This window comes from Syntrophomonas palmitatica JCM 14374 (assembly GCF_001311885.1).
Taxonomy (GTDB): domain Bacteria; phylum Bacillota; class Syntrophomonadia; order Syntrophomonadales; family Syntrophomonadaceae; genus Syntrophomonas_A; species Syntrophomonas_A palmitatica.
This window is the reverse complement of record NZ_BBCE01000003.1, coordinates 1-57,671: the sequence shown is the minus strand read 5'-3', so window position 1 is coordinate 57,671 and position 57,671 is coordinate 1. Positions and strand designations below refer to the sequence as shown.

Here is a 57,671-nt window from a genome sequence, read left to right as displayed (position 1 = left end):
CATTAATGATTTCCGCCACTTTTTCAAGCCTGACAATCCGCGGGATACTGTATTAATCAGCAAAGTTATTGAAAGTACCCTTGGTATAATCGGCAAATCTTTAGAATATAAAAATGTAACCCTGGTAAAGGATTATGCTTTCGATAATCCCATCCTGACTTATCCCAATGAATTGATGCAGGTATTTCTTAATATTATGAAGAATGCCTCAGATGCTTTCGTCGAAAATGAAACTACCGAACCATTAATTATAATCAGGGGATTTGAATACGATGATTTTCAACTGGTAGAAATTGAGGACAATGCGGGCGGGATACCTGATGATATTATGGATAAAATTTTCGATCCTTATTTTTCCACTAAAGGGCCCGGGATCGGTACGGGCCTGGGATTATATATGTCAAAGATGATAGTTGAACAGCATTGTCTGGGTCAACTCCTGGTTAAGAATACAGAAAAGGGAGCGTGTTTTTCCATCAAGCTTCCCGTTTAGCAGCAGAGAGGAGTACTTGGTTTTGGTCAACCCCCGGGAAATTAAAGAGGCCGCTAAAGATTTAAAGGTATTATACGTTGAAGATGATAACGAATTGCGGCATAATACCTGCAGGCTTTTATCCAGTTTTTTCACCAGCATAGAAACCGCTGAAAACGGTGTGCATGGTCTGGAAAAATATTACCATGGCCAATATGACCTGGTAATCACTGATATCAATATGCCCACCATGAACGGTGTTAAAATGGCTGAAAGAATTAAGACGGAAAATCCCAAGCAGGTTATTATTGTTATTTCCGCTCATGACGAAGCTCGCTACCTGCTGGAGTTAATCAACCTGGGAGTGGATTATTTCGTACTCAAGCCTCTGGATCTAAATCAATTCATGACCGCCCTCGACAAAGCGATAAGCCTGGTGCGTTTCTATAAAATGGAGGAAAAATATAAGCTTGAATTGGAAAAGGCCGTTAGTCAGCGCACACAAGAACTTTCCGAAGCCCTTGAAGTCGTTAATGATTTGAGCAGTGAAATATTATTCCGTTTAACTGCCGCCACTGAATTGAGAGACATAGACACAGGTATGCATAACAAACGATTAGGTATTTACGCTCCCCGTCTTGCGCAGGAACTGGGTATGGCGCCTGATTTTGTTGATTGCATAGCTTTTGCTTCACCTTTGCATGACATTGGCAAGATAGGTATTTGGGACAAGATTCTTCTGAAGCCCGGACCTCTGACGGAAGAGGAATTTGAAATCATGAAAACCCACACTATCACCGGCGCAGCATTCTGGCCAATTCCAAGTATGATAAAATCCGCATGATAGAAACCATATCTTTGACTCACCATGAGCGCTGGGACGGTTCCGGATATCCGCGCGGATTGAAAGGCGAAGAAATACCTATTGAAGGCCGTATCGTAGCGATATGTGATCAGTATGACGCCCTAAGAAGCAATCGTCCCTATAAACCAGCTTTCTCCCATTACAGAAGCATGGAGATCATAACCAGAGGCGATGAACGCACCAAACCGGAATACTTTGATCCTAACGTCTTGGCAGCGTTTACTCGTATTGCTCACGACTTTGATGAAATTTTTAGAAACAACCAGGGATAACCGCGACGGGCATAACAATGCGTAACAGCAAAACCGTTCCGTGATTACACCCATTATTTTGTTTCGGAATATGTTCTCCCGGACAAACTATGCTTGATGAAGCATATCGCGAAGGGAGAACATTTATTATGTTATTTCGCCGTCAGGCTGAACAGGTATTACATCGCCGCGAACAGGCAAAAAGCGTTAAAGGGAAAATAATGCGCTGGTGGGATCTGGCCTTAATCGGAACCGGCGCTGTAATCGGAGCCGGGTTCTTTTTAGGCACAGTCCTGTCCATTCAGAGAGCCGGTCCTTCCATTGTCCTGTTATATTTACTGGGGGGCGTATGCGCTTATTTTGTTTTTGCGGCCCTGGCCGCCATGTCTATCAATGATCCTCAGGAGGGTTCATTTCGGGTATACGCGCGGAAGGCTTTCGGTTCGTCCATGGGTTTCGTCAGCGGCTGGAACTACTGGTTAGCCGGTGTTCTGATTATGTCCAGCGAAGTCGCCGCCCTGGCTATCTTTACGCGCTATTGGTTCCCGGGGATTGGACTCTGGGTTTTTGCCGCCTTCTATGCTGTGATTGGCTTTACCATTAACCTGCTCGGGGTAAAAGATTTCGGCAAGGTAGAATCCCTCTTTGGCATATTAAAAACCTCCTCACTGGTTATCTTTATTATTTTCGGGGTTCTATTGGTTTTCGGCCTCATAATACCTGACAAAACCACGGCTGCCGGTCCGTTGGTTTTGTTTCCCGGCGGTTTGACCGGCAGTTGGTCAGCTATGATATTTGTCTTGTTTTCCTATGGCGGGATAGAAGTAATGGGTTTATTATGCGGCGAGTTAAAAAGACGCCGGGAAGTCGGCCGGGCCGGCCGGGTTATGGTGATAAGTCTTACGGTAATTTACAGTCTGGCCCTGCTTTTTGCCCTCTTGATCGTGCCGTGGCAGTCAATTAATATCTCCAGCAGTCCCTTTGTTACTGCCCTGTCGTCTTTGGGGCTGCCTTATGCGGATTCTCTCTTGAATCTGCTGGTAATCAGCGCGGCTTTTTCCACCATGGTAGGGGCTTTATTCGCTGTTACTAATGTTTTAGTTTCTCTGGCTGAAGACGGAGACGCTCCGCATGCACTCATCGAACGTAATCATAAAGGAGTGCCATTACTGGCTTTGAGTATTACCGGTCTGGGCCTGGCTGTGACAGTTCTGGTTTCTTTTCTGCTTCCGGCAGGGGTGTATGAGTACTTTACCACTGCTGCCGGGGTAATGCTTATTTTAAACTGGCTGTTAATCCTGGCTTCCCATATGAAAAACCAGCCTGTTTATCACAAAGCCTGTGAAAAAGAAGAATATAGACTGCCGGGCTTTCCCTATTCAACTTACCTGGCCATGGCTATAATTGTGCTTACTATAATCGGCGCTTTATTGTTTGCCGCAGAACGCATCGGGGTATTAATAAGCCTCAGCGCAGCCATCGTAATATTTCTAATCAGCAGATTGCGAAGATCTTTAGGCCAGCCTGAAATCAACCCCGCCCCTGCCCATAAAAAGCTGCCCAAATAGAATACCCAGCCCGAATCCAGATAATTACTGTACAAAGATGATAAAACTAGAACCTAACTGCAAATGTACTGGGCATTTATAATACAATATTTTTTAGCCATTTTCCGAAAAAAAATATTATAATTAAAAAAATGTGTAACATGAAGTAAAGGGTAGTATGGGAGGAAGGTAGTAAAGGCTGGTCACAATTCAACTTTTCCCTGTGAGAGGTTGAATTTTTTTGTCAAAATTCCTTCAAACCCACCGCCTAGTTCATCGTTGTTTATATTCTCATGGTCAGGAGGGTTTATTGACAATGCCTATCACCGAAATGCTTTCGCGTAATGCCGCCGCGTATCCTGATGAATGCAGCCTGATTGAACGTGAACCCGCTGCAGGCAAACGCAGGGAAATAAGCTGGCGGCAGTTTGAACAATTAGCCAACCAGTTCGCTAATGCTTTGCTGGCCCGGAGGGTAAAAAGGGGAGACAAAGTATCCATACTTATGATGAACTGCCTGGAATGGCTGCCGATATACTTCGGTGTTTTAAAAACCGGAGCCATGGCGGTGCCTTTAAATTTCCGTTTTACTGCTGAGGAAATAGCCACCTGCCTGGACACGTCCGAAGCCAAGATCCTGATTTACGGTCCTGAATTTATTGACCGCGTTGCTTCTATAAGAGACAGACTTCCTTTGCTGGAGGACCTTATTTTTGTTGGAGACAACTGTCCCGCGAAAGCGGAGAGTTTCTGGGATATAGTTGCAGGACAGCCCGGTACCGATCCGGGAATAATATTAGCGGACGAGGAAGAAGCCGCCTTATATTTCACCTCCGGGACTACCGGTCAGCCTAAAGCTATTATTCTGACTCATGCCAACCTGGTATCTTCCTGCATTACTGAAAACAATCATCACCTGCAGAGCCATGATGACAATTTCCTCTGCATTCCTCCTCTGTATCACTGCGGAGCCAAAATGCACTGGTTCGGCAACCTGCTGGTTGGAGCCAAAGCCGTTCTTTTAAGGGGTGTGGAACCGCGCTGGATATTGGAAGCAATATCAGAAGAGAAGGTTAGTATTGTCTGGCTCCTGGTTCCCTGGCTCAAGATATACTGGACGCCATCGACAGCGGTGAAATAAAACTGTCTGACTACCAGCTGGAGCAGTGGCGTTTAATGCATATCGGCGCTCAGCCTGTGCCCGCAAGCCTGATTTTGAGATGGAAACAGCATTTCCCGCACCATATGTACGACACCAATTATGGTCTTAGCGAAGCCACCGGCCCTGGTTGTGTTCACCTGGGCATTGAAAATATTAATAAAGTCGGCGCCATTGGTGTACCTGGTTTTAACTGGGAAATACGCATCGTGGATGAAGAAGCAGATGGTTCCCAAGGGTAAAGTCGGGGAATTAATCGTTAAAGGACCCGGAGTTATGAAGGGTTACTATAAAAACGAGGAAGCCACTAAATCCTCGCTCCGGAATGGCTGGCTGCATACCGGAGACATGGCCCGTCAGGACAAGGACGGCTTCATCTATCTGGTAGACCGCAAAAAAGACCTCATTATTTCCGGGGGCGAAAATATATATCCGGTCGAAATTGAAGATTTCCTGCGTTCCCATGAAGACATAAAAGATGCGGCGGTAATCGGTCTTCCTGACCGTCGTTTAGGCGAAATCGCTGTGGCCATTGTCGAGCCCAAACCCGGCCGACTGATAAATGAAGATATGTTGATAGAATTTTGCGGCATCCTGCCCAGATATAAGCGGCCCCGCCAGGTTATATTTGATCAGGTTCCGCGCAACCCCACCGGCAAAATAGAAAAACCCAAGTTAAGGGAAAAATATCACGGTATGAATATTGCCCAGGTTATATAAAAGCTTAAAAAAACTCCCCGGGATAACCCGGGGAGTTTTGTTTTGCAAGTTTACCAGCTGCGCCGACGCTGTGAAGAATAACAGTCCCGGCAATACACGGGTCTGTCACCACTGGGCTGAAACGGGACCGTAGTCTCCTTTCCGCATGAAGCACATACTGCGGAAAACATTTGGCGATCGGAACGACCGTATCCACCATCGCGGCCGCCTCTGGACTGTGCCTTACGAGCTGCGCGGCACTCCGGGCAGCGTCCGGGCTCATTGGTAAAGCCCTTCTCCGCGTAGAATTCCTGCTCGGAAGCAGAGAATACGAACTCGCGGCCACATTCTTTGCAGGTGAGAGTCTTGTCTGAGTACATAGAAAACCTCCTCGAATTATTACCCATGCAAGTTAAGGACCTGTTATCAACGTTCTTCCCCTGCCTGAGGCAATCGAGAAGGGTCTAACTATATCCACGAGCATTATTGGGCTATGACTTATTGTAATCTCCCCTGGCAGAAAAAGCAAGCATATGTGAATATGGTTGAAAAACAACCCCTCAGTTCATATTCATCTTGCGCATGCGAATTGATAGCGGGGTAACTTCAACCAGTTCGTCATCCGCTATAAACTCCAAACATTGCTCCAAACTCATGGGGCGAGCGGGGGTAAGTTTGGTGGCTATATCCGCATTGGAACTGCGAATATTGGTCAGGTGTTTCTTTTTGCAGACGTTAACCACCAGGTCATTAGGCCGTGAATTTTCACCCACAATCATGCCGCGGTATACAGGCAAACCGGGCATTACAAATAATTCGCCGCGCTCCTGGGCGTTTTCTAAACCATAAGCCGTAGTATCCCCCGGCTCATGGGCTATCATTGAACCTCTCTGTCTGGTGATGATATCTCCCCGGTAAGGCGCATAAGCATGAAACATATGATGCATGATGCCCATGCCCCGGGTATCGGTTAAAAATTCCGATCTAAAACCAAATAATCCGCGGGTAGGTACCAAAAACTCCAGGTACATCGTGCCATCGCTTTTTTGATTCATATTCACCATTTCGCTGCGCCTGGGACCCAGGCGTTCCATTACAATACCCACATATTCTTCCGGGACCTCAATAACCAGCAATTCAAGCGGTTCGCAGCGTTCTCCATCGATTATGCGTTCGATAACCCGGGGACGTGATACTTCAAACTCGTAACCTTCGCGGCGCATTGTCTCGATCAGGATTGAGAGATGCAGTTCACCGCGGCCTGAGACCATAAAGGTATCTGGCGAATCAGTAAGATCGACTCTCAGACTTACATCAGACTCCAATTCCCGCAGCAGCCGTTCGCCCAGTTTGCGGGAAGTGACAAATGTGCCTTCGCGGCCCGCAAAGGGACTTTTATTGACCTGAATAGCCACCGCTACGGTAGGTTCATCAATAGGCACAAAATCCAAACCTATCGCATTTTCGGGTTCACAAACCGTATCCCCCACATTGAAACCCTCCAGGCCTGTGATCACTACGATTTCCCCCACACTGGCCTCTTCCACGGAGGTCTTTTTCAAACCGTCAAAAATATAAAGCCCGGCTACACGCTGGCGGGGTCCAGTTCCGCTGCTGTTTGTCAGGACTACTTCCTGGCGCACCCGCAGGCTGCCGTTGCGGATACGGCCTACAGCCTGGCGGCCCACATAGTTATCGTAATCAATCATACTGACCCCCACTTGTAAAGGCAAATCCTTATCACCTGCCGGTGCGGGTATTTTATCGATAATCATATCAAAAAGAGGCTGCAAATTTTGTCCGGGAACAGCCGAATCAAGTGAAGCCGTACCGGCCCGGGCATTGGTGTAAACCACCGGAAAATCTAATTGTTCATCATTGGCTCCCAATTCTATAAAAAGCTCCAATACTTCATCCAGAACCTCAACCGGCCGGGCCTGTGGGCGGTCAATCTTGTTAATGACAACTATAGGAAACAGTCCCGCAGCCAGGGCTTTTTTTTAAAACGAAACGGGTTTGCGGCATGGGCCCTTCAAAAGCGTCAACCAGCAGCAATACGCCGTCAACCATTTGCACAATACGTTCCACTTCTCCCCCAAAATCCGAGTGTCCGGGCGTATCTACAATATTCAGCCGGTAATCTTTATATATGATGGCAGTGTTTTTAGCCATGATGGTAATGCCGCGTTCACGTTCCAGGTCGCCGCGGTCCATAACCCGGTCTTCTACCACCTGCCGTTCATGAAAAACCCCGCTCTGTCTGAGCATCCCATCCACCAGGGTAGTTTTGCCGTGGTCAACATGAGCGATAATGGCTAGATTCCTAATTTGGTCTTGTTTCATGACTCTTCCTTTCACTGACGGGTAAAAATATCCTTACATTAAAAATGTGCACAACTTCTTTATTATACTCATCGATATCCCGTTATGCCAGTAAAAAGAAAAATACTTCCCCAAAACAACCCGTTTGATACACCATCAGGCTAGAATTGCAATTTTTCAGGCAACATTGTAGTAGGGGCAATTCATGAATTGCCCCTACCGCATCAAAAATGTATGCATAAAGTTCGTTTTTATCGATACTACAAAATGTTTTCTATATTCAAAGCCTCTTTTTCGGGAATATGTTTAACCATCAATTTCAGTTCTGAAAGCTGCCCCAAAGATAGTGATTTATTATTACTGGCCACATATTCCTGTACCCTGGCTAAAGAGAATTCAATGTTGTCCATTTCCTGATGATCCAGGAATACCGGCCACCATTTCGCTTTTTTGTCCCAGGTTCGCTGCAGTTCCTCATTATGATTTTTAGCCGCCTGCCATTTTCCGTTCTTAATATCAGTGCTAATTATGTTAATTTGTTTCGTCAATTCATCGGAAGAAGCCTGCAGAGAATAATTGCTCCAAAAACCCAGGCCCAGTATTATAACTGATAAGGTAATTATAGTAACCATTAAACGCATAAAATGCATTACTCCTCTTGCTTATTAATGCGTTGCAGATTTAAGCTGATAATACATATTCCCTAAGGCATCAACCGTAGCCAAAAGTACATCGTTAATTTCTTCTACCCCTAACTTGCCTAATTCATGCTTCAGCCATTCTGAATTATAGTTAAGTATTTTCAGGTTTTCGTGAATAACCTGGCCGTCAATAACCAGGGTAATGGGAAGCCCCTCATAGGGAGGAGCGATATTGAGATCCTTGGGCTTTACCGGGCGTTTATCTGATTTTAGGATTACACTTAGCTGTCCATTAGTTTCCAAAATAGCATAATCGACATCACTTATATTGGACACATCCTTCAGGCGCAGTTCTTCCAGCAGATCGTTAATATTAAACCGCAGGCGCTTTAGTTCTTGTTCTTTAATCTGTGAGTTTTCGATAAGAATACTGGGCTTGCCGCAGATCACTCCCCGTGCTTTCTCGCTTTTCAGTGAAATAAACGACAGGGCAACCTCCAAGGCAAATAGTATAAAGATGGGAATGATGCCGTTAATCAGAGGAATACGCGTATCTTCCATAGGAATCACCGCCAGCTCTGATATCATAATGATAACCACCAGTTCGTAAGGCTGCAGCTGGCCGATTTGCCTTTTGCCCATGATGCGCAGGAATAGCACCGTAAACGCAAACAGAATGAAGGTGCGCAATATTATTATCAGCATAATATCGTCCTTTAGAAAAAATCATTTTGGTTATTATTTGCGTTACGTTTGGGTTGTATGTAAGAGGAACTAAATCAGCGTGGATTGGATTAGAAAAACGTCCAGAAAGCTGCCCGGAGGCTTTTCCATATCAGCACCAAAATAAAATATATGCGAGGAATGAAGATAGCGAGGCAGCACATTACCTCCTTTTGGCCCATTTTTATGGTGATTTGTGTATAATCTCTACCGCTACTATCCTGGCGTCAGAAGGAAAAATTATATAATGTGAATTAATAAAATGCGGGAAATGCTGCATATTACACAAGGCCGAATTACGGATTTCCATCGCCTGATGGTTTTCTATCCTGCAGAATCCGTCTGCAACGGTTGCAAAAAAGCATTTATCATAAACAAACAAGTTCTGCGCTGGTGACGAAAGAATATAATCATTATATTGCAGCGTACCGTTCAAATTAAGGCTATATATACGCAATAAGGCTGATTTATCAGGGTTATCTTTTTGATAGGCAAAGAAAACCTGGTTGTCCCATTCCATGTAGGAGTGCTGCAGAGGTTTAAAGCCATTGGTCAGGGCATCAAATTCAGTAGTGACAGTAGTCGCCTGGTATGGCAGGCGCAGGATCTGCTCACCGAACATCCATAATTGGCCATTAGCATCTACAATTAAGTGCTGCTTATCAATCTTTCTGACAACAGCAGGCAGATTGGGAGTTATGTAGCGGGCGGTTTTATCTCCTGGTTCATAACAGGCAATACCGGCTGCGGAAATAAACCATTTCCGGCCCGATGTTTCCACAAATATATTTCTCAGGCAGTTTAACAATAATTCCGGACCAGCGCTGAATATCTTTTTCCGACCGTTTACTATGTGAACGATACGTTCCTGCTGGTTGATGTACCAGGTGCTGCCGTCGGGATCGTTCCGGTGAGGTACGCTTTTCTGATTGCCATCATTACTTGAGTCATCGCAGAGCTTCGCCAATTTTTCATACTCAACCCCTGACTCCTGAGTGTAATCGCGTTTTAAGCTAAGATTGACAATCCTTTTGCGGTCCACACTGATTCCATACAATTGATCTTCGGCAGTGCGGTAGAAATTGGTATATCCCGTTATTTTCTCGGGCCGGGCCTGGATTTTGCCGCCGGCGTCCAGCCATAATACCCTGTCATTCTTCTTATCATATTTTTTCTTATCAATTTCAAAGTACAGTTTGTGAGTACCCGCCCAGATTAAAACCCGTTTGCCTTGACATGCCAGTAATTTTACATCGTTATTCCTCAGTATCTGATTAATTGATTTATAACCGCCGGTGGTATCAACCAGCATGAGGCTGTTTTCACTTAGAAACCTCCCATTGTACTGTGGTCCGCTCAACCACAGGCTTCCATCATCACTTTCGTTTATAGATTGGGGTCTGAATTTATTAAATGCAGCCAGGTGAATTGCCCGGTTGTCGCGCCAGTATACCAGGTCGCAATAGTAATCACTATAGGGTGCAGGGATGGCCTGGGCCAAATGCGTAATTATAATGAATAACTGATTTCCCAGTTTGTTAACCTGGGTATAAACCTGGAATTCCATCGCCTCTCTGCTCATCTGCGGGTTCTTTTTGTAAAAATCGGCATCCTTTTGCTGGTAGACGGCGATGTCCAGAATTTGTTTATCGCCGTAACACAGAAAATGATCTTTTATCTTTATGAGCGGTGAAGACAGCTCCTGCATAATATTAGCCGGCTGGTTCTTCTCCCGTATCACCCGTTGTTGTTCATCAGTTAGAGACTGCAATCCGCCGGTGAAGTCCTTGGCCAATTTGTAAACTGACGAATCAATATCAAGATAAAGATACGATTGATCTTCCCCCAATATTTCTTGGACCTCATTTTTATTAGCGATGGTCCAACGGATATGGTTATCATCCGTAAAGGTCCGGGCTGAAGCTGAAACAGGACATAGCAACACAAGAAGCATGATTATTATTAATAATCTACGGCAGCTGCGCACTAATATCCCCCCAAAAAATTTTTATAACAAGAAACCACCATTAGTCACATAATACCATAATACGGTGTAAATTCAGGCATATTTCTCTTATTGCTTATTGGGGTTAATAATTCTTGGATTCATCCCGATGTTTCACATAGAACCAGCATTGTTATCATGACTGCTTGCGGTAATTGCGCCTGTCTAATAGAATGGGAAGAAGAAAGCATTTATGGTATCGGGAACCAAAGATGCATGACTGAGGAGCAGGATCGTTTGCGGTAACAAAAAGGCGGTAAATAAACATGAGCGAAAAGATGGCAAAGATTATCGGTGTTATCACTATACCACCCTTGTTTGTACTCCTGGTATTAAGCTGGATGTGGTATAACGGGAATATTGAGGGATTTAACCGCAGCTGGTATCTAATTTCCTTATCCCTGCTGGGCATAGTCCCTGTCCTGGCCTACCCGCTAAGTTACCTTCTGCCCAGGATCAGGACACAGGGCCGGGAAGGGCAGCGGTACCTGGCTTTTATACTTTCGTTAACCGGATACATAATTGGTGTGATAGTGGGTGAAACCGGTCAGGCTCCCTGGTTGGTCAGATGTCTTTTCTGGGGCTACTTGTTCTCAGGTTCAACCCTGGCCCTAATAAACCAGTTGCTTCATTATAAAGCCAGCGGTCATGCCTGCGGGATAGCGGGACCGATTACTTTTATGGTGGTTATTACCGGCGGCGAGCTCTGGTACCTGGTTTTACTGCTGCCCCTGGTTTTTTGGGCACGCATAAAACAAGACCGTCATACCCTGGGCAATATGCTGGCCGGGACAATGGCGGGATTTTTGCCTACCATATTAGTCCTGTATTACTTTATAACTAATTATCATTAGCTTCCTGCACCATCTGAACCCGGCCTTACCTATTTCCGTGTTTATTTTCCCAGCTTTAATTGTATAAACCGGCATATCTCTTTCATAGCCCTGGTAGCTTCAGGGAAAAGGGGCGCCATGGCCGGATAACAATGAAACATTCCCGGTTCTATTCTCAGTGTGACATCAACCCCGCAAGCTTTAGCTTTAGCAGCGAATCGCGTGGCGTCATCCAGCAGGGTTTCATCTGAGCCAACCAAAATTAGCAAAGGCGGCAAACCGTGAAGATCGCCAAATAACGGCGATATATAAGGCAAACCCGGGTCAAGATCACCCGCATAATGTCTGGCAAAAGCGGGGGCTATCCCTTTTGGCGACAAACACACCTTGGCATTAGTCCGGTATGATTCCCCCGAGCATGTATAATCAGTAACCGGGGAATAGACCGCCGCCGCCGCTGGCAATGAAATACCCTTATCACGCAGGGCCAGCAAAGTGGCCAGAACCAATCCTCCTCCGGCTGAATCCCCCAGTAACGCAATGTTGGAAGACGATATACCCTGATCCAGCAGCCAGCTGTAAGCGATCACAGCATCATCCAGTGCTGCAGGGAAGGGATGCTCCGGAGCCAGGCGGTACTCGAACAGCAAAGCCGGAAGGCCGCTGCGCCGCACAAACTTCGCCACAATAGCCCGGTGTGACTGGCAGGTGCCGGACACATACCCGCCGCCGTGAAAGTACAACATGACTTGATCTTTTAAAACCTGGGACGGTGTAATCCATTCCGCCGCCATATCGCCAATGCTTACTGGTTCTACTTCTATCCCGTCAGGAAGCTTGCCGAACCTCGAAGCCCCTGCTTCCACCTGCTGTCGGAAACGCAGCACCGCTTCATACTGGTACCAATCAATCTCCTGTTTATTTTTGCGTCTCTGCATTATTGACTTGATAATTCGGGCGCGCAGACTAAGCATTTTCATCACCTCTCATGTTTTCTCGTTTAATTCCTCTTAAACACAGGTCCACATATCTTTCTATAACTTCATAACGATTAAAGCGCTCCGGGGCAAAATACAACTCCTTTACGATTTCTATAAATGCAAACTCAAATAATTCCCTTAGAACATAGGTTGGCAAATCATCACGGAGTTCCCCGTTTTTTTGTCCCACAGCAATAATCTCATTTCCCAGCAAGTAAAATCCGCTTTGGTCGCTGGTATCCTCATGGAAAGAAATCATGCTTTGCATACGATAGACCATATATTTTTCAAATATCTCCTGATTTTCATATATACCCATTGTCAGGAGGTCCAGAATATAAATCATTCGTGAACGGGTATCCGGCAAACTGCGAATCTGTTGAATCCGTTCCTGGTGATTGGTCTGAAATGAACGTTTTATTATTTCATCAATGATAGCTTCCTTAACCGGGAAGTAATTATAAAGCGTACCTCTGGCTATATCCGCCTCGCGCGCTATCTGTTCCATACTGGTCGCATCCACACCTTGATCTTTGAACAGGCCAAGGGCTGTATTTATTATCTTCTGTTTAGTTTCTTCTTTTTTTCTTTCTGTACGGCTTCCGCTGCAGACCTTATAGGAATTAGTTCTTAACACCTTTTGATCATCGCCTCCTTTTAAACACTGTTTATTTATGTACAATGTCTAATTTATAATATATTAAAATAGATTGCAATAGAAATCTTAAGATGCTGGCAGGTTTAACATCAACGGATAGTCTGCGGTTTAAAGCAAGTATCATAATGCGGGCGAAATTATAACCAAATACTTGATGCAGGCACTTGTCCCCTTGAAATTATGCGTTATATTAATAACAGCAAATATATCAATTAAATAAGGAACTGCATGTGATGAAAAATAAACAGTTCAACCTGGTTATCCGGGTATTATTTCTGGTATTGTTTTTAACACTGGCAGGCGTTCTTACCTGCAGCTATATGCCGCAGCTATCAGCCCTGGCCAAGGAACCTGCACGTTTTAGAGATTTATTGCTGGCCTACGGATCGTGGAGCCAGGCGGCTTTTATCATCCTGCAAATCCTGCAGGTAGTTGCAGCTCCTCTGCCGGGTGAAATAATCCAGGTAGCAGGCGGTTATGTTTACGGGGTGCTGGGAGGCACTATGCTTTCCTTGACAGGCATCCTTTTGGGGAGTTTAGCAGCTTTTTTCTTATGTCGCTGGCTGGGCTATCCGTTATTATTGACCTTCATTAAGCCCGAAAAGGCCGAGCGTTGGCGGTTGATTATAAATACCAACCGGGCAGAAATGGTAATATTTCTTGTTTTTCTGATACCCGGTGCTCCTAAAGATATCCTGACCTTTATTGCCGGTATCACTCCTATTAAACCGGGAAACTTTTTCCTGGCGGCAATGCTGGGACGTTTTCCCGGGATACTGGTTTCCGCAGTGATTGGCGCCCAACTCGAACATCACCAATATTTTCTGGCAGCTATTTTATCACTGGCTGCGGCTCTGCTCTGCCTTTTAGGCTTTTTGTACCGGGATCGCTTTATGACATTTTTACGTCACAAACAATCTAAGGTTTAAGGCGAAAATAACCACAGATTAACACAGATTATTATGAAATTCCCCTGCCGAATAGGCTGCACAAACCTTTATAAACTAAATTACTATTTTCATGTATGGCTGCGGCCTAATGCCACAGGGGGGTTACATAAAATAAACCATTATATATTTAAGAGCAACATAAAAGAAATAAAGCCCAAAGATCAGCTTAAGAACCCAGGCCTCAAAATACCTGATTAAAGCAGCCCCTATCTGGCGCCGATAACCGTGCCAATGGCCAGGCAAAAGGCTGCCGGCAACACCACAAAACCCTGCAGCAGTTTTACCAGGCTTCCGGCCATGGTTATAGGAACTGCCGCCAGCATGGTTGACCCTACCGCGAGGTGGACCGACAGACCGATTCCGTATGTAATGCCGGGAACCAGCAGGAATCCTCCCCCTAAACCCAGGGTTCCGGTAATTAATCCCACCATAAAACCCAGCCCCAGCAGCCACACTTTTTCCGGAATTCCCCACCTGGCCGCCAGCGAATCGTATTGTCCGCTGATGTGATTGTCATTTTCTCTTCTTACACCATCTCTGGTCATTAAATAAGCAGGCAGCAAAAAGAAAATGCCCATACAAAGATTCAGCATCTGAACTTTATCCACCAGCAGGGTGAAAATGCAAGAACCTGCCAGAATGCCAAAAATACCGCCAAGGGATATATCCAGGCTGACCTTATTATGTGCATTCTTGCGGATATAGTGCCCGTGGGCACCGGACAAAACTGTGAAGATAACCGCAAAGAGGGTGGTTCCAATTGCGTTGGGCGAGCTGTACCCCAGCCAGAAATCGAGCACCGGCAGCATGATGGCGCCTCCCCCCAGACCGAGAAGACCGCCGAACAGCCCGGCCAGCACACCGACCAACATCAGGATAATGAGTTCATGATTTGATTTAATGCCATAGAAAACGAGCGGGTGATAATACAAACTGCTTATTAATCCCAGGATTAGGCAGATAATAAGAATTAGAATGAATATATAGTTTTTCAGGAAGGTTTTAATCTTCATAATATATCCTTCTGTTCAAACAACCTTGATATAATGATATTTTACCTGGCCGGCTTAAACAAGAATCCTGTCCGCAATCACAGCCTATTTGCCTGATTACCTTCAGTTCCAGTTCGAACCTAAAATCACTCTAAATGGCTTACTGAGTAAAATAAATTGCACCTATCCAATGCCTGTTCTCATTCCATTTTTTTCTATCTTTTTTTCTTTACACCGCAATATAAATGATATACATTAAATATATGGTAATGTTTTCCATTTATAATTAACGGAATGGGGGGACATATATGGCAGTGCAGAACCCTTTAGTAATTGGTACGATACCGCCTATTGAAGTCGATATTTTCCAAAATCCTTCCGCTTTTTTCCCCACCCGCGCCGCGAGGGAATCCCTGCAAAAAAACTTATTAGTGGAGGCCTTCTATCTGCACTATAACCAGAACGATATCTATAAGCGGTATTGCCGTAGTCTGGGATATGGCTTACAGGCGGCGGAGACTGATCCATATACGATTCCGCTTTTACCCAGCACAATTTTTAAAAAATTAAAGATAAGAACCTTAAGCGGAGAGGCTACGGTAAAAAAATGTATCAGCAGCGGTACTCAAGGATCCATCAGCGTAATAGAACGGGACAACACCACCCTGGAAAGATTCCTGGGTTCGGTGCAAAATACCTCTGACAACGTATATGGGACTGAGGATGCTGTGGCACTTAATCTGGGACCAGGTATCGAAGAAGCAAAAGATATCTGGTTTTCCTTTGTAATGAGCGTAACTGATGTTTTATACCCAACCATAGATTATGTGAAAAACGGGGTCTTTAATATGGCTCAGCTTGTAAATGACATTAATACATTTAAGTCCTGTTATCAAGATGTATTTTTAATTGGAGCGCCGCCGATGTTTATGGAGTTTTACCGTTATTTAAACGCTAATCATATAAAATTTGACTGCGGAAAGCAGTTATTTATAGTCACAGGTGGAGGTTGGAAAAAGCAAGAGGCAGAGTCAATAAACAATAACGATTTTAAGGACTTGACTGAACGCATATTCCCAGGCATTGAACGCTCCCGTATCAGAGACAATTTTAATGCGGTTGAACTTAATACGATAATTCCTGAATGTGAATGCGGATCAAAGCATCTCCCAGTATGGGCGGATGCTTTTGTGTATGACCTGGACACTTTCACCAGATCAAATGAGGCTAACCAAACTGGTTTGCTGTGCTTTTTAGACGCCAGCCCCACCAGTTATCCCGGCTTTATTATGACCGAGGATTTGGGACAAATAATCTATATTGACGACTGTCCCTGCGGCAGACCGGGAAAATGCATCGATGTAATCAGAAGGGTTAATACGATCGAGTCCCGTGGCTGTGCTCTGAAAATTGAACGGGACTATTTAAAACAATAAAGGAGACGAGATTATGAGGACTTCATATTTTAACATCCCCAGCCCGCAAGGATATATCTGGTGCGCCTATGATCAGGCCGAAGACAGAAGTCAGGAAGCGCCGTTGGTAATAATTGCGCCAGGTTATGAGAAAACCTCCCGCAATAATATTGCTTTGGCTTTATACCTGGTTTTAAACGGCTTTAATGTGCTGCGTTTTGACGCCAGCAACTGCACCGGTCTTAGCAGCGGTGACATTGAAAATTTTACTTTATCAAGTTTTACCCAAGACATAGAAACCGTAATTGATTACGCCTCGGACTACCTGGCTGGTTCCCATTTGATCTCCGTTATATCACTGAGTCTTTCTTCACGCTGCCTGGTTAAATACCTGGCCGGAAATCCCGGCGCCCATAATAAAATATTGGCGTTTTTATCTATAGTAGGTGTTTGTGACGTGGAATATACCGCCAGCCAAATTCTGGGGGCAAATCATTATCCCGAAACTTTTGCGGGGAGACGGTTCGGGGTGCGAAAATTCATGACTTACGATGTAAACTGGGATAATTTCTTCTTAGATGCAAAAGACTTCGGGTATTTGAGTTTTGATACCGCCATTGCCGATGCTCAGAAGGTGAATATACCTTACTTTATAAGTATAATGACCGATCATGATGAATGGAATTTAGCCTGGCAGCAAAAGGTGTTTTTTATACATCTGCAATGCGCTCATAAAGAACAAACCGTGATAGAAGGCGCTTCGCACCAGATCTGGAAAAACCCGCGCAGCGCAGAAATCGCACTGCAATATTGTGTGAAGTACCTTAAAAACCTATATCCTCATCCTTCGTTGGAAATTATCCGGCCTGATATGACGGATATAATCGAGATCAATAGACGCGAACGCAGGGTTATCATGGAATCAACCTTAACTAAAAGCCATAAATCATTGGAGGTGACGGCATGATTATAGATCTGCCCATTATTGTCTGCGGTAAGGTTATTAAGCCTGATGAACGAGAAACTGTCTTCATTAAAAATGAAAATGGCGTAAATATCAGGATTCCTATGTTAAATGAAGATGATGTGGATGAAATCCTAAACAGCCGCTTAAAAACCGGGCTGGCGGAAATGCCATTTGACGATATTACCGTCTTTTTTGAAAAGCTGGCGGCCTTTTGGTTAAGGGAAGAGAACCCTTTTAGAGATGAGGCAGTCAGATTATGTTCGCTGGTGACGGGTTTTCCGGCAGCGGTAGTAGAAAGAGATTATAAACTTATTGTTCATTTATTCCGTAACCGAGGAGATGTCTATGACCAGCTGGAAACGGAAATAGGCAACCGCTGGTATATAGACGAATGGGTACCCTCCCAGTCCTGCCTGATCCGCGCCTTTCCTCGTGGATTGGTAACCAATATTTTAGTTGGCAATATACCGATGGTATCATCCTTTGGGTTGTACAGAAACCTGGTGGTAAAAAACAACTCACTCTCCAAAGTCCCTAAAAAAGACCCTGTCAGCGCAATTTATTTTGCTCTGTCATTGCTGGAAATCAATCCAGATCACCCAATTACTAAAAGCGTCTCGGTCGCCTACTGGGAAAAGGATTCCTGGCAGGAGGAAAAATTTTTACACAATTCTGATGCGGTTTGCCTGTGGGGCGGAGAAAATGCCATTAATGAGTTGAAAAGCAAAATAAAAATGGGGACTAAAGTATTGGAATATGGACCTAAAAAAAGCCTTACTTTAGCTGATCTATCGGCTATGGAACCGGATGACAATATGCGAGACATCGCTTTGCGCATTGCCCACGATTTTAGTGTATATAACCAGGAAGCATGTTTTACCCCCCAGGAATTATATCTGGTGGCTGATGATAATCTGTTCGTAGACTTTATCGATCATCTGCAGTCAGCCTTAAATCGCTACCTGCATATATATGAAAAGGGTGAACTGAGCAGTGACAGCAAGGCCCACGTGCTCATAACCCGAACGGAAGCCCAACTATTGGGAAACACCGTTATCTCGACCCCGGATCATGGCTGGACCATTATCGTAGCCCAGGATAATAAGCGCATCGACTCACATCCCTTAAACCGCACCGTAATCATTCATCGTGTATCAGCATTAGAAGAAGCTGCCCCGCATATTAACAAGTATACGCAAACAGTCACCTTGTATCCTTGGAGGGCTTCAGAACGACTGCGCGACCTCATTTGCGGCCAGGGAGCGGACAGGATCTGCGCCCTGGGCATGGCCAATATACCCAGAACCGGTTTCCCTCACGATGGCATCTGGACATTCAATGAACTGCTAAGGTGGGTAAACGTAGAACGTGATCTCGATTTTAAAGGCAAATACGTAAATGTTAACAAGGATGCCTGGGTGGAAAGGCTATTCCGCACAGAAGCCGTAAGCCTATTCTGATTATATTTGCTGCATTTTGTGGTTTATATCTTCAGTCAAACCCAGCTGTAAAAGCCGGGTTTGACGCTATATGCTTCGCTTAAACAGGCTTTCCAGCTTCTTGTTGGTCCTCGCTGTGAAATAGTGGTGTAACAACAGGTGTTGCATAATCAGTTCAGAACCGCACAGCATTAGTTTAAAACGTCTGATAATCCGTGACTGTTTAGTCCTAGTACCCTTTGAGCTGCGGCTTGGAACAGGTTTGCCATTTAACATTACCAGGGGATTTTTCCAGAGGATACACCAACAATACAGCTTTCCCGTACAGCAGCACGGGCTTTACGGTGTCTCCCAACAGAACATGTTCCTCGTCATCCAGTATTTTACCGTCATCAATACTTCTCACTATATCAATGAAGGTTTGTGCTTTTATCTCCTTGGCCGTAACAATATCATTTTCCGCCTTGATATTAAACTTGCCCCGAAAGCGGCCGTCATTGCCACCCAGCCTGAGCCCCGCGCCTGCCAGGGCTCCTATTACCCCATCCCCGGTGCCTCCGTGCTCGGACAGGTATATTCCTAATTCAGCCGCTAAGCCATAAGCGTCATCCTTGGTTAAAACCTCGTTTTTTGCCGAATAACCGAAGGAAATCAGCCAACCCGGCTTGGTTAATCGATCTATGACTGCCACACATAAGCCAGGGTCAGCTCCCGGCGCCTGTTCTTTTTTGAGAAATTCGCCTCCGTAGTTTATGATATCATCCAGATTGTCAGGATTTATATCAGCGGCAAAACACATGGAACTGTTATGGGAAGTATAAGGTACATCCGGATGCACCAGCAATTGATGTCTGGTTACCGGTTCACATTTTCCCCATCCCTTTTCCTCCAGAGCAGCAGCCAGCTTGCCGGCGAGCTTACCGGTGCTGATTACTTCCACAAGATCTTCGGTTTTAATCTGATCTGTATCATCTATAGAAACCAGGATACGCATTATTACACCTCATCAACATTTATTTACAACAGACAAAGGAAGCTTCCGTCCAACGCCTATAAAGGCAGTTATAACAGGAAATTGGTTCATCCGCCACCATTTCATCTTCATCATCAGGTTTAAAAAGAGGGCATTGCCTGGCAAGCTCAGAAGCTTGAGACCAGTCTTCCTTAGAAAACTCACGCTGACCCTTATTGTTAATATTCCACAATCGTTTTCATCTCCCTTTATATAAAAAGCAATATAGAATCACCTGGCGATGCGCATACCGCCTCCATAAAGGATCCGTTTTACCACTTCATCACTAAGCTCCAGGTCATAAAACTCCTTATAGAACGACTTCGTTTCCGTAGTCATATCCAGGTCTTTAAACCTGTCCGGATATATGGTTTTGGCCGTCCACAGGATAGCCAGCGGTGTCTCCGGTGACGAAGGATGCCCCCAGCGGGATATGCCATTGGGCAGCTGATAAACCCTGTGATCTTTTACCGCCTTAAGGGGCGACCATTGTTTATTGCTTAAAATATAATCCACGACTCCCATTTCATTAACCAGAATGAAATCAGGGTTCCATAACAATATCTGCTCCAGGGAGGCAAAGTATTTGCCCTCCATGATTTTTAGTCTGCCGGTGGTGGAAACATTAACAGCTCCGGTAGCCGCCATCCAATCACCGGAAAGACTCCCTCTTATGTCCGTACGAGTGGCCTCATTGATGGAATGGTAAACCTTAACCCTTTTATTCTGGGGAATATCTTTTACGCGCTGCTGAACCCGCTTAATACAATCTTGATAATATTGATTATATTTTTCCGCTTCTTCAGCAGTACCAACCGTTTCAGCAATCATTCTCACCGCATACTGCTGTTCTTTCATGCTGTTAAAATCAACTACCAGAAAGGGAATTTTGCTCTTATTCATTTTTTCTACTTCAGCTTCGCTGCTGGAAGTGTCTCTCTTAACAAAAACCACATCCGGGTCAGTTCTGACTAATTCCTCAATGTTTATGGCCCCGCCGGCTTTGGGGACCGGCAGGTCTTTTATTTTAGGATACATATCAGTGATAATCAGATCCCTTTTCAATCCGCCCACAACCGCAACTATTTTATCCCCTTGCCCGAACATAACCAGGGCGTAGCCGGATTCGGGGCAAAGACAGGCGATGCGGTTAATCTGTGCGGGTATTCGTACTTTGCGTCCTATACAATCTATAATAGTCTTGGTTTTAACATGATTCTGTATTACCCGGGTTTCAGGCCGACCGCAGCCGCTGCTTAATAATATGAAATATACGAGAAATAAGGCCAGTAAGCTCCGTATTGCACTATTCGGTCTAGATTCCATCTTTCTTTCCCCCATTGTCAAATATCCGCTGCAGTACTCACGGGAATAACCTGCCGGAATTCCTGGTTTGCAACCATACATGACACTACCTGGGCATTGACCCTATAGATTTTCTTTAAATTTTCCTCTGATAAAATCTCGGTCGGGCATCCGGTTCCCAAAAACTTGCTGTTATTCATCAACGCTACTCTGGTGGTAATATTGCTGTTTTCATAATAAAAGCAATGGTTGGGAAAATGAGAAGCCATTATAACCGACAATCCTGTTTTCCGCACCAGATCTACGATAGTCTCCATGATCACCAGCTCATGCCTGAAGTCTAAATGGGCAGTGGGTTCATCCATTACCATCAGTGGCGTCTTTTGCGCCAGGGCCCTGGCTATCATAACCAGCTGCCCTTCCCCACCGCTTAATTGGGTATAACGCCGGTCGCGCAGATGAAGAATCCCCACCCTGTCCAGAGCCTCGTCCACAATATCCCGATCCTTCCGGGAGGGAGACGCAAACATCCCGATATAGGCAGCACGCCCCATCAAGACAATATCTCTAACCGTATAGGGAAAAGTCTTTTCATGACTCTGGGGCACATATGCTATCTGCCTGGCAATTATCTCCGGCCCCATGCCTTTAATATCAATGTTATTCAGTTGGATGCTTCCCGAGCGCGGCTTTAAAATACCCAGGATGCAGTCGAGCAGGGTGGTTTTCCCGCAGCCGTTGGGGCCTAACAGGAAAAATATCTCACCTTCACGTATTTGTAAGGATATATCAGACAAAACCTCCCTGTCCTGATAAGCAAAGCTTAAATTTTTAACTTCAAGCAAAGGCACCGCTTACCACCCGCCTCCCCTGGTCGTTTTCAGCAGATAAACAAAGAACGGGCCTCCCACCAGAGCGGTTAAAATCCCCAGCGGTATTTCGGAACCGGTAATCATGCGGCCCAGATTATCTATCAGGATTAAGAAGCAAGCCCCAAGGGAGAGGCTGGCAGGAATCAATATGCGATTATCATTCCCGACCAACATACGACCGATATGAGGGACTACCAAACCAATCCAGCCAACAATGCCGCTGACACATACCGCTCCGGCTGTAGCCAGAGTAGCGCATATAATCACAATTCCCTTATTAAGTCCGGTATTAATTCCAAGTGTCTGGGCTTCCTTATCCCCCATGGAAAGAACGTTTATCCTCCATCTGACAGCCATTAAGCCGGCTATCCCAATTAGCATGGGAATGCCGGCGATAAATATATCCTGGTAGCGTGCTGACGCCAGGCTTCCCATCAGCCAGAAAACAATGCTGGGCAATTCGTTTGCCGGGTCGGCAACATATTTAATAAAGGATATTAAGGCCGCAAACACTGAAGAAACAATGGTTCCGCCCAATACCAACATAATTGTGGGCGTGGTATTATAAACCCGCCCGATTAAAAAACTGAGCAGGACTGCCAGTCCCCCGAACAGAAAGGCAAAAATGTAGATCGGGGCAGTGGCTTTAAAAAGTAAGATAGCCAGGGCCGCGCCAAATCCGGCCCCGGAGGTGACGCCCAGGATTCCCGAACTTACCAGGGGATTACGAAACAGCCCCTGAAAAGATGCTCCGCTGACTGCCAGACATCCTCCCACCAAAGCCCCCAGGATAGCCCGGGGCAAACGGATATCCCATATCAAAACCTGAGACATTTCAGGAATGTTGCAGATGCTTGAGGTGATTTTACACCACAAAATCTGAGCTACTGCTGGTATGGGCACCGGATACCTGCCAATGAATAAGCTGATGAATATAAATGCCAGCGGTCCGATAATCAACAAGGCATATATAAATTTCTTCTTAATCCTATTCACTCCCAATAAACCGGAATCTGCATTCTAGTTCTGGTTTTTCTTTCTGAAATAAATGTATCCGGCCATGGCTGCTATGATTATTCCGGCAATAAGGGCATAGGTTCCATTAGGCCGTGTCTGACCCTGATCAGGTTCTTTAGGTGCAGGTTTTCCAGTGGTTTTGGCTGGTTCAGCCGGGACCTGTTTCTTAGCCTCCGGGGCTGTTGTCTGGTTATCTGTCTCTGCTGTTTTTTCCCGGGTCACATTATTTTTTTTAGCGATTAGTGATGGAAATTCAGTATTTGCTGAAGTTTCTTTAGCTGCATCAGGGGTTGTTCTGGTATCCTCGTCTACTGTTTTTGGTTCAGCCATAACAGGTTCGACAGCTTTCGTAGCCGTACCGGCGGTAACGAAATTTACCTCGGCCTCACTCCCCAAGCTCATACCGTTTTTGGCCTGTAAATCGGGAGATACTTTCAGTACATAAGCAGTTCCCGGCTCCAGCTTCTCTAAAGGCCGTACGGAAATATCCCTTCTTTTTTCAAACCCCTCGGGAGTTTGGTCATCAGCCATAATAACTTCAATGGGCACCTTGGTACCATCTTTAGCAGAGAGGGAAAAACACTTTTTGTTGCTTTCTCTAATCAATAAATAAATTACGTTTTTATTAAAATGAAGCTGAATATCCCCGGTAAGATACATCTTTTTGCCCGTCAGCCGGTTCGGATGAAACCAGGCCCAGGGGAATATTCTTGCCCCCGCCGCTGCCATCACCAGTACCTTCTGCTAATACCGGAGCGGCTATTAACAAACAAGCCAATAAAGCCAGCATAATAACTGAGATTAGCTTTAACTTTTGATAAATTTTTGCCATTCGCTACCTCCCTCCCTTAGAAAACAGAGAGCGGCAGGAGAGACAGTTCTCCTGCCGTTTTGTTGGTTCACAGGTTATTGGTAACTGTCTGGGCTGTAAAAGTCTCCAGTGCCACCCCTCCATCGGATTTCACTTGTTTGCTGGCATCATTAGGTTTATTGTATGACACTGTAACTACCTGTCCGGTGGTTACTTTTGTAGTCAGCAGCAGTTTTATCTTGGTTGGATTACTTGTCAATTGCAAACCGGTTACGATGTCCTGCACCCCATCCACCATTACGGTAAACTGTCCGCTTTTCCCATCCAGAGTGCTCTCCATGTTGCTGCTGAAAGTAACACTAATATCTCCGGCAGTTTTTCCCGTCAGGACCTCTGCACTTACAAAGGTGGGAGCGACAACGGACGGAGCAGGATTAACAAATGCCCGCTGGGTAATGGCTCCGGTTACAGTCACTGCCTGCTGGCTAGTAACCCCGATAGCGGTTATATTGATACTGTTCGCCGCGAAAGTGAACGTATCTCCATCACCCCAGTTGGCGCTGGTATCCAACTGCACGATGTAGTTCATATAAACACTGGCAGCCACTGTTTGCTGGCTGTATACAGTAAAGCTGACTACGGAAGTGCCTCCTGTTATATCCCCCATGGTACCGGCAGCAATTGACGCACCGTCATTAGTACTGCCGTCTCCATTAGGATCAGTAAACAACTCGATGTTGCTGAGATCATTTTTAGTAAGTCCTGAAATATTGCTCATAGTTATGTTAATACTGTTGCCTGTAGGTATCAGGATGTCCTCAACCGTATCAGCGGTAAGCTTAAAGGACATCACATTTCTGTTCGTCTGTGCGCCATCAGCAGGTCCGTTAGTAGCTTTGGCATTCAAGGCTGAACGGCCATCGCCATCGCTGATAGTCAAGGTGCCTTTAGCTGGGGCAGCCGGTCCGCCGCCGCTATTCCCACCAGCTACGGTAAAAGTTATGGTTTTAGCCGTTCCAAGGGTTTTGCCGTTGTTGGCCCTAAGAGCAGCGGATATAGTTATGGTGTAATTTTTTCCAGCTGTCAGGGATGAATTTGGAGTAATGTAAATATTCTCTTTCTCGCTGTCTTCAAGATAATTAGAAGCCCTAAAAACCGTAATAGCTACCGGTTGACCGGTGCTGTCAGCCATCGTAAAACAGTTCTGGTTATTGGTCCAGTATTCTCTTACCACTCCCCGGTCAAATTTAAGCTTAATCGTAGGAGTAGCTGAGACCCCAGTGCTACCGTTCACAGGATCGGAGCTTACAAGGTTTAATGGAGCAACTCCGCCTCCGCCGCCGGTGCCGTTGCCGCTGCCCGCGCCGCCAGTACATGTGTTCGCTCCTGTAGTAACAGTAACATTATTGGGGTTTTGTAAACTCGTGGGAGTTTGTTCAAAACTTGATCCGGGAACACTTACTTTAGCTGTGTTGATAGTTCCCTTTCCTGTAACCGATACCGCGGCATCGAGTGTGAGAGTAGTAACCTTGGCGCTGCTGTCAACATTGATGCTTGCCCCGGCCGCCCTGGCTGAAACCTCCATTACGGCTACCGTACCGCCATTAACTGATACATTGACTTTGGCGGCATCTACATTTACGTTAGCGAAGCTGCCGTTTAAAGTTATTTTCGCACCAGCGGGAATCGTCTCCGAAACAGTTACCTTTTCAAAACCGGCCGCATTTGAATTCAATTCTACCAGGGTTGCTCCGCTGGACAATTGCACCAGACTAACCGAAGTGCTCCCCGAAGCTACTACCCTGACCCCTTCCTTGCTAACCGTAATACTGGGCAAAATACAGTCTTCTAAGACAACGCTGTGGTCCCCGCCGCCTTTAACAGTGCTGGTGCCCTGTACGGTTACTTTCTTCAGGGTAACATCGCCATTGCCGATGCCTTCAGCTAAGAGCAAGTTACCGGTTATTTTCATGTTCTGCAGGGTAACTCCGGAAACACTGATGGTTACGTCTCCTTCAATGGTTTCTACAGTACCGGCTGAACCGTAGACTCCGGCTTTATCATATACCTTACCGGATTTAACCCGGGTATTGGCTGAGGCCGGAACATCTAAACTGTTGAGGATAACTACGGCTTCAGCCCGGGTCAGACTCTTTGTAGCTTGGAAAGTCTGATCCGGGTAACCATGCATGAGGTTTTTATTTACAACAGCGCTTATGGCTCCCTTGCTCCAGGCAGCAATATTCCCAGCATCTTTAAATTTATTTATGGCAGAATAATCTGCTGTTGTCTGCAATTTAGCAATTTTACTTAGAATACAAGCTGCTTCCTGCCGGCTGATCAGTGCGTTGGGTCGAATAGTACCATCCGGGTATCCCGATATATAACCTGCAGCACAGGCTTTAGAAATCTCTGCCGCAAACCAATCATTTGCGGAAACATCAGAATACTTAACCTGTACGGCGGCGTTGAACCCGCAGGCGCCATTCGCCATAGTAATAAATTCAGCTCGGGTGACATTTTTGTCAGGCTTAAAAGTATTATCCGGATATCCTTGGGATAATCCTTTATTAAGCCAATCACTGATCTGGGCTGCAGCCCAATTTCCCTGAATATCAGATACTGCAACCGAATCCTTGGCAGTTGCCCGGGGGGCAGACAAGACGCCTTGCGCCAATATTGATGTCTGATTTCCACAAGCCATCCAAAAAACCAAGGCTAAGAAAATAGATACATTTACTATTTTCTTTATCTTTGAATTATGCAAACGCATTTTCAATAACCGTCCCTTCTTTATCTCATATACAATACAAAAAACCAAACGTGTTGCCATAGCTGACTTTTATGAACCTTTGAAACAATCTTTCCGTAAAAAACCGCCCTCCTTTCATTTTCTCAGACGAATCAATAGATCTCCAAAATATTTAAATACCCGGCACGAAGAAGCACCGGGTATCTAATACTCATTTAAAGTCAAACTGCGAAAAGCAATACGCAAGTCAACAGTCGTTCAGCTTCTCCTTTCCAAAACGGGAGGCATGCCAGTTTCCCAACATACCCTTCGGCCTGGGAACCATAGTTTACACTTTAGGTTTTCCGGCTCGGAGATTATTAAGTTTTCGACACTAAATCACATGTTATTGAATAGTTCTAATAGTTCTGTGTTTTTATTATAATTCCTTCATAGTCTTTCAGGAAAATTTTATTCTATTTTAACAATTACCTTTCTACATAATTAACAGGGGCCATTCCGTCTAAACGGGAATGGCCCCTGTCTTGGTTATATGTTAGGGAGGGAGGTAAAAACCTTTAGTATTCAAAAGCCCCCAGAGGGATTTCCAAGGCTGAATTATCGCCTTCTTTTACTATTTCAGCGATAGCCCAAACCTGGGGAACAATATTATTGAGGTAGAATTTAGCCGTACAAACCTTGCCCGCATAGAAATCATAATCGTAATGATCCGGACCTAATTCTGCCGCCCGTTTTTGCGCAATCAAAGCCTGGTCCAATATACACCAGGCACCGTAAACAATGGAACTAGCCGTCAGAATCCGGCGGGAAAACAACGGCATCAGAGAAATCTTGCCTGATCCAAAGTAACCGCCAATGGCCATTTGTATTTCCGTCAGGGATTGGATGGCTTTGCCCAGTTTGGCAAACTCTTTCTCCAGCCCGGCGGCATCCTTGTTTGTTTCATAGAATTCTTGGAGCTGTTTGGCCCATTTGGCATAAACCGTACCTTTCTTCATAGTCCACTTGCGGCCAATCAGGTCAAGCGACTGGATATAGTTGGTGCCTTCCCAGATGGAATAGATTTTAGAATCACGAGCCAATTGCGCTACGGGATACTCCTCACAGAAGCCGTAGCCGCCGTAGGACTGAATGCACTCACCGATTATCGGCCAGGATTCGTCACTGGGATAAGCCTTGCACATGGGGGTAATGACTTCAATGAAATCATTGGCGTCCTGTCTCTTTTCGGGATCGGGATCGCGCAAGCGGATATCCATCATAAAGTAGGCCTTCATAATCATAGCTCTGCATACTTCGACATGGGATTTGCCCAAAAGCAAGGCCCGGCGGATATCTTCATGATTTATAATAGTCTGGCGCTCTCCCTTGGGGTTGGTCAGGGGGCGGCCTTGTACCCTTTCCTTGGTGTATTCACGGGCATTATAAACGGCATTGGCCATACAGGCCAGGGCCATCAAGCCTGTACCCATGCGGGCGCCGTTCATCATCTGGAACATCTGCGCCATACCCTCGCCTTTGCCCTCGTTATTGCGAGGGTCAATCCCCAGCAGCCAACCGCGGCAGTTATTTTCTTCGCCCATACTTAAAGCGGCGGTAACGGAACCGAACTGTCCCAGTTTATGTTCAATGCCCGCGGTCTGGACATCGTTATCACTCAGGCTGCCATCTTCATTGACCCAGTACTTGGGTACAATAAATAAAGAAATACCGGCGGTTCCAGGTTTGGCTCCTTCAACCCGTGCCAGGTAAAGGTGAATAACGTTTTCAGTGAAGTCATTGTCGCCGCCGGTTATAAATATCTTATTCCCCTTAATCTTAAAGATGCGCGGATCATCGGTGGGATAAGCCTTGGACAAGATATCTCCTACATCAGAACCGGCTGTAGGCTCAGTTAAACACATGGTTCCTGACCAGGTGCCATCCATCATCTTGGGCAGGAACATCTCTTTAAGTTCCTCGGTGCCAAAACTCTGGATCAGTTCGGCGGCACCGGTGGTTAAACCAACATAGGGCATAAAAGCCGGATTGGCCGCGGTAAGCATTTCCTGAGTCATAGCCCAGAGAAGCTGGGGCAGAACCGTTGCGCCTTCGCTTTCATCAAGATTGGCGGTCCCCCAGCCGTCTTCCTGCAGCTTGTGGAAAAGCGGACCAAATGAAGGCGGGGTAGTGACCTTACCGTTGGAAAAAGTACATCCGATACTGTTGCTTTCTTCGTTAGTGGGCTCTATCATTTCTTTGCACATCTTGCGGAAGGGTTCCAGAACCGATCTGACTTCTTCCTTGGAATAATAATCACAAAACTCCTTATAAGCAAAAATCTGCTCGGTAGGAAGCCATTCCTGGGCAATGAATTCAAAATCACGAGTGTTCGCGTATGCAAAATTAGCCGACATTAAATTATCCCCCCAAATTAAGAACCAGTCTTTTTTATATACCCGGTTCCCATATTTTTGCCTTTTTCCTATGAGGCCGGCTCACTCACCCCCTTTAATGCCTCTAATCCGAAAATGCTTATTATGTGTGCGTATTATTTATTTGCATAAATTATATCATATGGATTACTTGTCTGGGCAATAAATGAGCATCAAATAAAAAAGCCACCTTGAATTATGACCAAAGTGGCCTATTAACCCTGGGGCGGCAGCCTGATAACGATAATTTACATATTCCAGCGGAATTTCTCCTGCAGGTATTCTTGGATCGCAGTTCCGATTTAAATTTCCCGTTGAAAATAATTTCTGTGTTTTAACCCTCGATCTCCATGAAGAACCCGGGGCAGAGACAATTTTATGGTAGCATTTCGTGAAGAGATCTCTTGTGGGAATACATATTCTTGTCCGCCAATCGGAAAACGTCCTCCATACTTTGAGTATTGTCAGCGCGAATAGCGTAACCCAAACATATGCTTAAAACTGTATTCTCTATCATTTTCTGATGACAATTCTCTTTAATAGTCTCAATAACCCGCTCAACATCATTTTGTGTGATGTTTTCCAAAAAGATGATGAATTCATCGCCGCCGATTCGCGCTACTACATCATCACTCCTGACGGCATTTTTCATGGCCCTGGCGGCCTGGCGAATCATTTCATCACCTGCTGCATGGCCAAATGTATCGTTAATCTTTTTCAGCCCATCCACATCACCGAGAATAAGGGCAACCGGAGCAGTTCCTTGCTGGTCCAGACAATGCATAGTATGCTCGAAAAAATTCCGGTTGTACAATCCGGTCAGGTTATCCACATTGGCTATTTTCTCAATTTTACGTTTGGCTTTTTCCATGGGAGTAATATCGGTAAATATATCTATGTAAGCAATCGCTTTGCCATTAGTTTCGCTGACAATCTGCGATTCTAACGACATAACCTGTTCCTTTCGCGCCGGAAAATCAGTAAACCAGTAGGTATAATCATCGGTTTGAATAGGATGGATGGGGAGAAGCTGCATAAGGTTTTCTCTTTTTCGCCCCAATATTTCTTTAATACCAGTGCCCATCAGCTCTATCGCGGCATGGTTCGCATCAGTCAACCGGTATTCATTGTCATATATAAAAATTAGGTTGGGAAGGCTGTCAACCAGCTTGATTCTCGCCAGGGGGACTAGATCATAAGCCGAATAAAAGAAAACGCCATACAGAAAAAACGCTAATGATACGGTCAAGGCACATATAGTGAGATCATAAGCCTGTATCCATCCGCGAAGATCAATAATATTTGTAATAAAAGGAAAAGCAATAGCAATTAAAAAAATAGTGGTCTGTAATCTATTCTGAGAAGATTTGAAGTAATTACGAACGAGTAAAACCATACTGGCTGTCAACACTGAATAGTTGAATATGGCAAAGACATAAAACCAATAGTTATTGTAAGCATGAATATAAAATGCTCCATCGGGCTGGTATATTATTTGGAAGCTTTTACGAAATAAGTGATGCCAAGGATTAGTCTGGGAAAAGAATATGGTGAGAATAGGTATTACGCTTAACAAGGCTATTTGCTTGGTCTGTATCAAACGTCCTAAACCTGTGTAATTCATGACAATCCACAGAATTACTACAGGCAGCAAAGCACTGCCGACAAATTTTAATTCGTGGAATATAACGGCTATATTTGGATCTGCAGCAAAACTTCTTAAAGTAACGCTTACACTCCATTCCAAAATTAAGAGGCCAACCAGCGCCAGGCCCCTGGCAAGCGGACGTTTATGGCGGTTGAAAACAATGTATAAAAACATCACTGCATTTAAACATGATAACAGCAACAGAACATAGGCAGTCGTTATCTGCGCCACAAAACCACCCCAGCTGCAAAAATATCTGGAATAACTTGATTATACACCAGCCATCCCCCCAGATATATAACCCGTTCTCTAAATCTCCCCGTCTGTTCAATACTAACTCATTTATAGAATCTCGAAATATTATCCGAATTTGAAAAACATTCAAATATCACAGTAACATTTTTTTCAGAATATTCATACAATATGATATCCTCGTGTCTTACAATTTATAAAATTTATAAAAGAAAGGAGGAAAATATTTGGAGGTTTGTTATTAGCGCTGGCTATCACGCTTTCTTTAATTTCCGGAACAATTAGTATGGTTTATGTCTTCAAAAAGTTTTACCTGGATTCATAACAGCTATTTATTGGTAATTCAGTTGCAAAAACAAGAGTTTATTTAAGAAGGGAGGCGACGAACGAGTGACTGAATTACAAAAAACTTTTCTATTTTATACCTTTCTTTATTTTATTTTAAAAGGCGCATTATACGTGATACTCTATGTAGCTTTAATAGTTGCAGAAAAATTAGCCAGGCGGCGGCATGAAGAATTTTTAGCCTATCGCCGCAAAAAAAGGGCCGATGAACAGGTACGATGGAAAGTGGCCTACAGTTTATATGATAAGAAAAGAAAAAATCAAGAAAAAATGCCCTTGTTGCTATCTCAATTAATACACAACCCCAATTCATTTTCAGCCCATTCTTATGTCAAACCGCTGGTCTAACTCAATTCTTTTAAAAACATTTTAAGATCTTCAACATATAAAAATCCAAACCGGGGGAAAGATTTATTTTGAAGTTTCAGAATATTATGAGTATTTAGGGAGGAGTGGGAAAATGGAACTAGCGATAGCAGTTGGGTTAGCTGTATCTATCGCTGGTATCGGTGGCGCAATTGGTATGGGCATACTTGGCGGCAAAGCATTCGAGTCAATAGCAAGACTGCCGGAAGCAGCTGATGAAATCAGGAAACTTCTAATAATTTCTCTGGCTTTTGTGGAAACATTAACTATTTACGGTTTAGTCATTGCACTGATGTTGTTTCAGAAAATGCCATCCTGATTTGCAACAACAACTCAGGTTTTCCAGATTTAAATAGATATCAGATAGTTTGAGCAAAAAACATTACTGCTTACTCAAACCAATTGTATATCTAGTTTTAATTCTGGGGTGTCAGATGTCCTGTGGTCTGACCCCTTCTCTTCTTGTTTTTCACTATTCCTAAATTCCTTTTACCGCTGATTTTCCCCAACTAGAAGGCTTACGAAAACCCCCAACGGATACTATCTTTGTTTACCCACCATTGGTTTCATTAGCCAGGTTTAATTAGCCTGACCTAAAATTGCGGCTTCCCTGCGCCACAGTGCCCATAGTACGGTTAAAAAAACCAGGCTCAGACATCCCAGGGCTATTATGAACGGGATAGTTAGATTAAAATATCTTGGAGCTCTGACTCAGTAATTATTTCTGACAGAATTTATAGCCCGGCTCTGTAAATACTTTGAATTCCAGAACAGTTGTTGACAAAACACGAGCAAGTGGGTATATTAATTTATAATTTAATATCACAAAAGCATTGACGGAGAGAGTACGTTTCAGCCAACGAACGTTTCAGCGAGCCGGGGAAGGTGCAAGCCCGGTGCTAGTAGTTTGAAACCGAAAATCACTCCTGAGCTGCGGACCGAACGATGAAATCCAGTAGGCTCCGACGGTTTTCCCCCGTCACAGGGAACGCATATGATGGTATGTCGTATTAATGGGTGGTATAGCGAATGTCTTTCAGGCTTTCGTCCCTTTGGGACGAAAGCTTTTTTATTTTTAACGACAGGGGGAAAAACAATGGCAACCAACGATATGGTAGAAATCCGCTGGCATGGCCGGGGCGGACAAGGAGCCAAGATGGCCTGCATGCTGCTGGCAGACGTGGCTGGTTTACAAGGCAAGTTCGTGCAGGGATTTCCTGAATATGGACCGGAACGCATGGGAGCCCCAATCACAGCATTTAATCGCATCAGTGAAAAACGCTGCACTATTCATTCCTTCATATATAACCCGGACTATGTAGTGGTGGTAGATGAAACTCTGCTGGACAGCGTCGACGTTACCGGAGGACTGAAAGAAAACGGGGCAATAATCATCAACACACCCGGTTCTCCCCAGGAGATGCGTCCCCGCCTGCGGGGTTGGACTGGAAAGGTCTGCACCATAGATGCCCGCCGGATTTCAGAAGAGATCCTGGGCAGCAACCGTCCGAACACCCCTATGCTGGCCGCAGTGGTTAAAGTAAGCGGCGTTTTAGAACCTGATCGTTTTTTAGCCGATATAGAAGAATCCTTTAAACATAAATTCGCATCCAAGCCGCAGCTTATCAAAGGAAATATGGAAACCCTCAAAAAATCCATGGAGGAGGTGCAGGCAGGATGATTCATGCAAAGGATATAAATGAACGTACCCCCTGGCAGGATTTGACCCCTGGCGGAGAAATCTACGAACCTGGAACGGCACGGCTCTTTAATACCGGTACCTGGCGGACCGACACTCCCGTTTTCCACGAGGAAGCCTGTAAACACTGCATGCTGTGCGTTCCCTTCTGCCCCGACAGCGCTATTCCGGTGAAGGACGGGAAACGGCAGGACTTTGATTACATGCACTGCAAAGGCTGCGGCATATGTAAGGAAGTATGTCCCTTCCCAGCGATTACCATGGTGACTGGAGGTGTACCCAGATGACTGCTTGTCTTTCCGGCAACGAAGCTATAGCTTATGCCATGAAACAAATAAATCCTGATGTCATGGGAGCATTCCCTATTACTCCCTCTACCGAGATCCCCGAATACTTCGCCCAATATGTAGCCGATGGCGAGGTTAATACCGAGTACGTAACCGTAGAGTCCGAACACAGTTCTATGTCGGTATGCATTGCCGCGCAGGCCGCAGGAGCCAGAGCGGTCTGCGCCACTTCTTCCTGCGGATTAGCTCTGATGTATGAGCTTTTGTACGTAGCGGCTTCATGCCGTCTGCCAATTACCCTGGCCTGCGTCAACCGGGCCCTTTCAGGCCCAATCATTATCAACCACGACTACTCCGATTCTATGGGCGCCGTGACAGCGGTTGGATCCAGATTTATGCCGAAAACAATCAGGAGGCCTACGACAATTTTATTATGGCCATGCCGATCGGAGAGACCCCAAGCGTACGCTTGCCGGTGATGGCTTGCATGGATGGCTTCATTACCAGTCACGCCGTAGAAAATATTGAGCTTTTGGAAACAGAGACGGTGCGCAAGTTTATCGGTGAATATAACCCCGAACACTATCTGCTTAAAAAAAGAAAATCCGCTGGCGGTAGGACCTTACGATTTGAGTCCCTATTACATGGAACACAAGGTCCTGCAGGCTGAAGCCATGAAGGCAGCCAAGGCCCGCATACTGGAGGTAGCCGAAGAGTTTGAGAAAATATCAGGCCGACGTTATGGCCTGTTTGAAGAATATATGATGGAGGACGCACAACTTGCTCTGGTTCTGATGGGATCCAGTGCCGGAACTGCTAAAGCGGCAGTTGATAAGCTGCGGGAGAATGGAGTAAAAGCAGGGCTGATTAAGGTCAGGGTATTTCGTCCTTTCCCGGCTGAGGAACTCGCCCGGGCTTTAGCCAATACCAAGGCTGCAGCTGTCATGGATAAGTCCGAGGGCTTTTCCGGTTGCGGCGGTCCTTTATTCGCCGAGACCCGCAGCGCTTTATATGACCTTAAAGATCGCCCCTATCTTATAAATATTGTTTTCGGTCTGGGCGGACGGGATATAAGAGTCGAGGACTTTGAAAAGGTGTTCGGGCGGCTGGCGGATATTACAGAGACCGGCGAAATTGGCCCTTTATATGTGCATATGGGACAGAGGTCAAAGGAGGGGACAGTATGAGCACAGTATATAACCTGAAACGGGAAGTGGAAAAGCCGGTACGGCTCACCGGGGGGCATCGCCTCTGCGCCGGCTGCGGCGCGGGGGTGGTCGTGGCCGGGGTGCTGCGGGCTCTCGACAAAGAGGATCGGGCAGTGGTCACTAATGCTACCAGCTGTCTGCAGGTTTCTACCTTTATGTATCCTTACACTGCTTATATGGACAGCTATATTCATTCCGCTTTTGAAAACTCCGCTGCCACCTGTGCCGGAGTGGAAGCCGCCTACAACGCTATGAAGCGCCGCGGCAAGGTAGAAGGAAACGTCAAGTTCATTACTTTCGCAGGAGACGGCGGTACCTATGATATAGGGTTCCAAGCCCTGTCAGGCGCAATGGAGCGCGGTCATGACATGGTCTATGTCTGCTACGATAATGAGGCCTATATGAATACGGGAATTCAGCGATCGTCTTCAACGCCGCGTTTTGCCCGCACCACGACCTCGCCGTTAGGTTCTGTTCAACCGGGTAAGCGGCAGGATAAAAAAGATTTGACTGAAATAATGGTCGCTCACCACATCCCTTATGTCGCTCAGACTGCCCCTTTAGGAAACTTCAGGGATCTGCATCTTAAGTCTCATCAGGCCATTTATACTGAGGGACCTTGCTTTTTAAATGTATTAGCCCCCTGCCCCCGCGGATGGGACTATCCCATGGCCAAGCTGGCGGAAATCACTCAGCTGGCGGTGGATACCTGCGTCTGGCCTCTTTTTGAAGTACAGGAGGGAGTATGGCGTTTAACCTATACGCCAAAAAAGAAGCTGCCCGTAGAAGATTTTCTGCGTCCTCAGGGCAGATTCCGCCATATGTTCCAGAAGGGCAACGAATGGATGATCGAAGAAGCTCAAAGGTTTGTTGACGATAAGTGGGAAAAGTTACTGGAACGTACTGGCGCTTAATATCTTGAATACAAAGACAAATCCTAAAAACATGGTATGATAACTTTAATAAGGAGGTTTTGCCGATGAAACAAACAATGTTCACTAATGAGGTCATCCTATCCTGGCTCCATTACTTTGCCGATAACGTTGATATAAACCTGGCAGAACTGAAAATGTTGGATATTACCGGAAAGAATAAAAACCTGATCCCAGCGGTTATGACCAACCGGGCTGTTTTAGTCTTTACTGACGCTGGACATCCGGACATCTTTTACGATATGTGGAATGCGGAACTGGGCGACTGCATTATCTGGTACAATGAGGGTTCAGAACCTTCGGGAGAAATGAAGCACGACAGGGTAGCAGACATGATCAACCGCGGCATTAACGCCTCCGCAGCAATGCTGGTCATAAATCCCAACGCAGCCACTAATGCACAGATAGGTATTGAGAACAGCCGTTTCGCCTGCGGCTCGGTTCATTATGTGTGCCGGGAAGGCCGGGCGGTTATCATGAATAAGCTCAATTTAGGAGACCGGGATAATATATGCATCATCTCCGGCGAGAGCATCGCAGTGGAGGCAGCCATAGCTGTCGCCGAGGGCAGTGTTATTGCGGTGGAATATGATCCCCGCGACCGGGACACCATGAAAGAGAATGTTGATAAATTCGGCCTGAACAACGTAACCATCGTGGAGACTCTGGAAGATGGTATCCTTGAAACCCTGCCGGTTCCCAACCTGGCTTTTATTGTGGGCTCTCCAAAGCTTGACAGTGAAATAAAGCGATTGCGGTCCATAAACCCCGCCATGGATTTTGTCTTTTATACTCTGGATTTTGATATCTTAACCTCTCTTCCGGCATTGTTAAAGGAAAACGGCCTGGTGCGCACCGAAGCCATCCATTTGGAAGTATCGCGAGTCAACAGCAAAAACATGGTGGAGCCCTTTCCAGCTCCGTGGATAATCTCTGCTAAAGTAAAAGGATAAGAGCAGGCGGATGGACGGCACTGCTCCCTGCAAGCCTATCTTTCCATTTTCTCTGCCCTCTTTTATCTATCCCCATATTCGCTGCGCTCGTAATGACACGTTCGATTGCATTTTTGACAACCCCCGAAGGTCTTATCGGCTGCCGCTTATGAGGCATACTCTCCTATGAACAAATTCGCTCTGCGGGCGATCAGCGCTATCGTTTTAGATTGCCGCTTCGCTGCGCTCCTCGCAACGACAAATACATAGTTTTTCTGCAAACGCGCCATAGTTTCTGTCATTGCGAGCGATAGCGAAGCAATCTCTCCCTGTTTTCGCAGCCATGACAGGGCGGCGGTACTGCCGTTCACAATGAACTCTACGATTCCCCTGTCCACGCCCCCGAGTACACTTATCCGCAGCCGTTTGCAAATCATGCTTCCCTATACATAAAAAACGCCTCAGCATCCTGAGACGTTTTGGCTGAATATTAATTACGGGGCAATTTTTACTTTCTGGCTGATGCTGCAGCTAAGTTTATTAGCGCTATCATAGGCATCTGCTTTGATGGTGATAGTTTTACCGCCATAGCCTGTAAAATTCAGCATAGCTTCATACGGAGATCCCACTGTTTCGGCCGCATATTTCCCGTTGATATAATAAACAACTTTGGTTGTATCCAGTCTATGATTACCCACAAAAGCACTGATTTTTGAGTCCTGGCTTCCAGCGGCGCCAGTGCTGGATTGGATAAATCCACATAAATGACTGGACTGGTTGAATTCATATCACTCAAAAAATAAGGACTGGCAGTCGCCCTCTTATAAGCACTTAAAATATTCTGGTTGCCAGACAGCAAGCATTTGCGAGCCGCTCCCCAGTTTTCTTCATTATCCCAATAAAACACGGCTTTGACTGCCGGATAGCGGCGGGCGATTTCATCGTAGAACTCTTTAAGGTCCTTTGCGCCTACCTGGGAAACATCCGTATTCGTAAATTCCACATTCTGGATCGGCGCTCCCTCAGACAAATAGATCGGTTTTCGTGCAGCATAGGCATCATAGATAGGTTTGATTCGATCTGTAAATTTAGTGTTGTGTTTACTCTTTCCATTGGCCAGATAAGGCGGATAAGAACTTACGCCAACCCAATCAACATATTCATCGCCCGGATACCATTGAGCCGCCGGTCCAAAAGGCCAATCATTCGGGGCCCAGCACATGGCGACATTCGGCGCTTCATTATGCATCACCCGGGCCACCAGTTGGAATTTTTCAATATATTTTTTGGGGTCTTTTCCCCATATACTGCCCGGGTCATTCATTTCGTTGGCAAAGCGAAGAAATATCGGAATCCCGCTATCAGCGGCCTGTTTGGCGAAATTATGGAGATAGCTGTCGTCTTGAACCTGATCGATTCCATAATAAGGCTCCAGCGCGATCTGCATCCCAACATTCAATTTTTTCGCCCGCTCATAGTGCGTTTTGTAATGGTTAAAATCCATGCTGCCGTAACGCAGATAAACCATATACATGGCATGTTTCTTACCGGTTAAACCAGGCACACCATCAAAATAAAACGGATTTCCGGTGTAAGCGTTATGTACCACACGGTCGCCTTCCGCATAAATGCCCAGATAAGACCCAATCTTAGGTTCAAATTTGGCGCCATGATAGGCCTGTTGATCCCCGGCTTGCACAGCCTTTTCCACATACAGCTTCATCTCATTGGCAGCAGTCTTGGCCGCCGCACAAGATGGAGGGACATTCATAATTACAAACAAAAAAACCAAGCATAAACACAATATTTTCTTCATCTTCGTCCTCCCTTGTCGTTTGAGATAATTTTGTGCTTTTTCTCCCTTCACAGTATATCATTGGGCAATATTACATTGCTACTGCATATAGGCATAATATTGCCTCAATGTTATCGCTTCTGGAATTTAGATTTATATCAGGTAAGCTGCTGCTTATGCAAACGCCAAAAACCTACGATGTTCGTCATCAAAATATCTGCTTTTATTAGAATACGGTATTATCAGTTAACATTATATTTTATATTGTAAAATGGTAATTTTTGTGATATGCTGTCTGCAAATACGACAAATATGATGTGGAATACAAGAATTACTATATAAAGCTCTGATTTTGGTCATGCTTGCATATCATCACCATAACTCACATGTTTAAAGCCAGATCATATTGCCTTCATTGCGGGATACAGGGTCTTACACAATGATAATGGAGGGGAGAAAGATTAATGTTAAAAAAGCGTCTGTTTATAATATTTTGCCTGGTTTTAGTCTTTATTGCAGTCGCTCCTCTGGAGAGGGCGAAGGCCGGCACAGGATGGGAAAAATGGTTCAGCAATGGCTCGGTTGAAACCAGGCCGGCCCGTTACATTTCCGTGTACAGCGCGGAGCTGGTGGGCTATGTGGATTGGAAGAACCGTCACGGAGGGCAGGATCTGGTACTTAGCGCCCATTTCAAGTACATTGACCTGACTGACTCCAGCAAGGGTTGGCAGACACTGACGGTAACCCCGGTGCCCACCCGCGGCGGTGAATACGCTGAAGAAATACACGGACTGGTCCCCGGGCATACCTACCGGTTCTATACTTATGTGAAAATGACTTCCTCGGGAAGCCATGAGGACAGCGCCCACAGCCAGACGTTTACTACCATTGGGGGCAACGGCAGCCCCTGGTCGGCCTACAGCAGCGATGGAGTGGTGGCGACTTCTCAGCCCAGCGGCATAGGCAAATTTGAAGCCGTACTGAGAGGCCACGTGGAATGGCAAAACAGGCATGCCATGATCGACCTGGTGCGGGACGCCCATTTCAAGTACATAGACCTCACCGACTCCAGCCAGGGCTGGCAGTCGGTAACGGTAACGCCTGTACCCACCAGCGGCGGCGATTATTCCGTGCGCCTGAAAGGGCTGGCCCCCGGCCATACCTACAAGTATTACACCTATTTGAATATGACCATGACCGGCGGCCATGAAGACAGCGCCCATACCCAGACCTTCACCACCGAAAAAGGAACCGGCAGCACATGGTCGGCGTACAGCAGCAGCGGCATTGTGGCAACGATGGCCGCCGAGAATGTTACCCAGTACAGCGCCGACCTTAAGGGACATGTGGAGTGGCAGAACAAAAACGCTATGATCGATCTGGTACGGGACGCCCATTTCAAGTACCAGGACCTGACGGATACCAGCAAGGGCTGGCAGTCGGTAACGGTGACCCCTGTACCCTCCGGCGGCGGTGATTTTACCGTGAACTTGAAGGGATTAACCCCCGGTCATGATTACCAGTTTTATGCTTATCTCAATATGACCGTGTCCGGCGGGCACGACGACAGCGCCCACACCATGAGCTTTTCCACCCTGCCGGGCAACGGCACCCCCTGGGAAACATACAGCAGCAACGGCGTGGTGGCAACCCTGGAAGCCGCAAATGTCACTAAATACGGAGCCGACCTGAAAGGCTATGTGAAATGGCAAAACCGGCATGGGATGATTGACCTGGTTAAAGGCGCCCATTTCTGGTACACGGACAACACTAACAAATACGCGGGCGACCGCACAGTAGAGGTAACGCCGGTACCTTCAAATGGCGGCTACTTCACCGCCCATCTGTCCGGTCTGGTTCCAGGCCATACCTATATGTTTTATGCCTGCGTCGATATGACAGTTTCCGGCAGTCACAACAATGTAAAACATATGCAGAGTTTTACTACCCAACCGGGCGAGGCCGGCTCCTGGCAGCCGCCCAATGTAAATTCCGGCGGGGACAGCGATGGTGTCCTGGCCACTTTGCCAGCTACCAATGTCGGGCAGTACTCGGCCGATCTCAACTGTCATGTGGAATGGCAGAACAAATCAAACATCATTTTTGAAAAAGATTATATAATTGAGCTGGGTTTTAACTACAGCGATGGAGTCACAACAGGAAAAACCACCTCGGCGCTGTTTTGGCCGCCGCCCAGTACGCCCCTTCATACCAAAGGCGGCGATTATACCGTACACCTTAAAGGGCTGCAACCCGGCCATACCTATACCTGCTTTCCTTATGTGATTATGCAAGGCACGGAAAGCAAATGGATGTCCGAGGCGCCGAAAATAACCTTCACTACCCTGCCGGGAACCGGCACACCCTGGAGAAGCAACAGCAGTATCGGCATCATTGCCACCCTGCCTGCCAGCAATGTGGCCGATTCCAGTGCTATCTTGCGCGGGCATGCTGAATGGGAGAACCAGAACTACAAGAAAAATCTGGTGAAAGAGGCTGGTTTCAGGTATCAGGACATTACCAGCGGTGAAAAAGACTGGAAAACTAAAAAGTTGATCTGGCCACCCAGCAACGGAAACGATTTCTCCGCAACCATTTCCGGTCTGACGAAAGGTCATGCCTATCGCTTCTATCCCTTCGTGAGTATATACAATGAGGGAACCTATGACGACAGCCTTCATGCCTTTGTTTTCACCGCCGGCGGCGGAAAGCAGTTAGATATTAAAGCCAGCCTGCCGATTGGCGTGGTTGGGAAAGGGTACAATGGCACCCTGACCGCTGCCGGGGGCGACGGCAACTATACCTACAGCGGCACCATCACCGCCTGGGACAGCTCGATCCCCGAAGGTGACGGCCTCCATTTTTATCCCAACGGCGTTATTGCCGGAACACCAAAGGCAGCTACTCCGACCTCGCCCCAGAAATTGCCCCTGCAGGTCTGGGCCACGGTAGTAGACAGCAGCGGCAACACCGGCAGCGGCAGTTTTGCCATTGATGTTATCGAGCAGCTGCGGGTTACCACTGCGAGCCTGCCCGGCAGCCTGACAGGAGTCCCCTACAAGACTTCTGACGGGAAGACCGTCACTCTCGCCGCGGCCGGAGGTACAGGCCCCTACAAATGGAGCGGAACCATTACCCCGGCCAATGGACTAACATTTAATTCCGACGGGTCTATTACCGGCACCCCGCAGTCGGCGGTCACATCCAAGGTTCATGTTCTGCTCAAAGACAGTGCGGGCAGAATCGCCGAGACTGACCTCAGTCTGCCCGTGTTTACTCAGTTAAAGATTACCAGCGTCAGCCTGCCCGGAGCGATAGCCGGATCTGGTTACCAGTCCCCTGACGGTAAGGCGGTTGCTCTGACTGCTGCAGGCGGTGATGGGAAGTATACCTGGAGCGGAACCATTACGCCGGCCAACGGGCTGACTTTAAAAACTGACGGGGCTATTACCGGCACCCCGCAGGCATCCGGCGAATCGACCGTGAACGCGGCCGTAAGCGATGGCAGCGGCAACAAGGTAAACGGCAGCTTCAAGATTACTGTATACAATAAATTGCAAATCACCACTTCTGTGCTGCCCGGCGGCCTGACCGGGGCCGCCTACCAGACCTCGGACGGGAAAGCCGTAACTCTCACAGCAACAGGCGGCGCTGGAAAGTATACCTGGAGCGGAACCATCACCCCCGCCAACGGCACTCTCCAGGTAACCAGTGACGGCAAGATAACCGGTGTTCCTGATGTTGCTTCGGGGAGCACGCCCTTAACCGTCGCGGCGGAAGTCAAGGACAGCAGCAGCAATAGCGCAAAGGCCAGCTTTAAGCTTTTTGTCAACGATCCGCTGCCACCGGGAATTGTCGGTCAGTTATATACAATGGACCTGGCCGGCAGCGGCGGTGACGGGAAATACACCTGGAGCGGGACCATCACCCCAGCCAACGGCACCCTGAAGGTAACCAGCGACGGCAAGATAAACGGCACCCCGCTACGGCCACGGGGAAGAAACCCTTAACCATCCAGGCTGTGGTAAAGGACGGAAGCGGCAACGCCGGAGGCATCAGCTCCAGTTGTCGGTACTTGACAAAACCGCCCGGCCGCTCACCATCACCACTACCAGCCTGCCGGAAGCAGCGGCGGGACAGTCCTACAGCGCTTCCCTGACAGCTACAGGCGGTGACGGGAAATACACCTGGAGCGGCAGCATCACGCCAGCCAACGGCCTGACCCTGAACGCCAGCGGTTCCATAACCGGCACCCCCCAGTCAGCCACAGTGTCAACGCTCAAGGCAACCGTCGCTGACAGCAGCGGCAACCGGGCTAAAGCCCAGTTTACCATCCAGCCTAAAGGAACCATCACTATGAACTTGGCCGAAACTACGATAGATATGGACAACAACAGCCAGCTCAAGTGCTTCTTTACCGTATACCCGGAGGATGCCGCTGTTTCCGCCTTCTCCAGCAGCAGCACCACCGCCGCCTGCAGCCTGGGCGGAAGTGACGGGAATTACTGGCTTGTCCTGACGGCCGGGACCCCCTCAAGTCCATATGACACAACGGCCACCATCACCGTGTCGGCCAGCAAGACCGGTTTTACAGGGACTGCCCGGAGTCTCCACATACAGGTACCCTACAAAGCCCCGCAGATAAAATTATCAACCAGCAGCGACTCGGTAATTAGAACAGCCCCAGGGCTTACAACCCTCACCGCCGCGCCGGGTACGGCAATCGGATCAACCCGGTTAACCCTTGGTTTTAATGGCGCCGTCTCCTATGCCGTACGTATCCTGGGAGACGTCTTCGCCGTACCGAACGTGGGAGGCCTCCCCTCCGGCGCAGATGCTTATAACCCCGGTGACAATATAACCGGTGTGACAGCCGGAATGCGCCTGGGCATCTATGCCCTGAATAATAACGGCAGGGTCATCGCCTTTAGCAGTCATGTACTGTCAGCATCAGAGATCGCGGCCTTTGTACCGGTCACTGACATAACCGGTGTACCTACTGCGGCAACGGCGGGAACTGATTTGACCCTGACCGGTACGGTTGAGCCCGGCAACGCCACGAACCAGACCATGGTATGGAGCATAAAGAATACCGGCGGGACAGGGGCCACCATATCCGGCAATACCCTCTCGGTGCCAGAGGTAGGTACTGTGACCGTAACCGCCTCCATCGCCAACGGACTAGCACCCGGCACTGACTATGCCAAAGACTTCAATATTACTGTTAATCCGGCCTTTGTACCGGTCACTGACATAACCGGTGTACCTACTGCGGCAACGGCTGGTTCTGATTTGACCCTGACCGGTACGGTTGAGCCCGGCAACGCCACGAACCAGACCATGGTATGGAGCATAAAGAATACCGGCGGGACGGGGGCTGCCATATCCGGCAATACCCTCTCGGTGCCAGAGGTAGGTACTGTGACCGTAACCGCCTCCATCGCCAACGGACTGGCGCCGGGAACAGACTATGCCAAGGACTTCACTATTGAGGTGAGAGTCGCAGCGCCCTCGATTGAAGATAAGGATGTCGGTCCGGATGGCGACATTTATATTAATGAACTAAGTCACACGGGTGCCGCCTCTTTTGCTATATACGTTCAGGACAGCGCGTTCATCATACCTAATGTGGGAGACAGCCTCCCCGCCCTCCCGGCAGGTCATTCTTATACCTCTTACACCACAGGACAGGGATCAATAGCAATAACAGCAGGGCCGTACCTGGGAATCTATGCCCTGGATGCAGACGGCAGGATTATCGCCTTTTCAAGATGGAGGATGCAAGAAGATGGAAGCCTGATTGAATATTGAAAAGTATGATTTAGTATACCAGGGATAAATTATGCCGTATTGATATTTAAAGGAGGAATCGGCACATGAGAAAATTATCGTTTATACTGATCATCCTGGCAGCAGCACTGCTGGCCTTAATGCCGCAGACGGCTCTGGCGTCTGTTACCATCAGCGCCCTGGCGGCCTCGGCCGACATGGCGGCGGGCACAGCCATGGTGACCGGTAAAGTCAGCTCCGGTTCGCCCGCTGGCATATCCATCCAGATAACGGATACCAATGGCAGCCAGGTCTATTCGGGCAGCACCACCTCCTCATCTGACGGAAGCTTCACCCTGACCTGCAGCCTGGGAGAAAACAAGTCTGCAGAGTACCTGGTCAAGGCAACGGCGGATAACGTGGATATGCCGGCTTTTGTCTTCCTTGTCCCTGGTAATACCTCTGCCGTAAACCAGGACAAAACAGACAACGATTCCGGCCCATCAGCACAGGTGGTTGTCCCCCTGCTGCCGCCCCCAACCGTAGCCGTAAGCGCTCCCCTGAACAACGCCAAGGCCACTATTGGGACAGCCGTCACCATATCCGCCTCCGGAACAGGCTGCGACCACATGGCAGCCTGTTATAAAGACTCCAAGGGACAGGTCACCTGGCTCGGGGTGCAAAACGGCAACAGCTACAGCGCATCTTTTACGCCGCAGCTTGGCGGTACCTACACCGTAACCATCTACGGCAGGAACACTCCCAAAGACACTGACCCCGGCTCCCTGGGAACATCAGCCAGCTCTGCAATGGTTGCGGAACTACCCATCCGACTGTAAGGCTGCTCAGTCCCTCTGATGCTTACAGCGGTTCGACCTGCCCGCCCGGAACTATAACCATTTCCGCTGTGGGGACTGGCTGCGACAACATGGAAGTCGTTATCATGAAAAACAATAAAAGCACCTCGCTGGGAGTACAGCAGGGCAACACCTACCGGGCCACCATAACGGAGACTGGAAAGACAGATATTCTCGTCACCGTTTACGGCAGAAATTCAGCTAATTCCAAGGATCCCGGCTACAAACAGGTTCAAAAAAGCACATACTTATATGTAAGAACGCAGTGAGACCAATATATCAGCCCTCCAGACATTTATTATTTTTGCTGATCAAAACAAAGCTTAACACAATGGTAAATGCTTCTGTCACAGGAGCCACGAGCCATACACCTGTCATGCCTAATAATGATGGTAAAGTTAAAATACATATCAACAATACCACCAATCCTCTGGATGAGGAAATTAGGGCTGATTCTTTTGCTTTTCCAATCGAAGTGAAATAGAAGGAGGTGATGGTATTAACTCCTGAAAATAAAAAAGAAACAACAAAAATACTTATACCTGATTCAATCAAAGATTCAACCGTTCTACTATTGACAAAAATACCGCTATACCAATCAGAAGCAATTAACATAACCATCATGGCTGCCGCTCCAGTCAGGAACACCAGCAAATTAGTCATCTTACGAATCGTTTGGCTAAGGTTAAGTTCTTTCGCACCATAAGAAAAACTGATCAAGGGGCTGGCTCCTTGTCCAAATCCAATAATAACCATATTAAATAAATACGCCACATATCCTACTATGGTAAATGCAGCCACCCCGGCAACACCCGCTGTTTTCATTATTACCCAGTTATAGGCAAACATTGAAATACACAGGGACATCTGTCCGATTAATTCTGAGCTGCCGTTTAATACCGTATCCCGCAATACGCTTTTAGAGAATTGAAAATACCTGAATTTATAAACATCTGATTTTTTCAGGAAAAACCCAACCATACAAACCAGCCCGATATTAAGAGAAATCAGCGAGGCCCAGGCAATGCCGCCTATGCCCCAATGAACCAATCGTATAAATAAATAATCCAACAACACATTGCATATTACCGTTAAGATATTAATCATCATAAAAAGCTGGGGTTTGCCTTCTCCCCGGATAAACATACCCAGGGCAGCATTTACAATCATAACCGGATACGCTAATACCATAATGGAATAGTAACTGTAAAAACACCGGGCAACCTGGGCATCCATATTCATCAGACCCATAATAGGGTTGAAAAAAAACCATACCAGCAGACTTATCAATACCGATACAATTATGGCAGAAACAACCGTTTGGTTAAAAACATCATTACTTTTCTTTAGATCCTGCGCTCCCAACGCTATTCCCGCAATCGCAATACCGCCGACACCAAACATAATACCAATCGCTAAATAAACATATAATACCGGCAAACCCAGTGTTACAGCCGCGATACCTTCTTTCCCAACATAATTGCCGATAAAGAACCCATCAACTATGGTTATGAGTGAAGTGAGGACCATAGATATTATAGAGGGGATGGAAAATTGGAAAATCATGACTGCCGTTTTATCTTTTATCCTTTGTAAATCCATAAAAAACAGACTCCTTTCAAATCGGACTATTGCTTAAGCAGCAGTTCAATTATAGAAAGAAGCCTGTTTTTATACTTCTGAATTCTTGCTCTATCGAATCGGTATATATAGATCAATTACAAAACACATATTATCATTATCAACAGCCCGATAAATTTCAAATCCATATCTTGCATCCATTTCATAGCCGCTGCCCGGCAGCCAAATGTGGAATATTCCCTGGAAAGCAGCAAATATCTCCGGTATTCGGCCCTCAAATTGATAGACCGCATATTTGCCGCCTGGTATCGTTGTAACATTATCCAATGAACAGTTTTCATCAACCGTCATGCAGACGTCATATAAGCATTGCTCTATACTGGTTATGGAAGGATCGTCGTAAGACCTTTCAATCAAAAGGGTATCTGCCTGCAAATAATCCTTATATTTTTTCTGTGAAGTCGCACCAGTTTTTTCCCAGTTCAATATAGTTCCCGATATGTCTTTCATAAATAACCACCAAATCATTTATCTCCTGAATGGTAATCCGTTGATTGTATTCTGCAAATGATTTAAATCTGGCTAACTTATCAGGAAAAATAGGATGGTTTACAAACGAAGTATTCATACCCTTGCGGAATTCTGCCGGAGAGATATTATAGTGCTTCTTAAATGCGGAACTGTAATTTGATGGACTGTATCTATAATTAAATCCGATTTCGGTAATCGACTTGTTTTTTTCAATCTTCAGCCTAAAAGCGCTTTGTTCCATCTTTAACCGTTTGATGAAGGCATAGATGCTTTCCCCGGTTTCTGCTTTAAAGATTCTGCTAAAGTGGTATTTTGAAAAATGACAATGGTTGGCAACATCTTCAACGGATATTTCCTCATCTAAATGTTGCATGATATATTCAATACTCTGATTCACGAATCTGTTTGTAATCATAACACACAACTCCCCCGGCCCATGATCCAAAGACGATAACCTTATAAGATTTTAAATTAAGGTCCATTCGGGGTAAAAACGGGATTCATTCCTGCTTTTATTCTATATCACAGAAGTTAGTCTGTTCAATGTTTGTATTGCTATAGCATCTGCAAAAGGCAGCATAATCGATAAACCCGCAGGCAGGGCGATCAGCGTGGTGTCAAGGGGTGTCAAGGGGAGGGGTGTCAAGGGGACGGTTCTCTTGACACCTTTTTTGTCCATTTGGCCAGGTGTCAAGAGAACCGTCCCCTTGACACCCTATGGGAATCAGCCATTACACTAAATATAGATGTTTACCGGTCAATGGGTCGAGGCGGAAAAGGTTGCACAGCTCATTGAGAATCTGTATATTGGCCAGCCCGACATTCATTACCGTATCATTACCGCCATAATATATGGCAACCGTATCGTCCTTGCCGGCTAATGCGCCGCAGCTGAATACTACATTAGGAACGTGAATGTAATCAGTCTCTTTTACCGAACAATCACTTGCAGCCGGCATTAATATCGGTTTAGCGCTGATACGAATTTTATTAGGATTGGCTGGGTCTGCAAGATCGTGGAAAGCCACGCCAAGGGTGTACGGGTTGCCCGCCATGGTTGAACGTACGCCATGAAATATATTCAGCCACCCATACCGAGTCCTGATTGGCGGTGCGCCTGGCCCGATCTTAGCCTGGAATGCACTGGGTCCGTGACCGCTTCGCATAATTACATGGCTTATTTCCCATGGTCCGGTAGGACTGGGGGCGAAACCAGCGCATATTTCTCCAAATGAACCGCCGATGTGACTGAAACCGGACCTTTCCTTTACTTTATCGTTGGGGCGAAGCAAGGCTATCCAATTTCCATTCGTATCAGGTTCAGGGAATATGACTACATTGCGCATATCCTGCTGGGAAATGGGGCCATAGCGAACAACCGTCTTAAAGTCCCTGGTTGCCGCCAGCATTACCACCACCCTATCGGGAATATGTTCGTGATAAGCACTGTATGTCAATATATGTGACCCGCCGCCAACCGGGTTAATTCTGACATCTTCCACCCCGCCGGCTTCAGCTTCAATAACAGAACTTATATCAACGCCTTCAGCATATATGTCATTCTCTGTCGCAGGCAACAGGAATGGTCTGGAATCCACTATCCAATTATTCAGGCCGTTATCACTTACAGCTTTGCCAATTACGCTGCGCCCATCTGCAATGTGGGAACGAAACAGCATTATAGTTTGACTCTTGCCGTTAGCGTCTGTCACTGTTGCTATTCCCGCGTTATGAACCGTGTAAGCATATAGACGGTTATCGTCTCCCCAGGCTTTATTGACTTCATGGCATGTTAATATTGGGTTGCCAGGATAGCGTAAGACCGGTTCATTAATCGTTACTATCCCCTCAAATTCACTTAACTTAACCTGCGCTTGCGTACAACCCATTTTCTTTCTCCTTTTTATTGGGTATAATTTTTAGATTATGCTAATTTGTAAACTAAAATTCTATAAAAGTCCCTTACTCTGGGATTACTGTTGAATAATATTAGTTCTTTTTGCCAAATGCTTCTTCGCCCTGATGAAGTGAAAACAAAAACCTGGTCCACAATTTTGTAAACCAGGTCTTAGTCTAAGAATTGGTTATATTAAGAAAATGGATGCGCAACATGTTAAAACTAAATCAAACTAAAGAGGCTGCTTGTTGGCTGAACAGGCCACACAAAATAATTATACCGAATAATAGTTAATCAGGCTTCCTCGCAGGATGATATCCCGTTCATCAGCTGACAGCTTCTTTAAAAACAGGTTGATTTCCCTCATGCCCTGGCTGCCGATGATCTGAGCCTTAATTACTTCATCACCGTTTTGTAGTTTTTCTCGAATATCCGGGATAAAAACCAGGTCCCCCGCCTCGAAGCTCACGTCTTTGTCGACGGTAAACGGAAGCATTCCCCAATTTATAAGGTTGCTGCGGTATCTTTTGGTGGCATATTCGACCGCAATATTGGCCCAGGCTCCCAGTACCTTCTGGCATGAGGCCGCCTGCTCGCGCGCGGAACCGTCGCCTGGCTTAATTGCGTATACCACACTGCCGATTTCTACGGTTTTCAGCAGTTCAGCTACGCTGGCAAATCGGCTGTTGTGAGAAATAACCCTGGCAGCGATTGCTTTGAGTTCATCTGAGATAACCGGCTTTTTTTCCGGATGCTCTATAATCTTGCGCCGCTCCATCTCCAGATCTCTTATGGCCTTGGCTTTGCCACATAACCAGGGTCCTTTCTTGATAATGTAAATTCAGCCAATCTCTGCGGATTGGACCTGAAGGAAGAGGTCTCCCCGGAAGGAATCAGCTCATCGGTGGTAGTAACCGGATCAGTAATTACCGCAGCTACTTCCAGCACCAGGTTCTGCGGCAGGGCGCTCATGGCCGGCCAGTCAGCGATGTTGGGGCCAAATTTGAGAGACTCGTTAATGGCAGGCTTTTTAAAACCATCATATACCCGGTTGGCATATATCTCCGCATTGAAGGTATACCTTACCCTGCAGGCTTAATTGCCGCCTCGGTAGCCGGAGTCAAAATGCCGCCATTCAAAGCGGTAGCGGCAATCGATCTGGCATCCATCAGGGCTACCGAAGAAATCTGGCCTTCACCTGGTTTCGAACCCTCCGGTTGGGGAAGTTGCGGGTTGAATGCCGGATGCTCAAACCTCCATTGGCCGGTACGTCACCGGCACCGAAACATGGGCCGCAGAAGGCGGTTTTAATAGTTATACCCGCCGCCAGCATTTTTGCGGCAGCGTTATTTCTGATCAATTCGTAGTAGATCGGCTGGCTGGCGGGGTATACGCTGAAAGCTAGTTCCCCATGGCCAATCGAGCGCCTGTCCACCATGGCGGCGATTTCGTACAAATTCTCGAAGGAACCGCCGGCACAGCCGGCTACTACCGCCTGGTCCGCCTTGAGCTTGCCGCCTACAATCTTATCGGTCAATTTAAACTGTATGTCGGGATTCTCGATCTGTTTTTGCCCCTCTGCCTCTACACTGCGTAAAATATCATAGGCATTCCGGTTAAGCTCGGCAATGGTAAACACGTTGCTGGGATGGAAAGGCAGGGCAATCATAGGTTCAATCTTACTCAGGTCAACCATGATGAGACCATCATAATAGGCAACTTTGCCCGGCTGTAATTTGCTGTAACATTCGGGACGGCCGTGGGTTTTGTAGTAGGCTTTTACCTTGTCGTCTGTTGCCCAAATAGAACTTAAACAGGTGGTCTCGGTGGTCATAACGTCAATGCCGTTGCGGTAATCCACGGATAATTCCGCGATGCCGGGGCCGATAAATTCCAGGACCTTGTTATTAACAAAACCGTTGCCAAACACCGCCCCGATAATAGCCAGCGCCACATCCTGCGGACCCACCCCCGGATTGGGCTTCCCCTCCAGGTAGACGGCAACGATATCCGGGCAGGCTACGTCATAGGTCTTTTGCAGGAGCTGTTTTACCAACTCAGGGCCGCCTTCGCCAATTCCCATAGTACCTAGTGCGCCATAACGGGTATGGCTGTCAGAGCCCAGGATCATGCTGCCGCAGCAGCTCATCATTTCTCTCATATACTGATGGATTACCGCCTGATGGGCCGGGACATAGATCCCTCCATACTTCTGCGCCGCAGACAGGCCAAAAACGTGATCGTCTTCATTAATGGTACCTCCCACCGCACAAAGGCTGTTATGGCAGTTGGTCAAAACATACGGAACCGGAAATTCCTGCAGACCGCTGGCCCGCGCAGTCTGAATGATCCCCACGTAGGTAATGTCGTGCGAAGCCAGGACATCGAAGCGAAGCTTCAGATAATTCATATCGCCGGAAGTATTATGTTTAGACAAAATGCCATAAGTAATAGTATTCTTCCTGGCCTGGTCACGATCCAATTTGCTAATATCGGGAGGTAGGTCTGCACTGTCATTTAAAATATGAGCCCTATCATCCTGAAGCTGCAAAAGGGTTTTCCTGTTCCACAGGAATACCCCGTTATTTACTAAGCGAACCAAAACAGCACCTCCAAATAAATGTCAATAAATAAGTATTAGATAAAACCAATTAGTATTTTAACACAACATCACGCCATAGTAATAATAGTGAACGTTTATGGAACAGATTTGCGTTGACTTGTGTGATAAAACCAAATTACAATTATTTTAGAGTTGTTCGGAGGCTGCTGATTTTAAAACTAGCCGAATCGCACGACAGATTTCATTCGTTTCGCCAGATCAAGATCTTCATGGTGCATCCCGGTAATTATTCCTGTGTTTTCATTAAGTTATATTGAAAGGGTGTATGTTAATGCAAATGTCAGAATTCATTGCCAAATTGGACGGCAGCGATCAGAATCTGGCGGATCGGTTGTCCAAATGCAAGAAACCGGAAGAGGCCTATGCCATTGCTCAGGAATACGGCGTTGAAGGGGATATTCTGAAAGTAAACCGACCATTTTAGCATCGATGACATCCTCTCCGGTTAATCGTTTTGAGCAGGTTACCGGGGAAGCGCGCCTCAAGCACTGGTCCACAAGACGGCGGCGGCGGCAATGGAAACGCCGCTGGCGACCGATTCAACTACCGAGTCTGACACATCAACTGCGCCTCCGCCAGCGACATTGATCAGATCTTCTTCCGTCAGTTCCTGCAGGGCCTTGTACAGCCGGTCCATTTCAGTCACAAATCCTCCCGGCTGGCTTCCAAGCCATAGGATTGAGCGGCCGCATAAGCCTCATCCGGATTCTTGCATCGGCTCATATGCTCAAACAATGCCGCATCACTGCCATCCAGGCAGCTGATAAACTCCTGTATGTTCATGGTCGCACACCCCCCCCATTTTACGATTGGTCATGATATAGTATTATAGTATATAAGCAGTGAATTTGAAAACCTGGTCGCATCTAATCAAAGCTACACATAAAAAAATATATATCTATTGGAAACCGTACAACTCGACAGATATAATATGAAACGAGGGTAATTTACCCTCGTTTTGCCATCTCCAAATTTTACTTCCATTTTTATAAACGTCATCGGGAAGGGGCATATAGAAATCAATAGCTCCGGACGGCTGGTCGATGGGACTTATTGAAGGACTGGCCCCTCGTTTTTTTGCGTCTGCCAAAGTATCTTAGTTTAACACCCAAGGCTTATTGTATTTTGCTATGTTACACCAAGAACGTCCGAACTCACTGAAAAGTAATAGCTTTGCCAATCTGTCGGCAATGCTGACGATGAAAGATAATCTTAGGACTGGGACACCGTATCTGTTCTCTTATCCCTTTCCTGCATTATTGTAACAATAACACTTACTGCCTCCGCACGGGTGGCATGTTCCCGCGGCCGGAAGGTATTGTCCGGGTAGCCCTTTAGCATGTTGGCTTTCATCGCCGCCAGTACACTCCCCTTGGCCCAGGAAGATATGAGGGCGTTATCGGTAAAGGAAGTATCCCCGCTGGCCTCCTGCAGCTTGGCCGCGTTGACAACCATGACTGCCAACTCTTCTCGAGTTATCAGGTTGTCCGGCCTCATGCAGCCATCGCCGTAGCCGCTGATAATACCTTCGGCCGCCGCTATGGCAATGCCGTCTTGTGCCCAGTGGCCGGCAGTATCCTGAAAGGGCGCTTTATTTCCGTTGGTCTTCAGGTTCAAGGCTTTTACCAGTATGGTAACGATTTCCGCCCGGGTGATTTTTCCATCCGGCCGGAAGCTGCCATCCGGATAACCGCTGACAATTCCCATTTCCGCCAGCTTTTCAATATTAGTCCGAGCCCAATTCTTATAGGTATCGGAAAAGATTTTTTTAACCCGGGAAGGACTCGGCGTTTCTTGACTGGCCTCGGAATTACCAGCTGCCTCATTTTTGGCCAGAACAGCAAACTGGGTAAAGTGATCGACGGTTATGGTTACTTTATTCCCCGAGACGGTGCCGCCCAGGATAACCCACTTGGAACTGTTGGTATCATAGTACCCGATAGCAGGAACAGTACCTGCCGGAACCCTGGCCGGGTCGAATTCCAGGGTGATGGTTACCGGCTTGCTGAAGGTATATGATTTGGCTTCTCCCACCTGGAATTCATAGGTCTGCCCCAGCAATGTAAAGCCTGAGGGTACAGCCGCCGGAGTACTCAGCCTGGTTATTACCACATTGGTATCAGCGCTGCCCTGGAGAGCTCCAGGGGGTATAGTGACTGATGCTTCACTGTTTAGATTAACCGTACTGCCCTGTGAAGGAGATACTTTAACCTCACTGGTGGTTGAGTTGACAGGCGAGGAAGATGAGGAACCTCCTGTATTGCTATTGGTTATTATCGTCCACCGGGCATACAGGGTTACGTTCGCGGTCCCCATGGTCAAAATGTTGCCCGCACTATAGGCGGTACCGCTGCCGTCTGCTTGGGTGTTCCACCCGGCAAAGCTGTATCCGCTTTTCACCAGACTGCCCGTGTTGCCAATCACGGTTACAGTATCATTTTGATAGTATTGATTGCTGTCCGTCGGTACTGACCCGCCGGTATTGCCGTTGCCGTCATAGGTTACGGTATAAACCGGTGCCCACTGGGCATACAGGGTTACGTTAGCGGTTCCCATGGTTAAGTTGTCACCTGCATTATAGGCGTCTCCGCTGCCATCGGCTGCTGTATTCCACCCGGTAAAGCCAAAACCTGTTTTCACCAGACTGCCCGTGTTTCCAATCACGGTTACAGGATTATTTTGATAGTACTGATTGCTGTCCGTCGGTACTGACCCGCCGGTATTGCCGTTGCCGTCATAGGTTACGGTATAAACCGGTGCCCACTGGGCATATAGTGTAATATTGGCGGTTCCCATGGCAAAGGTACTGTCTGCATTATAGGCGTCTCCGCTGCCATCGGCTGCTGTATTCCACCCGGTAAAGCCAAAACCCGTTTTCACCAGGCTGCCCGTGTTGCCAATCACGGTTACAGAATTATTTTGATAGTATTGATTGCTGTCCATCGGTACTGACCCGCCGGTGCTGCCGTTGCCGTCATAGGTTACGGTATAAACCGGTGCCCACTGGGCATATAGTGTAATATTGGCGGTTCCCATGGCAAAGGTACTGTCTGCATTATAGGCGTCTCCGCTGCCATCGGCTGCTGTATTCCACCCGGTAAAGCCAAAACCCGTTTTCACCAGACTGCCCGTGTTTCCAATCACGGTTACAGTATCATTTTGATAGTACTGATTGCTGTCCGTCGGTACTGACCCGCCGGTGCTGCCGTTGCCGTCATAGGTTACGGTATAAACCGGTGCCCACTGGGCATATAGTGTAATATTGGCGGTTCCCATGGCAAAGGTACTGTCTGCATTATAGGCGTCTCCGCTGCCATCGGCTGCTGTATTCCACCCGGTAAAGCCAAAACCTGTTTTCACCAGCCCTCCGGTATTACCCAAAATGTTCACTGGAACATTGGCTTCGTAATTATTGTTGTCCGTTGGAACACTTCCCCCGGTGCTGCCGTTGCCGTCATAGGTTACGGCGCAGCCCGAGTTCATGTCTGCGGGTACTTCAACTATTTTCTCCGAAGGAATAATACTGCCAATATGGGTCCTATAGCCGGCGGCTTTGGCGGTATATAAAACTGCGTCGGTGCCCTTCTGAACGACGCAGCCGGTTAACCCGTTTGTGTCAGTAATATAATCATGATTATCCAGGGTAACCGTTGCTCCCGAAATATTGCCGGCCCCGACCATTACGTTAAAGCGCAGGTAGCTCAGGTCATTAGAATTGGTGTCTTTCAGGGTACCCGGGTTTGTTGAACTGCCGCTGCCGTAGCCTATATGCTCGGATTCGTTCTTGGTTCCGGTAGCAATAATGGTGGGATTGCCAGTGACTGTCACTGTGGAACCTTCACCACCCTGTCCACCTCCTATGCCTGCGCTTTTATTGCCTCCGACTGCGGTTATCGAACCTCCGCTGATGATAATCCTGCCCAAGCCGCTTTCATGGCCGCCGCCAATGCCCGCTCCGCTGTAATCGCTGGACATGGGGGGTACCTGGCCGCACCCTCCGATTGCGGTTACATTACCTCCGCTGATGGTGATATTAGGTCCGAAAATACCCTCCTTACGGCCGCAGCCTATACCTGCACCGCCATATCCTCCGGTCGCTTTTATATCCCCGCCAGAAATTGTGATAACCCCGCCGTTATGCATCTCCCCTCCGCCGATGCCTGCTCCGCTTAACCCGTCGCCGAGGCCTGCTCCGGCTATCCCGCCGCCTTTTGCGGTAACACTTCCGCCATTTATGCGGATACTTCCGGTCGTATCATAGGATAAACCTGCATACTTCCCACTGCCAATGCCTGCCCCATAGGCGCCGCCGGTTGCATTTACGGTGCCGCCGTTTATAATTATGGTACCGCTGCTTTTCAAATAACCGCCGCCGATGCCTGCGGATAGTCTTCCTCCGGTTGCTGTTACGACTGTTGCCAGCCCATCTATAGTTATCGCGCCCCCGCGGCCGTTATAGCCACCGCCGATGCCTGCTCCGCCGTAATTTGAACGGCCGGTGCCGCCGGTTGCGGTCACATTGCCTCCGGTTATGGTGATATTGCCGCCCTGCCCATTACAGCCGCCGCCTATGCCCGCTCCGCCGTAGTCATTGTCACGACCTCCACCTTTTGCGATTACCGTACCTCCAGTTATGGTGATATTGCCGCTGCCGGCACCGTCACCACCACCTATACCCGCAGCCCCAAATCCGGCCTCAGCGTTCACCGTGCCTCCGCTTATGCTTATATTGTTCCCGCCGCCATAATGACCGCCACCAATGCCTGCTCCGCCGCAGTATATTTCCGTATCGCTTAGTTGGCCTGATCCGCCGGTTGCGGTTACATTACCTCCAGATATATTTATATTTCCGCTGCCGGCCCGGTCATTACCGCCAATGCCTGCTCCGCCATATCCCCCGGTGGCAGTTACCGTACCTCCGGTTATGTTGATTGTATCAACGCGGCCGATGCCGGTACCTCCACACGATGCGGTAGAATTTATAGTCCCGCCGTTTATGGTGATAGTACCGCCGGAACTTCCGATACCGCCGCCTATACCGGCCGGGCCGCCACTGCCGCATCGTATAGTAATATCTCCTCCGTTGATAGTAATGTTGTTAACTCTGCCATCTGAACCGCTGCCAATGCCGGCACCCTGACCGCCAACCCATGCATATATAATGCCTCCGTTTATAGTGATTACGCCACTGCTTCCACCGTTCCCACCTCCGATACCAGCCGTAAGTTTAGTTGCCTGATTGGATTTTACATAACCTCCATTTATGGTGATATTGCCGGCGCTTTCACTTTCACCCCTGTGTCCGCCGTAACCGCCGATACTGCCCGTTACGGACAGAACATCGCTGCTATCAGCATCAGCAGGGTCTTTTTTGTCTATTACCAGGGTTTTGCCTGCTGGTACGTGAATAGAAGCCCCTTTTGTTGAATTGATCGAGCAGGAGCCTTTTATGTAAAGATTAACGGTTTGATTGGTCTGAATCTCTATACAGTTTTTTCCGCTGCCAGCATCCGTGATGCTCAGGTTATCAAGGGTCAGATTCAGACCTGTATTCCTGTTGTCCGGTATCAGGATCTGAACGGCATTGCTGGAGGAACCGGTGATAGTTATATTGTTCGGCTGGTACACCGCATCGCCGACGCTTATAGTCCCGCCGTAGCTGCCGTCAATTTGATAGACCGCGTCACTTTCCGAAATGGTATAATCGCCGCTTCCCGATATCGTTGTCACTGCTTGAGCAATTGGCGGCATAACCACAGGCATTATCGCCAGCATAAACACCATAACTAAAAACCATGTAAAGCTCCTTAGGTATTTTTGATCATGATAAATCATAAACTCACTGTGT

General features: G+C 47.0%; 43 protein-coding genes, 5 pseudogenes and 1 riboswitch (1 of these 49 running past the window's edge). Of the genes and pseudogenes, 23 read left to right on the top strand and 25 right to left on the bottom strand.

Annotation, left to right across the window (positions count from 1 at the left end):
* The 5 genes and pseudogenes from JCM14374_RS02545 to JCM14374_RS02525 all read left to right on the top strand — a co-directional run.
* Nucleotides 1–493: the 3' end of a sensor histidine kinase gene (locus tag JCM14374_RS02545; RefSeq protein ID WP_054693082.1), read on the top strand. Its footprint begins 548 nt before the window's first position; only the last 493 of its 1,041 coding nucleotides appear in the window; the start codon falls outside the window, past its left edge; it ends in the stop codon at nucleotides 491–493.
* Nucleotides 494–515: 22 nt separating this feature from the next.
* Nucleotides 516–1,316: a response regulator gene (locus tag JCM14374_RS02540; protein WP_054693078.1), complete on the top strand. Its 801-nt coding sequence runs from the start codon at nucleotides 516–518 to the stop codon at nucleotides 1,314–1,316.
* Nucleotides 1,313–1,609 carry an HD-GYP domain-containing protein gene (locus tag JCM14374_RS02535; protein WP_054693075.1) on the top strand — a complete coding sequence of 99 codons (297 nt, stop codon included), beginning with the start codon at nucleotides 1,313–1,315 and terminating at the stop codon, nucleotides 1,607–1,609. The genes JCM14374_RS02540 and JCM14374_RS02535 overlap by 4 nt, the downstream gene beginning before the upstream one ends.
* Nucleotides 1,610–1,737: 128 nt before the next feature.
* Complete coding sequence (locus tag JCM14374_RS02530; RefSeq protein WP_083453826.1) at nucleotides 1,738–3,156, top strand: amino acid permease; 1,419 nt, start codon at nucleotides 1,738–1,740, stop codon at nucleotides 3,154–3,156.
* A 295-nt stretch (nucleotides 3,157–3,451) separates the two neighbouring features.
* Nucleotides 3,452–5,014 (top strand): annotated as a pseudogene (locus JCM14374_RS02525) (class I adenylate-forming enzyme family protein).
* A 50-nt stretch (nucleotides 5,015–5,064) separates the two neighbouring features.
* On the opposite strand, the gene JCM14374_RS02520 reads toward JCM14374_RS02525, so the two are convergent.
* From JCM14374_RS02520 to JCM14374_RS02500, 5 genes and pseudogenes are all read right to left on the bottom strand, one after another.
* The gene (locus JCM14374_RS02520) at nucleotides 5,065–5,373 is read right to left on the bottom strand and encodes a zinc-ribbon domain containing protein (RefSeq protein ID WP_083453825.1); all 309 of its coding nucleotides are present in this window, start codon (nucleotides 5,371–5,373) and stop codon (nucleotides 5,065–5,067) included.
* 180 nt (nucleotides 5,374–5,553) lie between these two features.
* Nucleotides 5,554–7,336: pseudogene (gene typA, locus JCM14374_RS02515) on the bottom strand (translational GTPase TypA).
* A gap of 239 nt (nucleotides 7,337–7,575) precedes the next feature.
* On the bottom strand, nucleotides 7,576–7,956 hold the full coding sequence (locus JCM14374_RS02510) for a DUF4363 family protein (RefSeq protein WP_054693068.1): 381 nt from the start codon (nucleotides 7,954–7,956) through the stop codon (nucleotides 7,576–7,578).
* Between the two features lie 24 nt (nucleotides 7,957–7,980).
* Nucleotides 7,981–8,661 carry a DUF421 domain-containing protein gene (locus tag JCM14374_RS02505; protein WP_054693066.1) on the bottom strand — a complete coding sequence of 227 codons (681 nt, stop codon included), beginning with the start codon at nucleotides 8,659–8,661 and terminating at the stop codon, nucleotides 7,981–7,983.
* 202 nt (nucleotides 8,662–8,863) lie between these two features.
* Entirely contained in the window at nucleotides 8,864–10,666 is a 1,803-nt protein-coding gene (locus JCM14374_RS02500; protein WP_054693063.1) for a hypothetical protein, read from the bottom strand.
* Between the two features lie 284 nt (nucleotides 10,667–10,950).
* Here JCM14374_RS02500 and JCM14374_RS02495 point away from each other — a divergent pair, with 284 nt between their 5' ends.
* Nucleotides 10,951–11,538, top strand: coding sequence for a hypothetical protein (locus JCM14374_RS02495; protein WP_054693059.1), 588 nt, complete (start codon nucleotides 10,951–10,953; stop codon nucleotides 11,536–11,538).
* Between the two features lie 41 nt (nucleotides 11,539–11,579).
* Here the strand turns inward: JCM14374_RS02495 and JCM14374_RS02490 are convergent, their stop codons facing one another.
* Nucleotides 11,580–12,491 (bottom strand): alpha/beta hydrolase, encoded by a 912-nt coding sequence (locus JCM14374_RS02490; RefSeq protein ID WP_054693055.1) that lies wholly within the window; start codon nucleotides 12,489–12,491, stop codon nucleotides 11,580–11,582.
* On the bottom strand, nucleotides 12,484–13,134 hold the full coding sequence (locus tag JCM14374_RS02485; protein ID WP_054693053.1) for a TetR/AcrR family transcriptional regulator: 651 nt from the start codon (nucleotides 13,132–13,134) through the stop codon (nucleotides 12,484–12,486). Before JCM14374_RS02485 ends, JCM14374_RS02490 begins: the two co-directional genes overlap by 8 nt.
* Before the next feature lie 254 nt (nucleotides 13,135–13,388).
* Here JCM14374_RS02485 and JCM14374_RS02480 point away from each other — a divergent pair, with 254 nt between their 5' ends.
* Nucleotides 13,389–14,084, top strand: coding sequence for a TVP38/TMEM64 family protein (locus JCM14374_RS02480; RefSeq protein WP_054693052.1), 696 nt, complete (start codon nucleotides 13,389–13,391; stop codon nucleotides 14,082–14,084).
* 227 nt (nucleotides 14,085–14,311) lie between these two features.
* On the opposite strand, the gene JCM14374_RS02470 is transcribed toward JCM14374_RS02480, so the two are convergent.
* Nucleotides 14,312–15,118 (bottom strand): sulfite exporter TauE/SafE family protein, encoded by an 807-nt coding sequence (locus tag JCM14374_RS02470; RefSeq protein ID WP_054693050.1) that lies wholly within the window; start codon nucleotides 15,116–15,118, stop codon nucleotides 14,312–14,314.
* 287 nt (nucleotides 15,119–15,405) lie between these two features.
* Here JCM14374_RS02470 and JCM14374_RS02465 point away from each other — a divergent pair, with 287 nt between their 5' ends.
* From JCM14374_RS02465 to JCM14374_RS02455, 3 genes are read left to right on the top strand one after another with little or no spacing between them, the layout of a single operon-like run.
* On the top strand, nucleotides 15,406–16,533 hold the full coding sequence (locus JCM14374_RS02465; protein ID WP_054693047.1) for a LuxE/PaaK family acyltransferase: 1,128 nt from the start codon (nucleotides 15,406–15,408) through the stop codon (nucleotides 16,531–16,533).
* A gap of 13 nt (nucleotides 16,534–16,546) precedes the next feature.
* A complete protein-coding gene (locus JCM14374_RS02460; protein WP_054693045.1) occupies nucleotides 16,547–17,479 on the top strand; it encodes an alpha/beta hydrolase family protein in 933 nt (310 codons plus the stop codon).
* A complete protein-coding gene (locus JCM14374_RS02455) occupies nucleotides 17,476–18,939 on the top strand; it encodes an acyl-CoA reductase (protein ID WP_054693042.1) in 1,464 nt (487 codons plus the stop codon). Before JCM14374_RS02460 ends, JCM14374_RS02455 begins: the two co-directional genes overlap by 4 nt.
* Nucleotides 18,940–19,147: 208 nt before the next feature.
* Here the strand turns inward: JCM14374_RS02455 and JCM14374_RS02450 are convergent, their stop codons facing one another.
* The 9 genes from JCM14374_RS02450 to JCM14374_RS02405 form a co-directional block, all read right to left on the bottom strand.
* Entirely contained in the window at nucleotides 19,148–19,912 is a 765-nt protein-coding gene (locus JCM14374_RS02450) for a hypothetical protein (RefSeq protein ID WP_054693039.1), read from the bottom strand.
* Nucleotides 19,913–20,161: 249 nt separating this feature from the next.
* Complete coding sequence (locus JCM14374_RS02440) at nucleotides 20,162–21,256, bottom strand: ABC transporter substrate-binding protein (RefSeq protein ID WP_157048920.1); 1,095 nt, start codon at nucleotides 21,254–21,256, stop codon at nucleotides 20,162–20,164.
* Between the two features lie 17 nt (nucleotides 21,257–21,273).
* Nucleotides 21,274–22,032, bottom strand: a complete 759-nt coding sequence (locus tag JCM14374_RS02435) for an ABC transporter ATP-binding protein (RefSeq protein ID WP_242848786.1) — start codon at nucleotides 22,030–22,032, stop codon at nucleotides 21,274–21,276.
* Nucleotides 22,033–22,089: 57 nt separating this feature from the next.
* Complete coding sequence (locus JCM14374_RS02430) at nucleotides 22,090–23,103, bottom strand: FecCD family ABC transporter permease (RefSeq protein ID WP_242848785.1); 1,014 nt, start codon at nucleotides 23,101–23,103, stop codon at nucleotides 22,090–22,092.
* A gap of 24 nt (nucleotides 23,104–23,127) precedes the next feature.
* A complete protein-coding gene (locus tag JCM14374_RS02425) occupies nucleotides 23,128–23,673 on the bottom strand; it encodes a prolipoprotein diacylglyceryl transferase (protein ID WP_157048919.1) in 546 nt (181 codons plus the stop codon).
* Nucleotides 23,674–23,749: 76 nt separating this feature from the next.
* Nucleotides 23,750–23,956 (bottom strand): hypothetical protein, encoded by a 207-nt coding sequence (locus JCM14374_RS02420; RefSeq protein ID WP_054693026.1) that lies wholly within the window; start codon nucleotides 23,954–23,956, stop codon nucleotides 23,750–23,752.
* Between the two features lie 67 nt (nucleotides 23,957–24,023).
* Entirely contained in the window at nucleotides 24,024–26,768 is a 2,745-nt protein-coding gene (locus tag JCM14374_RS02415) for an S-layer homology domain-containing protein (protein WP_083453822.1), read from the bottom strand.
* 168 nt (nucleotides 26,769–26,936) lie between these two features.
* A riboswitch (molybdenum cofactor riboswitch) is annotated at nucleotides 26,937–27,054 on the bottom strand.
* Nucleotides 27,055–27,244: 190 nt separating this feature from the next.
* Nucleotides 27,245–29,083 carry an acyl-CoA dehydrogenase family protein gene (locus JCM14374_RS02410; RefSeq protein ID WP_054693024.1) on the bottom strand — a complete coding sequence of 613 codons (1,839 nt, stop codon included), beginning with the start codon at nucleotides 29,081–29,083 and terminating at the stop codon, nucleotides 27,245–27,247.
* 394 nt (nucleotides 29,084–29,477) lie between these two features.
* Nucleotides 29,478–30,980 carry a histidine kinase N-terminal 7TM domain-containing diguanylate cyclase gene (locus JCM14374_RS02405; RefSeq protein ID WP_054693023.1) on the bottom strand — a complete coding sequence of 501 codons (1,503 nt, stop codon included), beginning with the start codon at nucleotides 30,978–30,980 and terminating at the stop codon, nucleotides 29,478–29,480.
* Nucleotides 30,981–31,391: 411 nt separating this feature from the next.
* Here JCM14374_RS02405 and JCM14374_RS02400 point away from each other — a divergent pair, with 411 nt between their 5' ends.
* The 8 genes and pseudogenes from JCM14374_RS02400 (at nucleotide 31,392) to JCM14374_RS02370 (ending at nucleotide 36,791) form a co-directional block, all read left to right on the top strand.
* The gene (locus JCM14374_RS02400; RefSeq protein WP_054693021.1) at nucleotides 31,392–31,694 is read left to right on the top strand and encodes a hypothetical protein; all 303 of its coding nucleotides are present in this window, start codon (nucleotides 31,392–31,394) and stop codon (nucleotides 31,692–31,694) included.
* Between the two features lie 112 nt (nucleotides 31,695–31,806).
* Entirely contained in the window at nucleotides 31,807–32,031 is a 225-nt protein-coding gene (gene atpE, locus JCM14374_RS02395; protein WP_054693019.1) for an ATP synthase F0 subunit C, read from the top strand.
* Between the two features lie 777 nt (nucleotides 32,032–32,808).
* Nucleotides 32,809–33,393 (top strand): 2-oxoacid:acceptor oxidoreductase subunit gamma family protein, encoded by a 585-nt coding sequence (locus JCM14374_RS02390; protein WP_054693017.1) that lies wholly within the window; start codon nucleotides 32,809–32,811, stop codon nucleotides 33,391–33,393.
* Nucleotides 33,390–33,698 carry a 4Fe-4S binding protein gene (locus JCM14374_RS02385; RefSeq protein WP_054693014.1) on the top strand — a complete coding sequence of 103 codons (309 nt, stop codon included), beginning with the start codon at nucleotides 33,390–33,392 and terminating at the stop codon, nucleotides 33,696–33,698. Before JCM14374_RS02390 ends, JCM14374_RS02385 begins: the two co-directional genes overlap by 4 nt.
* Nucleotides 33,650–34,368, top strand: a pseudogene (locus tag JCM14374_RS16020) (hypothetical protein). Before JCM14374_RS02385 ends, JCM14374_RS16020 begins: the two are co-directional and overlap by 49 nt.
* Complete coding sequence (locus tag JCM14374_RS16015) at nucleotides 34,262–34,885, top strand: transketolase C-terminal domain-containing protein (protein ID WP_500797385.1); 624 nt, start codon at nucleotides 34,262–34,264, stop codon at nucleotides 34,883–34,885. The pseudogene JCM14374_RS16020 and the gene JCM14374_RS16015 overlap by 107 nt, the downstream one beginning before the upstream one ends.
* Nucleotides 34,882–35,820, top strand: coding sequence for a thiamine pyrophosphate-dependent enzyme (locus JCM14374_RS02375; protein WP_054693012.1), 939 nt, complete (start codon nucleotides 34,882–34,884; stop codon nucleotides 35,818–35,820). The genes JCM14374_RS16015 and JCM14374_RS02375 overlap by 4 nt, the downstream gene beginning before the upstream one ends.
* Nucleotides 35,821–35,885: 65 nt before the next feature.
* Nucleotides 35,886–36,791, top strand: a complete 906-nt coding sequence (locus JCM14374_RS02370) for a hypothetical protein (protein WP_054693008.1) — start codon at nucleotides 35,886–35,888, stop codon at nucleotides 36,789–36,791.
* 580 nt (nucleotides 36,792–37,371) lie between these two features.
* Here the strand turns inward: JCM14374_RS02370 and JCM14374_RS02360 are convergent.
* On the bottom strand, nucleotides 37,372–38,586 hold the full coding sequence (locus JCM14374_RS02360) for a glycoside hydrolase family 26 protein (protein WP_054693002.1): 1,215 nt from the start codon (nucleotides 38,584–38,586) through the stop codon (nucleotides 37,372–37,374).
* Between the two features lie 443 nt (nucleotides 38,587–39,029).
* Between JCM14374_RS02360 and JCM14374_RS02355 the strand changes: the two genes are divergently transcribed.
* From JCM14374_RS02355 to JCM14374_RS02340, 4 genes are all read left to right on the top strand, one after another.
* A complete protein-coding gene (locus tag JCM14374_RS02355) occupies nucleotides 39,030–42,575 on the top strand; it encodes a hypothetical protein (protein ID WP_054692999.1) in 3,546 nt (1,181 codons plus the stop codon).
* Between the two features lie 55 nt (nucleotides 42,576–42,630).
* Nucleotides 42,631–44,376, top strand: a complete 1,746-nt coding sequence (locus JCM14374_RS02350) for a hypothetical protein (protein ID WP_054692997.1) — start codon at nucleotides 42,631–42,633, stop codon at nucleotides 44,374–44,376.
* Nucleotides 44,377–44,441: 65 nt separating this feature from the next.
* The gene (locus tag JCM14374_RS02345) at nucleotides 44,442–45,173 is read left to right on the top strand and encodes a hypothetical protein (RefSeq protein WP_054692994.1); all 732 of its coding nucleotides are present in this window, start codon (nucleotides 44,442–44,444) and stop codon (nucleotides 45,171–45,173) included.
* Between the two features lie 104 nt (nucleotides 45,174–45,277).
* Nucleotides 45,278–45,460 carry a hypothetical protein gene (locus JCM14374_RS02340; protein ID WP_054692991.1) on the top strand — a complete coding sequence of 61 codons (183 nt, stop codon included), beginning with the start codon at nucleotides 45,278–45,280 and terminating at the stop codon, nucleotides 45,458–45,460.
* Nucleotides 45,461–45,470: 10 nt separating this feature from the next.
* Here JCM14374_RS02340 and JCM14374_RS02335 read toward each other — a convergent pair whose 3' ends face one another.
* The 4 genes and pseudogenes from JCM14374_RS02335 to JCM14374_RS02320 all read right to left on the bottom strand — a co-directional run bounded on the left by JCM14374_RS02335 (nucleotide 45,471) and on the right by JCM14374_RS02320 (nucleotide 51,802).
* Nucleotides 45,471–46,793 (bottom strand): MATE family efflux transporter, encoded by a 1,323-nt coding sequence (locus JCM14374_RS02335; RefSeq protein WP_054692988.1) that lies wholly within the window; start codon nucleotides 46,791–46,793, stop codon nucleotides 45,471–45,473.
* 90 nt (nucleotides 46,794–46,883) lie between these two features.
* A pseudogene (locus JCM14374_RS02330) lies at nucleotides 46,884–47,718 on the bottom strand (AraC family transcriptional regulator).
* Nucleotides 47,719–48,034: 316 nt separating this feature from the next.
* The gene (locus JCM14374_RS02325; RefSeq protein WP_054692986.1) at nucleotides 48,035–49,192 is read right to left on the bottom strand and encodes a glycoside hydrolase family 130 protein; all 1,158 of its coding nucleotides are present in this window, start codon (nucleotides 49,190–49,192) and stop codon (nucleotides 48,035–48,037) included.
* Between the two features lie 282 nt (nucleotides 49,193–49,474).
* A pseudogene (locus JCM14374_RS02320) lies at nucleotides 49,475–51,802 on the bottom strand (hydratase).
* 292 nt (nucleotides 51,803–52,094) lie between these two features.
* Between JCM14374_RS02320 and JCM14374_RS13345 the strand changes: the two are divergent.
* A complete protein-coding gene (locus JCM14374_RS13345) occupies nucleotides 52,095–52,247 on the top strand; it encodes a Nif11-like leader peptide family natural product precursor (RefSeq protein ID WP_172674129.1) in 153 nt (50 codons plus the stop codon).
* A gap of 57 nt (nucleotides 52,248–52,304) precedes the next feature.
* Here the strand turns inward: JCM14374_RS13345 and JCM14374_RS13340 are convergent, their stop codons facing one another.
* From JCM14374_RS13340 to JCM14374_RS02315, 3 genes are all read right to left on the bottom strand, one after another.
* Complete coding sequence (locus JCM14374_RS13340) at nucleotides 52,305–52,469, bottom strand: hypothetical protein (RefSeq protein WP_157048916.1); 165 nt, start codon at nucleotides 52,467–52,469, stop codon at nucleotides 52,305–52,307.
* On the bottom strand, nucleotides 52,466–52,606 hold the full coding sequence (locus JCM14374_RS13335) for a hypothetical protein (RefSeq protein WP_157048915.1): 141 nt from the start codon (nucleotides 52,604–52,606) through the stop codon (nucleotides 52,466–52,468). The genes JCM14374_RS13340 and JCM14374_RS13335 overlap by 4 nt, the downstream gene beginning before the upstream one ends.
* Before the next feature lie 429 nt (nucleotides 52,607–53,035).
* Nucleotides 53,036–57,598: an InlB B-repeat-containing protein gene (locus tag JCM14374_RS02315; protein ID WP_172674127.1), complete on the bottom strand. Its 4,563-nt coding sequence runs from the start codon at nucleotides 57,596–57,598 to the stop codon at nucleotides 53,036–53,038.
* Nucleotides 57,599–57,671 lie beyond the last annotated feature (73 nt).

Coding starts and splice junctions, on each gene's coding strand:
- JCM14374_RS02415 (WP_083453822.1), bottom strand. CDS start 26,768: ATGGCAACACGTTTGGTTTTTTGTATTGTATATGAGATAAAGAAGGGA.
- JCM14374_RS02335 (WP_054692988.1), bottom strand. CDS start 46,793: ATGGATTTACAAAGGATAAAAGATAAAACGGCAGTCATGATTTTCCAA.
- JCM14374_RS02385 (WP_054693014.1), top strand. CDS start 33,390: ATGATTCATGCAAAGGATATAAATGAACGTACCCCCTGGCAGGATTTG.
- JCM14374_RS02420 (WP_054693026.1), bottom strand. CDS start 23,956: ATGGCAAAAATTTATCAAAAGTTAAAGCTAATCTCAGTTATTATGCTG.
- JCM14374_RS13345 (WP_172674129.1), top strand. CDS start 52,095: ATGCAAATGTCAGAATTCATTGCCAAATTGGACGGCAGCGATCAGAAT.
- JCM14374_RS02490 (WP_054693055.1), bottom strand. CDS start 12,491: ATGCTTAGTCTGCGCGCCCGAATTATCAAGTCAATAATGCAGAGACGC.
- JCM14374_RS02470 (WP_054693050.1), bottom strand. CDS start 15,118: ATGAAGATTAAAACCTTCCTGAAAAACTATATATTCATTCTAATTCTT.
- JCM14374_RS02355 (WP_054692999.1), top strand. CDS start 39,030: ATGTTAAAAAAGCGTCTGTTTATAATATTTTGCCTGGTTTTAGTCTTT.
- JCM14374_RS02460 (WP_054693045.1), top strand. CDS start 16,547: ATGAGGACTTCATATTTTAACATCCCCAGCCCGCAAGGATATATCTGG.
- JCM14374_RS02390 (WP_054693017.1), top strand. CDS start 32,809: ATGGCAACCAACGATATGGTAGAAATCCGCTGGCATGGCCGGGGCGGA.
- JCM14374_RS02450 (WP_054693039.1), bottom strand. CDS start 19,912: ATGCGTATCCTGGTTTCTATAGATGATACAGATCAGATTAAAACCGAA.
- JCM14374_RS02510 (WP_054693068.1), bottom strand. CDS start 7,956: ATGCGTTTAATGGTTACTATAATTACCTTATCAGTTATAATACTGGGC.
- JCM14374_RS02410 (WP_054693024.1), bottom strand. CDS start 29,083: ATGTCGGCTAATTTTGCATACGCGAACACTCGTGATTTTGAATTCATT.
- JCM14374_RS02505 (WP_054693066.1), bottom strand. CDS start 8,661: ATGCTGATAATAATATTGCGCACCTTCATTCTGTTTGCGTTTACGGTG.
- JCM14374_RS02465 (WP_054693047.1), top strand. CDS start 15,406: ATGGCAGTGCAGAACCCTTTAGTAATTGGTACGATACCGCCTATTGAA.
- JCM14374_RS02360 (WP_054693002.1), bottom strand. CDS start 38,586: ATGAAGAAAATATTGTGTTTATGCTTGGTTTTTTTGTTTGTAATTATG.
- JCM14374_RS02495 (WP_054693059.1), top strand. CDS start 10,951: ATGAGCGAAAAGATGGCAAAGATTATCGGTGTTATCACTATACCACCC.
- JCM14374_RS02340 (WP_054692991.1), top strand. CDS start 45,278: ATGAAAAACAATAAAAGCACCTCGCTGGGAGTACAGCAGGGCAACACC.
- atpE (WP_054693019.1), top strand. CDS start 31,807: ATGGAACTAGCGATAGCAGTTGGGTTAGCTGTATCTATCGCTGGTATC.
- JCM14374_RS02480 (WP_054693052.1), top strand. CDS start 13,389: ATGAAAAATAAACAGTTCAACCTGGTTATCCGGGTATTATTTCTGGTA.
- JCM14374_RS02520 (WP_083453825.1), bottom strand. CDS start 5,373: ATGTACTCAGACAAGACTCTCACCTGCAAAGAATGTGGCCGCGAGTTC.
- JCM14374_RS02535 (WP_054693075.1), top strand. CDS start 1,313: ATGATAGAAACCATATCTTTGACTCACCATGAGCGCTGGGACGGTTCC.
- JCM14374_RS02325 (WP_054692986.1), bottom strand. CDS start 49,192: ATGGGTTGTACGCAAGCGCAGGTTAAGTTAAGTGAATTTGAGGGGATA.
- JCM14374_RS02345 (WP_054692994.1), top strand. CDS start 44,442: ATGAGAAAATTATCGTTTATACTGATCATCCTGGCAGCAGCACTGCTG.
- JCM14374_RS02315 (WP_172674127.1), bottom strand. CDS start 57,598: ATGCTGGCGATAATGCCTGTGGTTATGCCGCCAATTGCTCAAGCAGTG.
- JCM14374_RS02455 (WP_054693042.1), top strand. CDS start 17,476: ATGATTATAGATCTGCCCATTATTGTCTGCGGTAAGGTTATTAAGCCT.
- JCM14374_RS02530 (WP_083453826.1), top strand. CDS start 1,738: ATGTTATTTCGCCGTCAGGCTGAACAGGTATTACATCGCCGCGAACAG.
- JCM14374_RS02440 (WP_157048920.1), bottom strand. CDS start 21,256: ATGGAATCTAGACCGAATAGTGCAATACGGAGCTTACTGGCCTTATTT.
- JCM14374_RS02375 (WP_054693012.1), top strand. CDS start 34,882: ATGAGCACAGTATATAACCTGAAACGGGAAGTGGAAAAGCCGGTACGG.
- JCM14374_RS02370 (WP_054693008.1), top strand. CDS start 35,886: ATGAAACAAACAATGTTCACTAATGAGGTCATCCTATCCTGGCTCCAT.
- JCM14374_RS13335 (WP_157048915.1), bottom strand. CDS start 52,606: ATGAACATACAGGAGTTTATCAGCTGCCTGGATGGCAGTGATGCGGCA.